This window comes from Paraplanobispora siamensis (genome assembly GCF_016863175.1).
Taxonomy (GTDB): domain Bacteria; phylum Actinomycetota; class Actinomycetes; order Streptosporangiales; family Streptosporangiaceae; genus Planobispora; species Planobispora siamensis.
This window is the reverse complement of the sequence record NZ_BOOJ01000006.1, coordinates 1-57,318: the sequence shown is the minus strand read 5'-3', so window position 1 is coordinate 57,318 and position 57,318 is coordinate 1. Positions and strand designations below refer to the sequence as shown.

The following is a 57,318-nucleotide window of genomic DNA, read 5'->3' as shown; positions in this document are numbered from 1 at the left end:
GAAGGCGGTCCCGGCCGGGAACTCCCCGTCAAGGGCGTCCATCTCCTGGTGGTACTCCTTGGTGCTTCCCACGGCCAGCACGTTGCCGGTCGAGGCCTGCACCGCGACGATCATGCCGCGGTAACCCCCGGCCAGCGCGGAGTCGGCGGCCTTCTGGGCGTGCCGGTCGAGCGTGGTCTGCACCGGCGCGGCGGCGCGGCCGGGCCGCCAGGTGGCGAGCTCCTCCGCCTCCTCCAGCGTCTTGAGGTCCACGGTGATCACACTGGTCTTGGTCGAGCCGGTCAGGTACTCCTGGTAGGCCTCCTGCAGGCCGTCCCGGCCGACCGTGTCACCGGCGCGCTGCGGACCGCCGAGCTGCTGCTCGGTCTTCGGCGTGACGGCGGTGACCGTGCCGACGATCTGCCTGGGCGAGTCGGGCGCGACCGCCTGCTTCTGGGGGGCGAACTGGAGGCCCTCGATGGCCTCCAGCTCCGAGCGGAGCTGGGCGAACCTGGCGGGCCCGAAGGTGACCAGCGGCACCTGCTTGCTGGGGCTGGCCGACAGGATCCGGCTCAGCAGCCGGTCCTGGGGGAATCCCGTCACCTTGGACAGCTGCTCGCAGAGCCTGGCCGGATCGTCCAGCTTGGCCGGGACGACGCTGGCCACGTGCAGGGTGGCGAGCTCCTGCAGCGCGTCGCCGGTGTAGTCGACGATCGGGTGGCGGCTCTCGGGGTCGACGTCCACCGCGAAGCGCTGCCCCTCGCGCAGCCGGGGGTGGAGCACGCTGGGCGACCAGCGCACCTTCCAGCGCCCGTCGACCAGGTGCAGGGGGAGCTTGCCGTCGTACTCCCACAGGGGGTTGTTCTCCCCCAGATCGACCTCGGCCGCGAAGTCGGCCTGGGCCTCCCCGCCCTCGCTCCTGATCCCCTTGACCGCGAACCGGAACGAGGCCGCGTCGAGCTGGATCTTGGCGTCCTCCAGCGCCTTGCTCACCGTCTTCTCGTCGCCGTCGGTGCGCCGGGCGGCCGTGACGTAGTCGCCGGTCTGCCAGCCGACGAGGAAGTCACGGACCGCTTCGTGGGCCGAGGGCTCCTCGAAGCATGCGGAGAGCGTGGGGACCATCACCGCCAGCGCGAGGGCGGCGGCGACGGTCCTGCGGGGTCTGCCCATCACGGTCATCTGTTCCGGTGCCTGATTTCGCGGGCCATCTCCCGCTTGGCCTGCTTCTCGGCCAGGCTCTGCCGCTTGTCCCAGTCCTTCTTACCCTTGGCCAGGGCGATCTCCACCTTGGCCTTGCCGTCCTTGAAGTAGAGCGACAGCGGGACCAGGGTCAGGCCGCCCTCCTTCGTCTTGGCGGCCAGCTTCTCGATCTCCTTGCGGTGCAGGAGCAGCTTGCGCGTGCGCCGCGCCGCGTGGTTGGTCCACGTCCCCATGGTGTACTCGGGGATGTGGATGTTGATCAACCACGCCTCGCCGTCCTTGAGCGTGGCGTACCCGTCCACGAGGGAGGCGCGGCCGAGGCGCAGTGACTTGACTTCGGTGCCCTGCAGCACGAGGCCGGCCTCGTAGGTGTCCTCGATGTGATAGTCGTGCCGGGCACGCTTGTTCTGGGCGACGACCTTCCGCCCGGTCTCACGTGGCATGCCTTGGAGCCTACCGGGACGCCTTACACACGCAGGTAACGGCGGAGCGTGACGAACGAGGCGAGCACACAGATCAGGACGCCGACGACCATGGTGAGACTGATCACCGAGGCGACGGTCTCCCAGCTGAGCTGGCTGTTGTTGGCGAGGTAGATCTGCACGCCGTCGAAGAGGAAGACCTTGGTGACGATCAGCAGGACCGCCGCCACCACACCGCCGATCAGACCGGCGATGACGCCCTCCATCACGAACGGCAGCTGGATGTAGAGGTTGGAGGCGCCGACCAGGCGCATGATGCCCGTCTCACGGCGGCGGTTGTACGCCGACAGCCGGACCGTGTTGCCGATCAGCAGGGTGGCCGCGATGACCAGGAAGCCGGCGATCATGAGGGCGAACCAGCGGAGCTTCTCCAGCAGCCCGAAGAACTTCTCCAGGATCTCCTTCTGGTTGATCACGTTGGAGACCCCGGGGGCGCCCTTGAGCTCCTCGATCACCGCCGCGTAGGCGTTGGGGTCCTTGAGCTTGACCCGGAAGGACTCGGGCATGTCCTCGACCTGGATCGCCGAGAGCAGCACGGTGTTGTTGGCGTTCTGCACCTTGAAGTTCTCATAGGCGCTGGCCGCGTCCTCGAACTCGACCTGCTGGACCTGGGGCATCGCCTCGATGGTCGCCCTGAGCGCCGCCTGCTCCTGCTCGTTGACGCCGCCGGTGCCCTTGCACTGCGGGAACGGGTCGTTCTTCTTGCACAGGAAGACCGAGACCTCGACCTTGTCCGCCCAGTAGTCCTTCATGCCGGAGATCTGAGAGTTGATCATCAGACCGATACCCAGCAACGCCATGCCGATCGCCACCGTCACGATGACCGCGATGGTCATCGTGAGGTTACGGCGGAGGCCGATCCAGACCTCGGAGAAGATGAAGTTTGCCCGCATGCTCTTCCTGTCGCTTTTGCCGGTCCTGGTTCAGTACGCCTGGCCGTAGACGCCACGCGACTGGTCTCGGACGATCTTTCCGTCCTCCAGTTCCACTACGCGCTTGCGCATGGAGTCGACGATGGCCGCGTCGTGCGTGGCCATGACGACGGTGGTGCCCGTCCGGTTGATGCGGTCGAGCACCTTCATGATGCCGATGCTCGTCGCCGGGTCGATGTTTCCGGTCGGCTCGTCGGCGAGGAGGATCATCGGCCGGTTGACGAAGGCGCGGGCCATCGCGACCCGCTGCTGCTCACCACCCGACAGCTCGTCGGGCATCCGGTGGGCCTTGCCCTCCAGGCCGACGAGCTCGACGACCTCGGGGACGACCTTGCGGATGAACCGCCGGGGCTTTCCGATGACCTCAAGGGCGAACGCGACGTTCTCGTACACGTTCTTGTTCGGCAGGAGCCGGAAGTCCTGGAACACGCAGCCGATCCGGCGGCGCAGGTGCGGCACCTTGAAGTTGGACAGTCGGGCGAGATCCTTGCCGGCCACGTGGATCGCCCCGGAGTTGGGACGCTCCTCCTTGAGGACCAGGCGGAGAAAGGTCGACTTCCCGGACCCCGAGGGGCCGACGAGGAACACGAACTCGCCCTTGTCGACGTCAACGCTGACGTGGTCCAACGCGGGCCGGTTCTGGTTCGCGTAGACCTTGGTGACATTATCAAAATGGATCACGGGCGCATCACGGCATGTCAGTCTAGGGGTTAGGACGGTCGCGGTGGTGGCAGAGGACCACTTCCCGCCTCTCTCCGGCCGGAGGGTTCCGATCTTTACCCTGATCGAGACCCCCGTTGGCCGGAGCCCAGTCTAGGGGGAAGACTGGCATGGAAGGTCCATAACGGAAACAAAACGATTCGGCGCCCGGTAACGACCGCATAAAGTGGTCACGACTCCGAAGGCGAGGACATCATGAGCTGTGACGATCTGGTCTGCGCGCGGTGCGCACACCCCGTCGCGGAGGGCCGCTGCCCCCTGTGCCGGGCCAACCGTGACCGCATGCACCAGGGCGGTCTGGGCGGAATGACCCCCGCCCTGGTCTCCCTGGCGCTGATCGTGCTCTTCTTCCTCACCCTGGTCCTGAAGCACCTCACGGGGGCCTGAGCGGCCCCCGTGGCTCCCGGCCGCGGGCTCCCGGAGCCGTCGGCCTCCGGCTCCTAGGACTCGCCGCCCGACTCCTGACGACGGGTCCAGCGGATCTCCGCCTCGATGAACTCGTCGAGGTCGCCGTCCAGCACCGCGCTCGGGTTGCCCGCCTCGGTGCCCGTCCGCAGGTCCTTCACGATCTGGTACGGGTGCAGCACGTAGTTGCGGATCTGGGTGCCCCACGAGGTGGTGGCCTCGCCCCGGATCTCGCTCAGCGCCGCAGCCTCCTCCTGCCGCTTGCGCTCCAGCAGCTTGGACTGCAGGACCGCCATGGCGGTCGCCTTGTTCTGCAGCTGGGAGCGCTCGTTCTGGCAGGACACCACGATGCCGGTGGGCAGGTGGGTCAGGCGCACCGCCGAGTCGGTGGTGTTGACGCCCTGGCCGCCCGGGCCCGAGGACCGGTAGACGTCGACCCGCAGGTCGTCCTCGTTGATGTCGATGTGGTCGGTCGTCTCGACGACGGGGACCACGTCCACACCCGCGAAGGAGGTCTGGCGGCGGCCCTGGTTGTCGAACGGGCTGATCCGGACCAGGCGGTGGGTGCCGTGCTCGCCGCGCAGGGTGCCGTAGGCGTAGGGGGCCTTGACCGTGAAGGTCGCCGACTTGATGCCGGCCTCCTCGGCGTAGGAGGTCTCGTAGACCTCCGTCGGGTAGCCCTTGCGCTCGGCCCAGCGCATGTACATCCGCAGGAGCATCTGGGCCCAGTCGGCGGCGTCCACGCCTCCGGCCTGGGAGTTGATCGTGACGACCGCCTCGCGTGCGTCGTACTCGCCCGACAGGAGGGTGCGGACCTCCAGCGCGCCGATGTCGCCCTTGAGCGCCTCGAGCTCGCGGTCGGCCTCCTCCCGGGTGTCCGGGTCGTCCTCGGCGTCGGCGAGTTCGTACAGGACGGTGAGGTCCTCCAGCCGCTGACCGAGCGCCTCGATCCTGTTGATCTCACCCTGCAGGTAGGAGAGCTTGCTGGTGACCTTCTGGGCCCGCTCCTGGTCGTTCCACAGGTCGGGCGCGGCGGCCTGATCCTCCAGCTCCTCGATCTGCTTGCGCATCGCGTCGAGGTCCAGCACGTCCTGAATGCTGTTCAGCGTGCCGGTAAGCTCGTTGATCTCTTCTGTCGGATCGTTGAGTGCCACGTCTGTAAAGGGTACGCGACCTCCGCCCCCCGTTGTGTACGGCTCGGGCCGGGTCGTGGCTAGGCTGGTCGCCGCGACGGGCACCAGCGGGAGGCGCCATCGGGAGGCGAGCGTGCGGGGACAAGGGCGGCGGGGTCTGCTCGCGCTCTCGCTCGCCCTGGTCACCGCGGCCGCGGTGACGACGGCCTGTTCCGCCGGAGAGGCGGCCCCCACCGGGAGCCCCGCGGCGAGCGACACGACCACCGTCCCCGCGGCCCCCGCCCGCCCGCAGGTCACGGTGGCCGAGGCGACCAGGGCGCTGAAGGACATCCTCGCCGCCGACGCGGTCCTGGGCGCGGCCGATCCGCAGCGGCTCACCGACCAGAACCAGTTGCTCAAGCAGGCCCGCGACGGTTACCTCGCGCTGACCCAGGCCGCTTTCACCAGCGCCGCGAGCATGAAGCAGGACACTCCCCTCCGCACCTGGGGCGAGCCGCAGCTGCTGGTCCCCCGGCTGAACCAGGGCCCGGCCTGGTTCGCCGCGGTCGTCGACCGCCGTGACGCCGGGGGACGGGCCCGCCCCGCCCTGCTGACGGTGGTGCGGGCCGGGCAGGGGTGGCAGATCTCCTCGATGTCCCTGCTCGACACGGCGCCGCCGGAGATCGCCCGGGACGCCGAGGGCTACGCCGCCGCCCTGGGCGCGGACGACCCCGGCGTGCAGATCAGCCCGCGGCTGATGGCCCCGCTGCACGCGACCACCGCCGAGGAGGGGCGGGCAGGTTTCGCCACCGGGCTGATCGCCGACGGCCCGCACACCACCGCGCACGCCACGGAGATCATCTCCCTGCGCGAGGAGGGCAAGCACGAAGGCCTCGGCTACGACTCGATCTTCGCCGCGGCGAACTACCCGGTGCACGCGCTGCGCACCGCGGACGGCGGAGCGCTGATCATGTACTCGCTGATCAGGACGACGACCTGGACGGCCAAGATCTATCACTCCGCGGAGGACCTCCTGGCGAAGGTGCCCGAAGACCAGCGTGAGGATCACCGGAAGACCCTCAAGAAGGAGGTGCGCATCGTGGAGACGCAGCAGTACGTCAGCACGGTGCCGCCCAAGAGCAGCCGCGAGCTCGCCCGCGTCATCGGCTACGTCGGCGGCATCACCCGGGTCACCAGCTCCTAGGCTCACCGGTTCCCCGGACTCACCGGGTTCCCGGCTCACCGGCACCGGGCGCCCCGTCCCGAGCATGGCGTACGGCGGGCTGACACGTTTTAATCTTCCGTGACCCGGCAGTGATCGGAAGGGCATAAATGCACCGCGCCTCCTTCACCCTCGACCCCTCCTTCTCCATCGGCTCCGCCGACCCCCGGCTGTTCGGCTCCTTCGTCGAACATCTGGGCCGATGCGTCTACACCGGCATCCACGAGCCCGGCCATCCCACCGCCGACGAGCACGGCCTGCGCCGCGACGTGCTCGACCTGGTGCGCGAGCTGGGCGTCACCGTCGTGCGCTACCCGGGCGGCAACTTCGTCTCGGGTCACCGGTGGGAGGACGGCGTCGGCCCCGATCGCCGGGTGCGGCTGGAGCCCTCGTGGCGGTCGATCGAGACCAACGAGTTCGGCCTGGGCGAGTTCGCCCTCTGGGCCGCCAGAGCGGGGATCGAGCCGATGATGGCGGTCAACCTCGGCACGCGGGGCGTCCAGGAAGCCTGTGACCTGCTGGAGTACGCCAACCACCCGGGCGGCACGTACCTGTCCGACCTGCGGGCCGAGCACGGCGCGGCGGAGCCGTACGGCATCCGGCTGTGGTGCCTGGGCAACGAGATGGACGGCTCCTGGCAGATCGGGCACCGGCCCGCCGCCGACTACGGGACGCTCGCCGCGGCGACCGCCCGGGCCATGCGGATGATCGACCCGAGCCTCGAACTGGTGATCTGCGGCAGCTCCCACCACGACATGCCGACCTTCGGCGCCTGGGAGGCGGAGATCCTGACGACCGCCTACGACGACGTCGACCACGTGTCGCTGCACGCCTACTACCGGGAGGAGGACGACGACCCGGCCAGTTTCCTCGCCTCCGGCTCGGCCATGGAGGACTTCATCGAGGGCGTGGTGGCCACCTGCGACCACGTGCGGGCCAAGCTCAAGCGGCGCAAGCGGATCACCCTGTCGTTCGACGAGTGGAACGTCTGGTACATGAAGCCGCTGGAGGAGGAGGCCCGGCCCTGGGAGAAGGCGCCCCGGCTGCTGGAGAACACCTACTCGCTCACCGACGCGGTGGCCGTGGGCGGCATGCTGATCGCCCTGCTCCGCCACGCGGACCGGGTCAAGATCGCCTGCCAGGCCCAGCTGGTCAACGTGATCGCCCCCATCATGACCGAGCCCGGCGGACCGGCCTGGCGCCAGACGATCTTCCACCCGTTCGCCCAGGCCGCCAGGTACGGCCGCGGCGAGGTGCTGCGCGTCGAGCCCGTCTCCCCCGTCGTCGAGACCGCCAAGTACGGCGAGGCGCCGCTGCTGCACGCCACCGCCGTGCGCGACGGGGACGACGGCGCCGTCACGGTCTTCGCCGTCAACCGCGCGCTGGACGGGCCGATGGAGCTGACCGTGGACGTCCGGGCGCTGGGCGGGCTCCGCGTGCTCTCCCACGAGACGCTCGCCGACGACGACCGGCACGCCAGCAACACTCGCGAGGACCCCGACCGGGTACGGCCCCGCCCGCTGGAGGGCGCCGCGGTCGAGGACGGCCGGCTGCGCGCGACGCTGCCCCCGCTGTCCTGGAACGTCATCCGCCTCGGCGCGTGACGGGCCCCGGCCCCCGGCGGGAACCGGGGCCGGGCTCCGGTCGGGGCCGGCGCCTCAGATGGTGACGGCGCGGAGGGTGGCGGCCCAGAGGGTGACGGGTCAGGGAGCGGTGATCCGGTCCCCGATGAGCGCCAGGTTCTGGATGGCGGCCAGGCCGTACTGGGCGGCGTCGTTGGTGGAGACGAACGGCGCCTCGGTGACCGGCATGAGCACGGCCGGGCCGCGCACCTCGGTCAGCCGCCAGTCGTCCTGCCGCTGCAGCGGGTTGACGTTGAGCCGGTCGCCCTCGTCGTGGAAGAACTTCCGCCAGGCGAGCCGGGCGAGCTCCGCGTCGCCGGTGCGGGCCGCGGCGTAGGCGGCGAGCCTGCTGTGCGCCTGGATCATCGAGATGCCGGACAGCGCCCGGCCCACCTCGGCGGCCTGCCGCTCGGCGGGGGCGAGGTACAGGCGGCAGTAGTCCAGCCAGGCCCGCTCGAAGCCGGGCACGCCCAGCTCCAGGTCGATCAGCTCGGCGCAGATCTCCGGCAGCCCGAACAGCGCCGACAGGTGGGAGACGTCGATGACCTCCCGGGCGGTGCCGAACCGGCCGGTGGCCAGGTCCAGGCGGGCCTCACCGGTGAGGAAGCCGTACGGCAGCGCCCCGATGTCGGCCATCGTGCCCAGCAGCCGGTCCCTGGCCCGCTCGTCGCCGTGCCGCTCCCAGCGGGTGAGCCAGGCGGCGGCCAGCGCCCCCCAGTCCACGCCCAGGCCCACCGACAGCGCGGCGGGGTCGGGGGTGTAGACGTCGCGGCGGACCTTGCGCAGCGGGTCGACGGCCAGGAACGTCTCCTCGGGCGCGGCCAGCTCGTCCAGCAGGTCCCCGGTGCGCTCGTCGGCGGTCAGATAGTAGAAGAAGCGCCGGTAGGCGGCGTTGGAGACGCGCAGCTGCTTGCAGCTGCACCCCCAGTGCTGCACGTTGTGCCGGGACCCCAGGCCCTTCCAGCGGCCGAGGTGGTAGACGTCGACCTCGCCGGTGTGCCGGGTCATCGCCTCGGCCAGGCGGAAGACGTCGGCCCGCCCGGTGCGCAGGTACTGGTACCACAGCCACAGGTCCGGCGAGAGCTCGGAGTTGTCCCAGGCGTAGCCGCCCACGTCGTAGCGCCAGGTGTGCCGGTCGGGGTCGTAGGCGTGCATGACGTCGCCGTAGTCCCAGAACCCGTACCAGCGGCGTTCCTCGCGCTGGCGCGCGTAGAAATCCGACAGGAAGTCCAGCCTGTCCTCGATCGCCGCGGCGGCCGGGGCAGACCGGTCGGGCGGCGACCAGGTGCCGAACACGCCCGCCGCCCGCATCCGCCCGGGGCTGACGGTCAGCAGGCCGGGGCTCTCCAGCAGGGCGGCGTACTCCGCCAGCTCGGCGGCCGGCGGGGTGGCCGGGCAGGCCCGCAGGGTCAGCTCGTGGGTGCGGGCGACGCCGTGCGGGTCGCCGAAGCCGGGTTCGTGGTCCTCGTAGGTGATCTCCAGCCCTTCGAGCTGCCCGGCGTGGGTGTCCTGGCCCATCCCGTCGTGCCAGAAGCGCAGGTCCATGGGCGGGGCGCCGGGCGACCAGAGCCAGACGGTGGCCGTGGCCAGGTCGGTCGCGGCGCCGCGGATGTCCAGCCGGGTGGGGTGCAGCCGCCAGAAGTCGCGCAGCCCGAAGCCCAGGCCGCCGCCGGCGCCCCCGACGTAGCCGTACCCCCGCGACCTGGTGCCCGCCGGGACGGCGACCCAGGCGTGGCCGGGCGCGGTGCGCTTGCGCAGGGTGAAGCCGTCGGCGCTGGACTGGTCGAGGGTGTAGTCGTTCCAGGCCGGGATCAGATGGAGCCGCCCGGCCACCTCGGGGTCGCCGATCTCACCGGCCGAACGGCCCCCGACCTGCGCCCGCCGTACGGCCTCGCCCGGATCGCGGCGCAGGCCGGTCAGGCCCCGGACGGCCTCGGCGAGGAAGCCCTCCGCCCCGGCCAGCCGGACGTGCCGGTCGTGGAGCGCGTCGCGCATGACCACCCGCGCCCGCAGGCCCAGCCCGGCCAGGAAGTCCCGGGAGGCGTCGCCGTCCCAGACGAAGCTGTGCACGACGCGCACGTCCGCCGCCCCGGCGTAGAAGTACAGGCGCACGGTGAACGGCAGCCAGGACCCGCCCTCCGCGGCGCCTTCCCCGGCGGCCTCCCCCGTGCCCACCCCGGTGCCCTCGTCGGGGACGTGCCGGCCCTCCAGCCGTACGACCGCGCGCACCGGCCCGTCCTGTTCGACGACGACCCGGGCGACCCTCCCGGTGTACGGCGCGCGGACCCGCGAGCCGTCCTCCTCGGGGGTGTCCTGGCGCAGGCTGACCAGGCGCACCTCACGCGCGATCTCGGCGCCGCCGTACGCGACGGAGGTGACCAGGTCCGTCCCGCCTCCCCCCGGCAGGGTCCAGGCGACCGGCCCGGTGGACACCCGGAGCACGTCACCGTCGCGGGTGACCGTCACCGGCTCCCCCGGCGCGGCGGGCTCGGCGCCCGGGACCAGCTCGTAGGACCGCGCGGGCACGGCCTGCGGGCCGACTGCGTGGGCCGACCACTTGACCGAGCCGTCGGGCCAGGTGGCGGTGGTCCAGCTCTGCACGGGGGTGCCGTCGGCGAGCGCGAAGGGGGCGCCGGGCCGCACGGTCCCGCGCGGCCAGGGCACGCCCCAGGTCACGCCCTGCCGGCACGGCCCCTCCAGCCAGCGCAGCACCGTCGCCGCCCCGGCCGTCCCTCCCTCGATCGCTCCTGCGGCCGTCACTCCTTCACCGACCCGATCAGCACGCCCTTGGCGAAGTACTTCTGCAGGAACGGATAGAAGAACAGGATCGGCAGCGTCGCGATGACGATGACCGCGAACTTCAGGCCCTCCGCCGGGAAGAACACCGAGTCGAGCTGGGCCAGGGCGTTCTCGGCGTCGGCGCTGGTGAGCTGGCGGACCAGCACCTGGAGCGTCCACTTGCTGGAGTCGTCGATGTACAGCAGCGGCGAGACGTAGTCGTTCCAGATGCCCACCGCGTAGAACAACGAGAACGTCGCGATGATCGGCTTGGAGAGCGGAAGAACGATCTTGAGGAAGACGCCCATCTCGCTGCAGCCGTCGATGCGCGCCGCCTCCTCCAGCGCCTGCGGCAGCTCCTGGAAGAAGCTCTTGACGATGATCAGGTAGAACGGGTTGATCGCCAGCGGCAGGATCAGCGCCCAGTAGCTGTCGAGCAGCCCGAGGTCGCGGACCACCAGGTAGGTGGGGACCATGCCGCCGCTGAACACCAGCGTGAAGATGACCAGGTTCAGCACCAGCGCGCGGCCCGGCAGGTACCGCTTGGCCAGCGGGTAGGCCATGGTGAGGGTCAGCATGACCTGGACCGCCGTGCCCACCGCCGTCACGCAGATCGTGGTGATCAGGGCGCGGACGAAGGCGCCGGTGCCGAAGATGTACTCGTAGGTGTCGGTGACGAACTTCTCCGGCCAGAGGAAGAACGGCCGGGTGGCGATCTCCGACTCGGTGGCGAACGACCCGGCCAGGACGTAGAGCAGCGGCAGCACCGTGACCAGGGCCAGCGCGACGAGCAGCGCGATGTTGAGCGCGTCGAACACGCGGCTGCCGAAGGACTTGTAGTGGTTGACCGACATGCCGGGCGCTCCCTAGAACAGTCCGCGCTGGCCCAGGCGCTTGGCCAGCCAGTTGGAGCCGAAGATCAGGACGACGCCGGCCAGGCCCTTGAACAGGCCGACGGCGGTGGAGTAGCTGAAGGCGCCCTGGGTGATGCCGACGTAGTAGACGTAGCTGTCGAACACGTCGGCGACCGAGCGGTTCAGCGAGTTGGTCATCAGCCAGATCTGCTCGAAGCTGGCGTCGAGCAGGTTGCCCGAGGTCAGGATGGCCATGACCACGATCGTGGGGCGGATGGCGGGCAGCGTGATGTGCCAGAACTGCCGCCGTCGCCCGGCGCCGTCCATGCGCGCCGCCTCGTACAGGTTCGGGTCCACGCTCGCCAGCGCGGCCAGATAGATGATCGTGCCCCAGCCGGTCGCCTTCCACAGCGTCTGCATGATGATGATCGGCCGGAACCAGTCCGCCTGCGCGACGTAGTCGACCCTGGGACCGCCGAGCACGTCGTGGATGAAGTTCGCGATCACTCCGAAGTCCACCGCGAACAGCAGGTACGTCAAGGAGGCGACGATCGTCCAGGACAGGAAGTGCGGGATGTAGATCAGGGACTGGATCGAGCGCTTGAGCACGCCGACCCGCAGCTCGTTCAGCATCAGCGCGACGATGATCGGCGCCGGGAAGACGAAGATCACCGTCAGCAGCGCGAGGATCAGCGTGTTGGACAGCAGGCGGCCGAAGTCGGGGCCGGTGAACAGGTCCTCGAAGTGCTTGAACCCCACCCACTCGCTGCCCGAGTAGCCGAGGAACGGCACGAAGTCCTGGAAGGCGATCGTCAGGCCGTACATCGGCAGGTACTTGAAGAGCGCGAAGTAGATCAGGCCCGGGATGAGCATCAGGTACAGCCAGCGGTACCGCAGCAGCGCGACGCGGATCGGCACCTTCTCGGTCTCGCGCCCGGGATCGGGGACCGCCTTCACAGGAGGCGGCGCCAGGTCGGTGGCCACAGCGGCCTCCTTTCACCGGGAGGGGCCCGGGTGCGCCGGGCCCCTCGTCAGAGGTCGGGTCAGCTGCCGCCGAGCTTGGCGTGCAGGTCGTTGATCTCGGCGATCACCTGGTCGCCGCCGCTCTCGTGCCAGCGCTTGACCTCGGCCCGGAGCTGCTCCTCGGTGATCTCACCGGCCAGGTACTTCACCCGGGCGTCGGAGACGATGGGGTCGAGGGTCGCGCCCTTGCTGACGTAGGTGGGCGAGACGAGCGGCAGGGTCGGGTTGTGCACCGCCGTCTGCAGGTCGAGCTCCATCAGCTCCTTGCGGAGCCTCAGGTTCTCCCGCTCGGCCTCGCTGGCGGGCATCGACTCGTAGACGCCCATGCCGATGGTGGCCCAGGTGCCCAGCTGGATGAAGGCGAAGTCCACGTCGTTGTTGATGGTCTTGACCGCCGGGTCGTCGTCGTCGATCGGCACGTCGAAGCCGTTCTCCAGCTTGAAGTTCCGGCCCTCGATGCCGTTGGCCAGCAGGGCCTGGCCCTCCTTGGTCGCCAGCCTGTCCAGGGCCTTCAGCACCTCGTCCAGCTCCACCTCGGTGCGCACGCTCTGCCTGGAGACGGCCAGGAAGCCGTTGTAGCCGTCGAAGGGGTGGGAGAACTTCTGGCCGTCGGAGCGCTTGAGGTTGCCGCCCATCGCGAGCTTGTCACCGTAGTTCTCCGGGTCCTGCTCCTTGAGCAGGCCGTACATCTGGGTGGCGCGGACGTTGACGTCGATGATGATGCCGCCCTTGCCCTGGTAGAACGGGTCGTTCCACTTGGCCGAGTCCAGGGTGGCGAAGTCCGGGTTGACCAGGCCCTCGTCGACCATCTTCTTCAGCCACCGGTTGGCGGTGTAGAACTCCTCGGTGTCGAAGGCGGGCACGAGCTTGCCGCCGCGGTCGCCGTAGCAGTTCGGGGCGCCGAACCAGGTCTCGACCACGTTGTACGGGCTGGAGCTGCAGAAGACCGGCGTGGGCCACTTGGGGATGATCAGTCCGTAGGTGTCCTTCTTGCCGTTGCCGTCCGGGTCCTTCTCGGTGAAGGCCTTGGCGACCTCGTAGAGCTCGTCGACGGTCTCGGGGACCTTCAGGTCCAGCTTGTCCAGCCAGTCCTTGCGGTACAGCACCGCCGAGCGCAGCAGCGGACGGACCCGGTAGATGCCGTAGACCTTGCCGTTGATGGAGGCGTTGCGCTCGGCCTGCTCGGACTTGGCCTTGAGATTCGGGTACTTGTCCAGCTTGCCGGTGAGCTCCCAGAACGCCCCGGCCTGCGCGGCCTGGACGAACGAGGGGATCTTGCCCTGGACGACCATGACCTGCGGGATCGTGTCCGAGGCGAGCGTGACGTTGGTCTTGTCCTGGTACTCGGCGTTGGGCACCCAGGTGATCTTTAGCTTCTTGCCGACGATCTTCTCGACCGCCTTGTGCACCTCACCGCCGGGGTCGGGGGCGGTGCCGAACAGCGGGACCATCATGGTCAGCTCGTTGCTCGCGGCCTGCTGCCCCGAGTCGTCGCTGCCGCAGGCGGAGGCGAGGAGCGCGGTCGTCAGGGCGATCGTTCCGGCCAGCAGCCGGCGGGGGGTGGTGTTCATCGAATGCCTTTCGGGTGCAGGTGCGCCTCGTTCTCGGCGAAGAAGCGCAGGCAGAGCCAGGTGTCGAGCTGGATCCAGGCGCCGCCGGCCAGCGTGAGCGCCAGGAACGGGAAGGTCGCGGCGGCGAACGCCACCGCCGTGAAGACGAACAGCAGCAGGACCGTGGACGCGGGGCGGGCCAGGGCCAGCCGCGACGCCTTGGGCAGGCAGGCCAGGGGCCGCAGGTCGTAGTGGACGTACATGGGCAGCAGGTAGGCCGTGACGGCGGCCACCGCGAGCAGCCCCGCGAAGGTGACCAGCCCGGGCGGGGCCGTTCCCAGCCCGAGGGCCGAGAAGTACAGGTGGTTGCCGTACAGCACGCCCGCCACCGCCAGCGGCGGGAGCACCAGCAGCGAGCCGCGCGCGAACTCCCGGCGGTAGACGGCCGCGAACTCCGGCCAGAGCCGCGGCGCCTCGGACCGGGCGTGCCGCCGGGCCAGCGTGTACGCCGCGACGGTCGCGGGGCCGATTCCCAGCACCACCCCGCCGGCGAGGGTGAACACGATCCAGGCGAGGTTGAGCCGCAGCGCCCACACCAGCTCGTCGCAGGCCGCGTAGAGCCGGATCGGCCAGGCGCTCATCGGGCACCGCCGGGGGTGACCCGCAGGTTCGCGTACTCCCCGATCATCGGGGCCATCTGCCGGAAGCCGATCTTCCCTCCGGGCAGCGGGTTCTCGTCCCGCCAGCGGAAGGAGACCAGGTCGCCGATCCGGAAGGTGATCTCTCCCCGGTGGACGGTCAGGCGCACCGGGTACGGTCCCTGGGCGTCCAGCGCCGCCGGGAGCGGGTCCGCTCCCCGGGCGACGAGGTGGAAGCCGTGGCTCTTGCGCAGGTTGCAGGTGTGCAGGCGGCGCTCGGAGGGCCACATGCGGCGGTAGTAGGACACGTGGTAGGCGTCCAGGTCGCCGTGGTGGTACTGCTCGTAGGGGCCGGTCCGGGGCGCGAGGTCGAACAGGTCCTCGCCCTTCCTGCCCCTGGCGTGGAAGAACAGGATGCACAGGCCCGGCTCGTGGACGGGCCAGAAGTCCCACTCGACGGTGATGTCCGGGGGGAAGTCCTCCGGGCACCACAGGACGATGTTGGCGTCCTGCCCGTCCTCGGGGGGCCGCAGGCTCTCCAGGCGCATCCTGCCCCGGGGGAACGAGATCGCGCCCTCCCCCTCCAGCCGGAATCCGTCGAGGTCGGCGGATGAGGCGAGGGGATTGCGGTACGGCATGCCGTCGCCTTTCCTGTCTGATCGCTCCTCTTGGTAAGCGCTTTCCCAATCGTCGTGAAGCACCCCTCCGCGGGGAGGGGATGGCCCGTGCCGCCCGCCGCCGTGCGCACGGGAGCGCCACGTTGTGATCGCTCACAGACGTGTTACGTCTGCTTTACCGGGGATTAAAACGTTCCCCTAGCGGACGCACAAGACCTGATCGCCGCCGAATCGCGTGGACGGCCGGCCTGGAGTCCCGATCCGGGCAGGTCACGCTGGGATTCTCGCAGGTGAAAAGCGCATGCCGAGATCCACGCGGCGTGCCCCCGTTCCGGGCGGGTTACCTGAACGTTACAGATCGGCCAACCCCCGGCACGCCGGATGCGGCCGGTACATGACCGATCAAGAAGAACGTTTCAATTGGGATTTTCCCTCTAGAAGATGATTTTTCCGGCATCTCCTACCAGCCGACGCCCCCGTCGAGGCGGTGGTAGAAGGGGTTGCCCGGGTCGATCTCCCCTCTCCGCACGGGACGCCCGGTCAGCGCCGAGGCGTACAGCGCGGTGACGAACTCCATCGCGCGCCGGCCGTCGGCACCGCTCGCCGCAGGCGGCTCCCCCCGTTCGAAGGCGTCGAGCAGCGGGCCCAGCTGCGCCTCGTGACCGCTCGGCACGTCCCGCGGCGGACTCCACAGCGGCGAGGTGGAGGTCCAGTTCTCGTTGCGGTAGCCGTACAGGTGACGCAGCTCGACCGTGCCGCCGGTGAAGTCGAAACGCAGATAGCTCTCCTCGCGCGGGGACAGCACGCTGTTGACCACGCTCGCCATCGCGCCGTTGTCGAAGCGCACCGCGGCCATCGACACGTCCTCGGTCTCGATCGGCCGCTCCAGCCGCCCGGCCATCGCCCGGACCTCCGCCCAGTCGCCGAGCACCGACAGCATCAGGTCGATCTGGTGGATGCCGTGCAGCACGGTGGTGCCGCCGCCCTCGGTCTCCCACCTGCCGCGGTACGGCGCCGCGTAGTAGGCCCCGTCCCGGTACCAGGTGGTCTGGCACAGTCCCACCAGCGGGCGGCCGAGCGCCCCGGCCGCCGTCAGCTCGCGCAGGTGCTCGGCCCCGGAGCCGAAGCGCTGCTGGTAGACGACCGCGACGTGGGGCCCGCCGGCGCCCTCGGCCGCCTGGATCGTGTCGTACTCGGCCAGCGACCTGCACAGCGGCTTCTCGCACCACACCCAGGCCCCGGCTCGCAGGCACTCGACCACCTGGTCGGCGTGCAGGTGGGGCGGGGTGCACACGAACACCAGGTCGGGCCGCTCGGCGGCCAGCATCCCGGCCAGGCCGGTGTGGACGGCCGGCACGCCGTGCTCGGCCGCGAACGCCGCGGCCCTGGCCTCGTCCACGTCGACGACGGCCACCAGTTCGACGCGGGTACGGTGGGCCCGGACGGCGGGCACGTGGCCGTGGGCGGCGACGGCGCCCGCGCCCACGATGGCTGCTCGTATCATGGAATGCCTCGCCAGTAGAACGTTTTACCTTTTCCGGGGACGCTAGGACCACCTTTTCCCCGGTGTCAATGCTGATCCACATTCTGCGGACCCCGGATTGGCGCTCCTGAGGTTGTTACGTTTTAATCTAGATCCATGACCACGGTCAGCATCAAGGAGGTCGCCGCTCGCGCGGGCGTCTCCCCCGGCACGGTCTCGAACGTGCTCAACCGGCCCGCGAAGGTCGCCCCCGGCACCCGGGAGCGGGTGCGGCGGGCGATCCACGAACTCGGCTTCGTCCGGCACGGCTCGGCCTCGACGCTGCGCGCCGGGCACAGCAGGACCGTCGGCCTGAGCGTCATCGACATCGGCAACCCCTTCTTCACCGAGATCGCGGCCGGGGTCGAGGAGACGGCCAGCGAGCGCGGCTACGCGGTGATCCTCGGCAACTCCGCGGGATCGCGGACCAAGGAGGAGCGCAACCTGCGCGTGCTCGCCGAGCAGCGGGTGCGGGGCGTGCTGATCACCCCGTCGGACCAGGACCTGGCGCGGCTGGACCGGCTGCGCGAGCGCGGGATCAGCGTCGTGCTGGTCGACCACCCGGGCCACCGGCCCGACCAGTGCGCGGTGGCGGTCGACGACGTGGCGGGCGGCCGGGCGGCCGTGGCGCACCTGCTGGCCGGGGGCGCCCGGCACCTCGCCTACGTGACGGGGCCGCTGACGATCCGCCAGTGCGCCGAGCGCCGGCAGGGCGCGCTGGCGGCGCTGGAGACGGCCGGGCTGGGCCCGGACCGGCTGAAGGTCGTCGAGACGGCGGCCATGACGGCGCGGGCCGGCGAGCGGGCGGCCGGCGACCTGCTGCGGGACGGCCTCCCCGAGGCGATCTTCTGCGCCAACGACCTGCTCGCGCTCGGCGTGCTGCGCACGCTCCTGCAGGCCGGGGTGCGGGTGCCCGACGACGTGGCGCTGATGGGCTACGACGACATCGACTTCGCCGCGGCCTCGGCCGTGTCGCTCAGCTCGATGCGCCAGCCCGCCCACCAGCTCGGGCGCACCGCCACCGAGCTGCTGCTCGACGAGTGCGACAACCCCGGCACCCACGCCCACCAGCACATCATGTTCCAGGCCGAGCTGGTGGCCCGGGAGTCCACCCGCTGAGCACGGAGGCGCAGAGGACACCGCGCTCCGCCCGATGAGCGCGGGGGCCCGCCCGCCGTCCCGCCCGCCCGGCGGTGCGCGCCGGGCGGGACGGGGCGATCAGCGGGTCAGCTCGCCGTGTGCGGCAGGCTGCTGGAGGCCACCAGCGTCCGGATCGCGCGCAGCGCCACCGACAGCGTCGCGAGGTCGAAGTTGTCGCTCTCCCAGATCTCCGACAGCGTCTGCCGGGCCCGGGCGACCGCCGCCCAGTTGGTCTCGGCCCAGCGCGCGAGCCGCTCCTCCGGCGACAGCCCCGGCTCGCTGTGCACCAGGACGTCGCGGGTGAGCGAGGCGTGCGCGGCGTAGAGGTCGTCGCGGAGGGCGGCCCTGGCCATCGAGTTCCACCGGTTGTCCCGGGGCAGCGCGATGACCCGCTCCCGCAGCGCCGACAGCTGGAGCCGGTCGGCCAGGTCAAAGTAGACCTCGGCCGCCTCGTTCACCGGCCGGCCGGTGGTGGCGGCGATCTCCACCAGGTCGAAGGTCGAGTAGGCCGGGACCATCGAGGCGACCCGCTCGGCCAAGTCCTCGGGCACCCCGCGGGCGATGAAGACGTCGCGGCGCTCCTCGAAGGCCAGCAGGTCCGACCCGGTCAGCAGCTTGGGCAGGTGCGGCAGCAGGCCGTTCATGCCCTTGGCGAAGTAGCTCACCGTGGAGGCCAGGTCCAGCGGCGGCCGGCGGTTGCCCAGCAGCCAGCGGGCCCCGCGCTCGCACAGCTTGCGCGCCTCCAGCTCCATGGCGATCTGGGTGGCGGTGTCCACCTTGTTGTCCAGCTCCTCGACCGCCCGCCAGAAGCTGGGCATGTCGAAGACCTCGCGGGCCACGAGGTAGGCGCGGGCGATGTCCGGGGTGGAGGCCCCGCTCTCCTCGCCGAAGCGGAACATGAAGGTGGTGCCGCTGGAGTTGACCAGGTCGTTCACCACGCAGGTGGTGATGATCTCCCGGCGGAGCGGGTGCTCGTCCATGGAGGAGCGGAAGCGCTCGCGCAGCGCCGAGGGGAAGTACGACACCAGCCAGGACGCCAGGTAGGGGTCGTCGGGCAGGTCGGAGGCGAGGATCTCGGCGTCCATCACCAGCTTGGTGTAGGCCAGCAGCACCGAGAACTCCGGCGCGGTCAGCCCGAGCCCGGCCTGGCGCCGCTCGGCGAGGGTCTTGTCCGAGGGCAGGAACTCCAGCTCCCGGTTGACCAGCCCGGCCCGCTCCAGCCGGCGCAGGTAGCGGGAGTGGATGTGCAGCATCTCCGGCGCCTGCGCGCGGGCGGCGGCCAGCACCACGTTCTGGTCGTAGTTGTCGCGCAGGACCAGCCGGGCCACCTCGTCGGTCATGTCGAGGAAGAGCTGGTTGCGCTGCTTGTCGGTGAGCTCGCCGTCGCGGACCATCCGGTCCAGCAGGATCTTGATGTTCACCTCGTGGTCGGAGGTGTCCACGCCCGCGGAGTTGTCGATGAAGTCGGTGTTGACCAGGCCGCCGTTCAGCGCGAACTCGATTCGGGCGAGCTGGGTCATGCCCAGGTTGCCGCCCTCGCCGACCACCCTGCAGCGCAGCTGGGAGCCGTTGACCCGCAGCCCGTCGTTGGCCTTGTCGCCGACGTCGGCGTGCGACTCGACCGACGCCTTGACGTAGGTGCCGATGCCGCCGTTCCACAGCAGGTCCACCGGCGCCTTCAGGATGGCGCTGATCAGGTCGTTCGGGGCCAGCGCGGTCGCGCCGTCGGAGATGCCCAGCACGGAGCGCATCTGCGGGGAGATCGGGATCGACTTGGCCGTGCGCGGCCACACGCCGCCGCCGGCGGAGATCAGCTCGGCCGAGTAGTCCTCCCACGAGCTGCGCGGCAGCGCGAACAGCCGGGCCCGCTCGGCGTAGCTGCGCGCGGCGTCGGGGTGGGGATCGACGAAGATGTGCCGGTGGTCGAAGGCCGCCACCAGCCGGATGTGCTGGGACAGCAGCATGCCGTTGCCGAACACGTCGCCGGACATGTCGCCGATGCCGACCACGGTGAAGTCGGTGCTCTGGATGTCCACGCCCGTCGTGCGGAAGTGGTACTTGACCGACTCCCAGGCGCCGCGGGCGGTGATGCCCATGGCCTTGTGGTCGTAGCCGATCGAGCCGCCGGAGGCGAAGGCGTCGCCCAGCCAGAAGCCGTACTCCTTGGCCACGCCGTTGGCGATGTCGGAGAACGTCGCGGTGCCCTTGTCGGCGGCGACCACCAGGTAGGTGTCGTCCTCGTCGTGCCTGACCACGTCCGGGGGCGGGACCACCTTGCCGTCGACCAGGTTGTCGGTGACGTCGAGCAGTCCGGAGATGAACATCCGGTAGCAGGCCACGCCCTCGGCCAGCAGGTCCTCCCGGCTGCCCGACCTCGGCGGGTTCTTCACCACGAAGCCGCCCTTGGAACCGGTGGGGACGATGACGGTGTTCTTGACCATCTGCGCCTTGACCAGGCCCAGGATCTCGGTCCTGAAGTCCTCCATCCGGTCCGACCAGCGCAGGCCGCCCCGGGCCACCTTGCCGAAGCGCAGGTGGACGCCCTCGACCCGCGGCGAGTAGACGAATATCTCGAACCTGGGCCGCGGCAGCGGCAGCACGCTGATCGACGGCGAGTCGAGCTTCAGCGAGATGTACGGCTTGCGCGTCCCGCCCGCCGTGCCGTCCCCGGTCGTCTGGAAGTAGTTGGTGCGCAGCGTGGCCCGGATCATCTCCAGGTAGGCGCGCAGGATGCGGTCCTCGTCCAGGGAGGCGACGTCGTCCAGCGCGCCGAGGATCTCCTCGTTCAACGCGTCGGCCAGCTCCTCGCGGACCTCCTGCGGACGGCGGGGGTCGAGCCTGGCCTCGAACAGCCGCACCAGCAGCCGCGCGAGCCGTACGTTGCCGAGCAGCACGCGCTCGATGTAGTCCTGGCTGAAGGTGGTCCCGGCCTGGCGCAGATACTTGGCGTAGACCCGCAGGATCTCGGCCTGCTCCCAGGTCAGCCCGGCGGCCAGGACGAGCGCGTTGAAGCCGTCGCTCTCCACCCGGCCACGCCACAGCGCGTCGAAGGCGTCCTGGAAGAGCCGCTTGAACTCGTCCCTGTCCACCTCGCCCGAGGGGGTGTAGCGCAGGCCGAAGTCGTAGATCCAGGCGTCCTTGGTGCCCGGGTCGTCGTCGCGGTCGATCTCGTAGGGGCGCTCGTCGACGACCTCGACGCCCATCCGCTGCAGCAGCGGCAGCACGTGCGACAGCGAGATCGGCGCGCCGATCCGGTAGAGCTTGAAGCGGCGCTCGCCCTCCGCGGCGTCGAAGGGCTCGTAGAGGTTGATCCCGATCTCGTCGGAGGACTTGGCGACCGCCTCCAGGCGGCGCAGGTCGGCCACCGCCATCCGGGGCGGGAAGTCGGCCTTGTAGCCCTCGGGGAAGGCCGTGGCGTACCGGCGGATGAGCCGGGGCGCCTCCTCCTCGGAGCTCAGCTCCGTGATGGCCGCGGCGAGGTCGTCCTCCCACGAGCGGGTGGTGGCGGCCAGCCTGGCCTCCAGCTCGTCCAGGTCCACCCCGTCGGCCGTCAGCGGCCTGCCCCGCTCGCCGCGCACGACCACCTGCAGCCTGGCCAGAGCCGACTCGCCGATCATCGTCCGGTAGTCGGAGGACCTGCCGCCCAGGGCCTTGACCAGGATGTCCTGCATCCTGATGCGGATCTTGGTGGTGTAGCGGTCACGCGGCAGGTAGATCAGGCACGAGATGTAGCGCCCGTAGTCGTCGGGGCGCAGGAAGACCTTGACCTGCTTGCGCTCGCGGAGCCTGAGCACGCCGAGCGCGATGGGCAGCAGCTGGTCCACCGAGGTCTGGAAGAGCTCGTCCCGCGGGAAGGTCTCCAGTATCTCCACGAGGTCCTTGCCGTCGTGGCTGTCGGGGACGATCCCCGCCCGGTCGAGGACCTCGGCCAGCTTGCGGCGCAGGACGGGGATGCGGGAGATCGACTCGTTGTAGGCGGCGTGGGTGAACAGCCCCAGGAAGCGCCGCTCGCCGACGACCTCCCCGGCCTCGTCGAACAGCTTCACGCCCACGTAGTCCAGGTAGGCGGGCCGGTGCACGGTGGCGCGGCTGTTGGCCTTGGTGATGATCAGCATGTTCTGCTTCTCGCGGGCCTTGGCGCGCACCTCCGGCGGGAGCGCGGCGAAGCTGCCCGAGCCCACCTTGTCGTGGCGCAGGATGCCCAGCCCGGTCCCGGGCACCGCGTGCAGCTCGTCGCCCTTCTCGCCCCGCTCCAGGCGGTACTCGCGGTAGCCGATGAAGGTGAAGTGCCCGTCGGCCAGCCAGCGCATCAGCTCCAGGCTGTCCTCCACCCCGGCCAGGTCGAGCGGGGGCGGGTTGACCGACACGTCCTCGGCGGTCCGCACGGCCAGGGCCCGCATCTTGGCGAAGTCCTCGACGGCGTAGCGCACGTCCGCCAGGATCCGCTGGAGGTCGGCCTCCAGCTGCCGCAGCACGGCGGGGTCGGTCTGCCGGTCGATCTCGAAGTGCATCCAGGACTCGGTGATCACCTGCCCGGTGACGTCCTCCTGGTCCCGGCCGAGCAGCTTGCCGGTCATGTCCCGGCGCACCCGCATCTGGGGGTGGATCACCAGGTGGATGCCGATCTGGTGGCGGTCGAGCTCCATCGTCACCGAGTCGACCAGGAAGGGCATGTCGTCGGTGACCACCTCGACGACCGAGGCCCCGGGGTCCCAGCCCTGCTCCTCCAGGGTCGGCGTGTAGGCCCGCACCAGGGCCCGGCCCTGGGGGCGGTTCTCGGCGAGCTGGCGGTGGGCCGTGGCGGGACCGTACACGTTGACCGGGTCGCGGTCCAGCAGGTCCTCCGGCGCGACATGCCTGTAGTAGAGCCTGAGGAAGGCGAGCGCCTCCTCAACGCTCCTGTGGTCGCTGCCGGGAGTGTGCGCGCACATCTGGGCGGCGCTCCTCAGCAGCTCGTCTTTGGCCTCGTCGAGCGGCATGTCGCTCTCACTCCTTTGTGAGGGGTTTTGCTCATTTTGTCCGGCACCACATCAGCTTGTAGTGCCCTCGGGAAGGAAGGTGATGCCCGGTCTCCGGATGCCGGGCATCCGTGACGGCGCGGCGGACCCGTCGCCGGTGAGCAAATCTTCGGCAAGCCGACGCGGGTCGTCGTGTGACCCGCGATTCGTCGCCGTCACCGTCGGCGGACCGGAGATCTCATGGTCACGTACGGTGAGTCCTCGCCTGGAGGGGGCGGTGGGACAAGCATCCCACAAAGAGGGTTCGCGGCCGTCGGACAGACGCACCCCCTCGTCACCGAAACTCCGCCCCTCAGGCAGGCCTCGCGGCACGACACCTCCAGTGGCCGTCCGCTCGGTCCCCGTTGACCGAGATAAGCCACCGCTCCTGATACCACCCGAAAAGCTGTGGAACGTCAACGTGACGGCCCGTCACCGCCGGCGGTGCCGCATCCGCCGCGCGCCGTACGGCCCGGCGCCCTCCTCCCGGCCGTCCCCGGCGGAGCCGCGGCAGGAGGAAAACATGGCCCCGCCGGAACCGCCCTTTGATCGGCGGCCGGTCCGGTATGCAAGCGCAAAAAACCGGGTCATCCAGAACTTGCGACCTCCAGGCAACCTGCACGTGCTCAGGTGCGGGATCGATGAGGTCCACCTCGCTAGCATCTGGAAACCAAAGGACGGCCGTTTCGCATTATGCGGATGGCCGGAGCGCATTCAGTGGAAATGCCACCAGGAAAGTAAACGGAGAATCTACCAATAGATTCACGGCGATTCTCCGCTCTAATGGGAATTTCCGATACAGGGGGAAAGTTGACCGCACTCCGGTTGATCGCGGAAAGAACGTCGGCCCACGGAGACTCCGATGACCACGGTCGTCGACCTTAACCGCCCGCCCGGAACGGCCGGGCAGGAGAGCCCCGGCGGCGTCGCCACCGCGACCGTGCCGGCCATGCGCGGGAAACCCGGCCGCCGCGTGCCGGTCCCGCCCCGGACGGACGCGGGGCGCGGGACCGCCCGCCGCCCGTCCGCCCCTCTGGTGTGCATGCTCGGCGCCGACCTCGTCTGCATGGCCGCCGCCGTCACCGCCGCCGGCGGCGGCCCGGCCGCCGTCGTGACCGCGACGGCCCTGGTGGCCGCCCTGAACGCCGCGCTGCGGCTGTACCGCCCGCGGATGGCGCCCTCGCTCCTGGACGACTGCATGACGCTCGCGGCGGGCGGACTGGGCGCGACGGCGCTCGCCGCGGCCCTCGGCGCGGGGGTGCCGCCGATGGACGGGCTGCGGGGCTGGGTGCTGGCTGGCCTGCTGTACGCCGTCCTGGTCTGGTGCTGCAGGGGCGCCGGATACGCCGCCCTGCGGAGACCGGGCGTGTGGCCCGGCCACCGCGCCAGCCCCGCCCTGCTGATCGGCGCCGGCGGCCACGGGCGCCGGCTGGCCCGGGCCATGCTCGCCCACCCGGAGTACGGGTTGTCGCCGATCGGCTTCCTCGACGACCGCCCGCCGGACACCGAGCCTCTGGACCCGGCCCTCCCGGACGCCGAGTCACCGGTCCCGGTGCTCGGCCGGACCGACCGGATGGCCGAGACACTGCGGGCCCACGACGTGCGCGTCGTGATCGTCACTCCCGCCCTCTCCTCGGGGGGGCAGATCCGCCGCCTGGTCCGCGTCGCCGGGGACCTGGGCTGCGCGGTCTTCTTCGCCCCGGATCCCGGCGACTTCCTCGTGGACTTCCTGCCCCCGCGCGACCGCATCAGGGGCTTCCCCCTCCTGCGGATGCGCGCGCGTCCGCAGGAGCGGGCCACCTGGCCGCTGAAGCGGCTGATGGACGTCGTCCTGGCCCTGGCCGGTCTGCTGGTCAGCGCGCCGGTCCTGGCGGTCTGCGCGCTGGCGCTGCGCCGCGAGGGCGGGCCGGGCGTGCTGTTCCGCCAGAGCAGGGTGGGGCTGCGCGGCCGCCGCTTCGAGCTGCTCAAGCTGCGCACGATGAAGCCGGCCGACCAGCACGAGTCCGCCACCCGCTGGAGCATCGCCGACGACCGGCGGGTCGGGCCGGTCGGCAGGATGCTGCGCCGGACCTCGCTCGACGAGCTGCCCCAGCTGTGGAACATCCTGCGGGGCGACATGAGCATCGTCGGGCCCCGGCCCGAGCGGCCCTTCTTCGTCGAGCGCTTCTCGGCCTCCGTGCCGCTCTACGGCGAGCGCCACCGCGTCCCCGTCGGGCTCACCGGCTGGGCGCAGGTCCACGGGCTGCGCGGGGACACCTCCATCGAGGACCGCGCCCGGTTCGACAACCACTACATCGACGACTGGTCGCTCTGGTCCGACATCAAGATCATGGTCCGCACCGCCGGATCCGTGCTCCGCTCCGATGGAGGCTGACCGTGCGGGCGCCGCGATGAGCGGGTGGGGGGCGCTGCGCAGGCCGAGCCTCCCGGCGGCCGCGGCCGTGCTCCTCGTCTGCGTCCCGCAGGACCGCGACGACCTGAGCGTCGCGGTCGACGTGACGCCCGCCGACGTCGCCTCGGTCGTCCTGGTCGCGGTGGCCGCCGCGGCCCTGCTGTCCGGCGGCCGGCGGCTGCCGGGACGGGCGCTGGTGGCCGCCGCCCCGGTGATCGCCGTGGGCGCGGCCACCGTCGCCTCGCAGGACGTCATGGCGAGCCTGCCCGGTCTGGCCCGCTATCTGCAGGTGTTCGTGCTGGTCCCGCTGGCGGTGGCCGCGGTGCTGCGAGACCGGGCGGACCTGTGGCTGGTGGGCGGCGCGGTCTGCGGGGCCGCCCTGGTGCAGGGAGGGGTCGGGACCTGGCAGTCGCTGACCGGGACCGGCGCCTCCTACGCGGGCGAGAACGTCCGGGCGGTCGGGACCTTCGGCGCCACCGACGTCATGGGCATGGCCACGATCGTCGGCTACGGGCTGGTCGTCACGCTGGCGCTCGCCCTGACCCTGCGCGGCCGGGCGCGGGCGGCGGCCCTGGCGACGGCGGCGCTGCTGGTGGTGCCGCTGGTGCTGTCGCTGAGCCGGGGCACGTGGCTGGCGGTGCTGTGCGCCGCGGCGGTCATGCTCGTCCTGTACGGCCTGCGGCCCGCGGGCCGCGTCCTGCTGTTCGCCGCGGCCGCCGCGGTGTTGCTGCTGCCGGCCGTACCGGACTCCGATCCGGGCACGATCGGCCGGCGGCTCTCCTCGATCGGCTCGTCGCTCACCCAGCCGGACCGCTCGGTGAGCGACCGCTACGACCTGTGGGAGACCGCCACCGGAATCTGGCGGGACAGCCCCGTCACCGGCGTGGGCCCGAAGGGGTTCGCCGCCGCCCGCGACTCCCGCGCCCCGCTCGGCCTGTCGTCGGGCAGCGACACCGCCGACCCGGTGCGGGGCTTCCAGCGCCAGCCGCTGCTGTCCCCGCACAACATGTACCTCCTCGTGCTCAGCGAGCAGGGGCTCGTGGGGATCACGGCCTTCTGCCTGCTGTTCGGGTGCGTGGCCGTCTGGTCCGTCCGGCGCGTCCGCCGCGCCGGGACCCGGGGCGAGCGCACCGCAGGACTGGCCGTGACGGGCTTCCTGACCTGGCAGCTCGTCGACTTCGCCTACTCCGACATCGGCGGCCCGCCGACCGTGGTCATGTCCGTGCTGCTGGGCGTCGCCCTGTGGTGGGCCATAACGGACGTGACCGCCCCTCCGGCCGCCGCGGGCGCTCCCGGCCCGCCGGCCGCCGCGGGCACGGCCGACCCGCCGGACACCGTGGACACCGCCCCGCTCCCCGTCGTGGCCGCTCCCCCGCCCACGAGCGGCCCACCCCTTCCTCCCGCATCAGGAGAGCGCCGATGACCCTGACGGAGCCGCCCCGGAGCCGGCCGGGAAACCGGACTGCGAAGACCCCGCGCCGCAACCCGTTCCTGCGCGCCGTCACCGTCACGGCGGTGCTCGTCGCCCTCGGCTCCGCCCTCGGGTCCGCCCGCGACCTCCTGATGGCCCGGTTCTTCGGCGCGACCGGCGACACCGACGCCTTCCTGGTCGCCTGGACGGTCCCGGAGACCGTGGCGCCCCTGCTCATCGAGGGGGCGATGGCGTTCCTGCTGGTCCCGGTGTTCAGCCGGGCGATGGAGCGCGACGGCGGCCTGCGGCAGGCGGTCTCCGACACGTTGCCCCGCATCCTGGCCGGTCTCGTCCTGGCGGCCGCGGCGACGGCGCTCGCCGCGCCGCTGCTCGTCGCGGTGCTGGCGCCCGGGCTGGACGACCCCGGGCTCGCCGTACGGTGCACGCGGGTCACCTCGGCCACGGTCCTGATGTTCGGCGTGGCGGGATACCTGAGCGCGGGACTGCGCGCCCAGCAGGTGTTCGGCCCCCCGGCGGCGATCTACGTCGCCTACAACACGGGCATCCTCGCCTTCCTGATCGCCTTCCACGACCGGCTGGGCGTGCTCGGCGCCGCCCTGGGGGTGGCGTGCGGCAGCGTCCTGATGGTGGCGGTGCAGGCCCCCCGCTTCCTGCGGCGCGTCGGGCCGCCGCGCCGGTCGGCGCTCCGGGAGCCGATCTGGCTGGGGGCGTTCGTCCCGATCGCCACGTTCACCCTGCTGCGCCAGGGTCAGGTCTTCGTCGAGCGTTTCTTCGGCTCCGCCCTGCCTGCCGGCTCCATCTCCCACCTGAACTACGCGCAGAAGATCGCGCAGTTGCCGATGACGCTCTCGCTCATCATCGCCACGGTGACGTTCCCGGTCCTCGCGCGGAGCATCGCCGCGGGAGACGCCGGCGCGACCCGCCGCCGCCTGACCGCCGACCTCGGGCTGGCCGGGGCGATCGTCCTGTCCTGCTCGGCCTTCCTGGCCGCGTTCGCCCCGGAGATCGTCGCGCTGCTGCTGCAGCACGGGGCCTTCACCGAGGCGGACACGGCCGCCACCGCCCTGATCGTGCGCGTCTACTCTCTGGGCCTGCTCGGTCATACGGTCGTCGGGGTCGTGTGCCGGGTGTTCTTCTGCGCGGAGCGGCCGACCTGGTATCCGGCGGCCGCGATGGCCGCCGGCCTGGCCCTCACCGCCGTCCTGGCCGCGGTCACCGCACCGCACTGGGGGACCGCGGGGATCACCGCGGCCAACGCGGCGGGCATCACGCTCACCGCGGCGGTGCTGCTGACGGGGGTGCGCAGGCCGGTGCCCTCCCTCCCGCTGCGCGCCGTCCTGCCGGTCGCCGGCCGCCTCGCCCTCGCGGCCGGGGCGGCGGCCGGGGCCGGGCTGCTCGCCCGTCCCGCCCTGACGGGGCTTCCCGTCGTCCTCACCCTGCTGCTCGGCGCGGTCGCGGTCGGGCTCGTGTTCATCGTCGTGGCGACAGCCACCGGATCCAAGGAGATCGCAGAAATGATCGGTTTCGTACCAGGAAGGGGACGCCCGTGAGCGGACGACAGGGGGCCATGCCGTACGTGCTGATGTACCACTCGGTGCAGGAGTACGACAACGACCCCTTCTTCATCACCGTCTCCCCCCGCCGTTTCTCCGCGCAGATGGCATGGCTGCGGCGGTGCGGGCTGCGCGGGGTGTCGGTACGGGAGCTGCTCCTGGCCGAGGCCTCCGGGCAGGCGCGCGGGATGGTCGGGCTGACCTTCGACGACGGGTACGCCGACTTCGCCGCCGTCGCGGTCCCCGTACTCCAGCGGTACGGCTTCACCGCGACCGTGTTCGCCGTCGCCGGGCACCTGGGCGGGCGCAACAGCTGGGACGAGAACGGCCCGGACAAGACGCTGATGACCGCGCAGGAGCTGCGCAAGGTGGCGGACGCCGGCATGGAGGTCGCCTCGCACACCGTCACCCACGCCTTCCTGGAGATGGCCGACGACGCCATGCTGGCCGCGGAGCTCAAGGAGAGCCGCACGATCCTGGAGGAGACGCTGGATCGCGAGGTGACCGGCTTCGCCTACCCGTACGGGCTCGCCGGCGCCCGCGAGGTGGACGCGGTCCGCGCGGCCGGATACACCTACGGCTGCGCCATCTGGCCCTCGGAGAACAGCGGGCGCTACGCCCTGGCGCGGACCTACATCGGGGACAGGGACGGGCGCCTGCGGCTGCGCGCCAAGCGCGTGCGCCACCACATGCGATGGGGCCGGGTCCGATGAAGGTCCTGCACGTCATCACCGGCCTGGCCGCCGGAGGCGCCGAGCAGCAGCTGCGGGCGCTGCTGCCGCACCTGAGCGCGCACTGCGAGGTCGCCACGCTGACCAACCCCGGCGGCGTCGCCCGCGCCATCGCGGCCGCGGGCACCCCCGTCCACCATCTCGGCATGGGCGGCAACCTCGACCTGCGCGCCGTGGGCCGGCTGGTCCGCCTGATGCGGGCCGGGCGCTACGACGTGGTCCACACGCACCTGTACCGCGCCTGCGTGTACGGCAGGGTGGCGGCGCGCCTGGCGGGCGTCCCCGCGATCGTCGCGACCGAGCACTCGATCGGGGAGGAACGGATCGAGGGACGGCGGGTGACCGCGGGGGTGCGGGCGCTGTACCGGGCCACCGAGGCCATGGGCGACGTGACCGTCGCGGTCTCCAGAGCCGTGGCGGAGCGCCTGGCCCGCTGGGGGGTGCCGCGCTCGCGGATCGAGGTCGTCCACAACGGCGTCGACGGCCGGGCCTTCGCCCACGACCCCCGCCTCGGCCGGGAGACCCGGGAGCGGCTGGGCATCGCGCCGGGAGCGTTCGTGGTGGGCGGCGTGGGACGGCTCGAACCCGGCAAGCGCTTCGAGGTCCTCGTGGAGGCCGTCAAGGGCTTCGAGGGGGCCGTCCTCCTGCTGGCCGGGGAGGGGTCCGCCCGGCGCGACCTGGAGGAGCTCGCCCGCACGCTGGGCGTCGCCGACCGGGTGCGCTTCACCGGCGAGTCGGCGGAGGTGCCCGCGCTGCTGTCGGCCATGGACGTGCTCGCCTCGCCCTCGCAGGAGGAGACGTTCGGCCTGGCCGTCATCGAGGGCCTCGCGGCCGGGCTGCCCGTCCTCTACGCGGCCTGCCCCGCCCTGGACGAGCTGCCCTCCGACGCCGCGCCCGGGGCCAGGCGCATCCTGCCCGACCCCGACCACCTGCGGGCCGAACTGCGCACGTTCGCCACCGGTGCCGTACGGCTGCCGCCGCCCCGCGCCGTCGCGCACTACGACATCCGGCGCCACGCCATCCGGATGGAGGCGCTGTACGACCGCGTGCTCGGGTCGCCCCTGGCGGGGGCGGACCGCCACGCGCAACAGGAGGAGTACCGATGAACGAGCCCCCGACGGCCGCGACGCGCCAGTTGAGATGGTGGCCGCTGGCCGCCGCCGTCTTCCTGGGGACGCTGGGAGGGCTGTCCTTCTCCCTGGTCAAGGGGCCGGTGTACACCGCCGACGCCTACGTGGTGGTGGTCCCTGGCACCCCGGGCGGCACCGTCCAGGCGGTGAACTTCGCCCAGGTCTACTCCCGCATCGCCACGCAGCCCGCGATCCTCAGCCTGGCCCTGGCCGGCGGCTCCCCCGCCGACGGGGAGCGGCTGCGGCGCGCGGTGCGGGCCTCCGCCTCGACGGACGCGCCCATGGTGGGGCTGAGCGCCTCCGCCCCCGGCCCGCAGGAGTCCGCGGACCGGGCCAACGTCGTGGCCACCGCCCTGATCGCCTACGCCAACCACCGTGCGACCGCCACCGGGGTGCGCCTGGTGAGCTTCGCCCCGGCGCTCGCGCCCGCCTCGCCGTCCTCCCCGCCGCCCCCGCTGAGCGCCGCGGTCGGCGCGGCGGCCGGCGTCCTGGTCGGCGGTCTGGCCTGCCTGGTGCCGCCGATCCCGCTGCCCGCCCGGCAGCGCCGGCGGATCGAGCCGTGGCCCGCCGCCTCCCGTCAGGGGGCGCTGTGAGCGGCGCGGGCGTGACCGCCCCGCCGGCGCCGCAGACCGAGCGGACGGCCGGCGACGATGTGGCGGTCCTCTCGGCGCCGCACACCGGGCGGACGGTCGACGGCGGCGTGGCGGTCCTCCCGGTGCCGCACACCGGACGACCGGCCGGCGACGGGGCGGTCCCCTCGGTGCTGCACGTCGCGCAGCCGGTCGACGGCGGCGTGGCGGTCTACGTGGCCGCCGTCGCCGCCGACCAGGCGCGGCGCGGCTGGAACGTGGCCGTCGCCTGCCCCGGGCGCGGACGCCTGCCCGCCGACCTGGACGCGCTGGGCGTGCGGTGGCTGGAGTGGGAGGCGGGCCGGTCCCCGGGACCCTGCTGCCCGGGCGAGGCGCGGCGGCTGCGCCGCCTGGCCGACGGGTTCGGCCCGCACGTCGTCCACCTGCACTCCTCGAAGGCCGGGCTGGCCGGGCGCGCGGCCATCCGCGGCACCGTGCCCACGCTCTTCCAGCCGCACGGCTGGTCGTGGCTGGCCTCCCACGGGGCGATGGCGGGGGCGGCCCTGGCGTGGGAGCGCACGGCCGCGCGCTGGACCGGCCTGACGGTGTGCGTCAGCGAGGGGGAGGCCGCGCTGGCCCGGGACCGGGGCCTGCGGGGGAACCTCACGGTCGTCCGCAACGGAGTGGACCTCGACAGGTTCCGCCCCGCCGACGCCGCGGGGAAGGCGCGGGCCCGCGAGGCGCTCGGCGTGTCAGCGGACGACCCCCTGGTGGTGTGCGTCGGGAGGGTCACCCGGCAGAAAGGTCAGGACGTCCTGGTCGCCGCGTGGGAGGAGGTCGCGCGGCGGTGCCCGCGGGCCCGCCTGGCGATCGTCGGCGACGGCGACCTGCGGCCCGCCCTGCGGACCGGGCCGGGGGTGCTGTTCACCGGCGCCGTCGACGACGCCCGGCCCTGGTACGCGGCGGCCGACCTGGTCGTCCTGCCCTCCCGCTGGGAGGGGCTGCCGCTCACCGCGCTGGAGGCGATGGCCTGCGGCCGCTCACTGGTCGCCTCCGGCATCCCCGGGCTGCGCGAGGTGGTCACCGGCGAGACCGGAGCCCTCGTCCCCCCCGACGACGACCAGGCTTTGGCCGAGGCCCTCGTCCGGCGGCTCCTTCATCCGGAGCTCGCCCGCCGGGAGGGGGAGGCCGGGTCCGCCAGGGCGGCCGGCTTCGGCCTGCGGGACGCGCTGGACCGCCTGGCGGCGCTGACCTCGCGCGCCGCCGGGATCGGCGGGACCCCGGGGCCGGGCGTCGGGTGCGGCGGCGCGGCGGGATCGGTCTTCGGACGGGGCGGCTCGTCGGGCGCCGGCGGTTTCTCCGCCGATTCCTCCCGCGACTCCTCCGGTGACTTCTCCCGCGGCTTCTCCGGTGACTTCTCCCGCGACTCCTCCGGCGACGGGGCCTCCGACCCCCCGGACGGCGGGACCGGAGAGTCCTCCCCGGTGACCGGTGCCGGAGACTCCGGCGGGACGGAGTCCCCGGTGACCGGCGGCGTGCCGGAGTCCGCGGACGACGGGACCGGGGAGCCGTCCCCGGAGGACGGTGCGGGGGACCCCTCAGGGGACACCATGGCGGGCAGCCGCTTGCGGAAGACCCGGGAGGACCGGGGGTTGGACGGGCACTGCCAGACCCCGTGCGGGCAGTAGTCGGAGATCGAGTGGTACACGACGTCGTGGGTGGAGATCCATTCGAGCATCCGGCGCATGTACCCGGGCCGGTCCCCCCGGCGGAACAGCCCCCACTCCGGGAACGAGATGGGCTTTCCGCGCGCCCTGGCGAACTCCGCGTGGAAGGCCATGCCGTACGGCTGGCGGACGTAGTCGGCGAACGTCTCGCCGCCCGGCTGGTCGTAGGTGTCCATGCCGATGATGTCGACCACGTCATCGCCGGGATAGCACTCGGTCCACGGGATGGCGTCGCGGCCGCGGCTCGGCGCGAAGTCGAAACGCAGGCGCTGCCCCTCCACCGAGCGCATGGCCGTGACGATCCGCCGCCAGTAGCCCTTCCAGGCCTCGGGATCGGGCGCGCACCGGCTGGAGTAGGTCGTCCCGTTCATCTCCCAGCCGAGGACGATGATCGTGTCGGCCGCGCCACCGGCGACCAGCCGGGAGGCCAGCCTGCGGAAGCCGTGGTCGAAGGCGCCCATCGCCCCCGCGTTGAGGAGCGCCGCCACGGTGCCGTCGGGCATCTCCACCTCGTTCGGCGCGACCATGGGGACGTTGAGCGCCAGGATGCGGTCCGGCTCCGCCGCGCGCCAGCGCATCCAGGGCTCGAGGATGAAGTCCGGCCCCTGGAGGGCGAGCCAGTTCTCGCCGGGCAGGTAGGTCCGCCCGACGGTGGTCTTCACACCGAGCCAGGACTCGAAGGCGGACAGCCGCTCGACGCCGCGCTCGTCCGAGGCGAGGAACACGCCGAATCGGGTCTCCCCGGGGTCGTGCGAGTCCTCCGCGGGCCGGTCTCCCGGCTCGCTGTCCGTCCCGGCGATCATGGAGGGCAGGCTCCATACCACCGCGGAGGCGGCCAGCGCGGCGAGCGCCCCGCAGACGTACGCCTTTCTGAATTTCATCGTTCCCATCCCCGTACTGCCCGTTTCCCGCCCGGTGTACCCATTCGCCGGGCATATCATCCGGCCCGGTCCCCGTATCCGAGCCAAAGATACGCACAAAAGCCGGTTCCGTGCCGCGGACGCGGAAGGGAAGTCGCTATCGGGGAGAATGCACCGATAGGTCGTACGGCGGTGCCGGAATTCCACCAATGGCCCGGCACGGCGGGCCCTTCGGCGAAGAAAGGACTTCTAGAATGAGCGGCCGACGCAACGTCGAGACACCGAGCATATATGGCGGGAATGTTCGATGAATGCCATAGATCCTGCGCGGGACGCCCGGCCGGACGCGGGCCGCCCCCTCCGGCTGGACCCCGGCACCCCCGCCCTGGTGCTCCGCACGGACGACAACATCTTCCACCACGGCACGCTCGCGGCCATCCGCTCGCTGGGCCGCGCCGGGATCGAGGTGCACGCCGTGCTCGAGGGCCGGCACGCCCCGGCCTCCCGGTCCCGTCACCTGGCCCGGATGCACCACTGGCCGGACGGGCCGCGGACGCCCGCGGCCATGGTGGCAGCCCTGGAGTCGATCGCCGGGCTCATCGGACGCCGCGCGATGCTCGTCCCGATGGACGACGCCGGCGCGATCTTCCTGGCCGAGCACGCGGCCGAGCTCCTGCCCCGGTTCCTCCTGCCCCGCCAGGTCCCGGCGCTGCCGCGCAGACTCGCCGACAAGGCCGAACTGCACGCGGTGTGCGAAAGCCTGGGCGTCGCCCAGCCCGAGACCCACGTGATCGCGACGGAGGACGACCTGGTGGCGGCCGTCTCCCGGCTCGGGCTGCCGCTGATCGCCAAGTGGGCCAGCCCGTGGCTGCTGCCGCCCGGCGCCGGGCTGCGCAGCACGACGACGGTCCGCACGCCCGAGGAGGCGGTGCGGCTGTTCGGGCGGATCTCCGGGCACGGCAGCCGGCTGCTGTTCCAGCGCCTGGTGCCCGCCGCCCCGGGGTCGGACTGGTTCTTCCAGGGCTACTTCGACCAGGGGTCGAGGTGCCTGCTCGGCGGGGCCGGCAGGAAGGAGCGGGCCCACCCGCACGGGGCCGGCCTGACCACGCTCGGCCGGTGGCTGCCCAACCCCCGCGTCGAGTCCGCGGCGCACCGGGTCGCCGCCGCCCTGGGCTACCGGGGGATCCTCGACCTCGACTTCCGCTACGACGCCGCCGCCGACGTCTACCACCTGCTGGACTTCAACCCCCGGCTGGGCGCCCAGTTCCGCCTGTTCACCGACGGCGGCGGCCTCGACCTGGTGCGCGTCATGCACCTCGACCTCACCGGCGAGCCCGTGCCCCCGGCCGGGGCCGCGCACGGGCGCACATATCTGGTCGAGAATTATGATGCTTTTCCCGCTTTTCATGAACGACGCGGAGGAGAACTCACCTGCCGGGGCTGGCTGCGCTCCCTGCGCGAGGCCGACGAGTTCGCCTGGTTCTCCGCCGACGATCCCAAACCCTTTGCGGCGATGACGCGGCAATTTCTGAAACGAGGTTTTACCCGCATCGCACGCCACCGCCGGAATCCCGCCTCCCCATCGCGTTAGTATTCGGCGATATTTCCAACCGGGGGATTCACCGGCAGGGCGATTTCCCTTCCAGGAAGCCGGCACCGACCGAGGAGAAATCATGCGTGCGCCGATGATCGACGTCGCCGTCATCGGAGCGGGGCCGTACGGCCTCTCCGTGGCGGCCCATGCCACCGCGGCGGGACTGGACACCCGCGTCTACGGCCGCCCGATGGAGGCCTGGGCGCGGCACATGCCGCGCGGGATGCTGCTGAAGTCGGAGCCCTCCGCCTCGAACCTGTCCGACCCGGCCGGCGCCTACGGGCTGCGGGCCTACTGTCGGCCGCGGGAGCTGTCCTGCTCCTACGGCGAGCCCATCCCCGTGGAGACGTTCGTCGACTACGGCCGGTGGTTCGGGTCCCATGCCGTCGGCGACGCGCTCGACGCCTCGCCCGTGGCCGCGATCCGCACCGACGGCGAGCTGTTCACCGTCGAGCTGGCCACGGGGCAGCCCGTCCTGACCCGGACGGTCGTCCTGGCCCTGGGCTTCCTGCCCTTCGCCCACCGGCCCGCCGCGCTCTGCGGCCTGCCCGCCGAGCTGGCCACGCACAGCTCCGAGCACCACGACCTGTCGGGCTTCGCGGGCCGCGACGTCACCGTGGTGGGCGCCGGCCAGTCCGCGCTGGAGACGGCGGCGCTGCTGCTGGAGGCCGGGGCCCGGCCGCGGGTGGTGGCCAGGACCGGCGAGCTGGCGTGGAACACCGTGCCCTCCGCCCGCCGTTCGCCGATCGAGCGGATCCTGATGCCGCAGTCGGGGCTCGGCACCGGCTGGCGGTCGTGGGTCTGGTCCGAGCTGCCCGGCACGGTGCGCCACCTGCCGGCGGCGACCCGCCGCCACATCGTCCGCACGACCCTGGGCCCGGCGGGCTCATGGTGGCTGAGGGACCGCTTCGACGGCCGCGTCCCGGTGTTCCTGGGGCGGACGGTGGCCGGGGCGGCGCACCGCGGCGAGGTGATCCTGACCCTGCGGGACGCGCAGGGCGGCCTCGACACGATCCACACCGACCACGTGATCGCGGCCACCGGCTACCTGGTGGACGTCGAGCGGATGGGCGTCCTCGACCAGGGCCTCACGCGCGCGATCCGGCGCACCGGGACCGCCCCGGCGCTGTCGAAGCACTTCGAGACCTCCGTCAGCGGCCTGTTCGTCGTCGGCCTGGCCGCCGCCGCCACCTTCGGGCCGGTGATGAGGTTCGTCCACGGCGCGCGGTTCGCCGCCGGCCGGGTCACCGACGGCCTGCTGTCCTCGCTGAGGTCCCGGCCGTCGTGCGCGGGCGCCCTCGCGCCGGAGACGGACTCGCCCCGGCAGTACGCCGGCGGCTGAGCCCCGTACCTGCGAAGTGATGCGAATGTGACCAACCGGACGACCGGCGCGGGCGTCTCACCAGGAAGCCGTACGAACCCCTGGGAGAGAAGACCATGAGGCCCGCTCCGGACGCGCCGGCACTGGACAGGCGCACGCTGCTGCGCATCGGCGGCGTGGCCGCCCTGACCGCGGGGACCGCCCTCGCGTCGGGCGCCGCGGCGCCGGCGCGGGCCTGGACGTCCGCGCGGACCGCTCCCCGGCCCGCGGACTGGAAGGCCCTGGGCCGCGGGCTGGAGGGCCGGCTCATCCGGCCCGGTGACGCCGCCTACGACGCCGCGCGCCGGCTGTTCGACCCCGCCTACGACGGGATCCGGCCGGCGGGCGTGGCCTACTGCGCGAACCCCTCCGACGTGGCCGAGTGCGTGAACTTCGCCCGCCGGCTGGACGTGCCGCTGGCCGTACGGTCCGGCGGCCACTCCTACGCGGGCTGGTCCACCGGCACCGGCCTGGTCGTCGACGTCTCCCCCATGCGCGAGATCGCCCACCGCTCCGGCCGGGCGACCGTGGGGGCGGGGGCCAAGCTCATCGACGTCTACGACCGGCTGGCGGCGCACGGCGTGAGCATCCCCGCCGGATCCTGCCCGACCGTCGGGGTGAGCGGGCTGGCGCTGGGCGGCGGGATCGGGGTGGTGGCCAGGAAGTACGGCCTGACCTGCGACGTGATGGAGTCGGTCCAGATCGTCACCGCCGACGGCCGGCTGCTGGCCTGCGACGCGAACCACCACCCCGAGCTGTTCTGGGCCTGCCGCGGAGGGGGCGGCGGCAACCTCGGGGTGGCGGTCTCCTTCGGCTTCCGGACCCACCCCGCGCGCGAGGTCACGGTGTTCTTCGTGCAGTGGCCGTGGCGGCGGGCCGTACGGGCGCTGCGGGCCTGGCAGGCGTGGGCGCCGTCGGTCCCGGACGAGCTGTGGTCGACCCTGCACCTGAGCCGCGAGGGCGGGACGCAGGTGCAGGTCGCCGGGGTGTACCTGGGCGGCAGGGCCGAGTGCGAGCGGCTGCTCGACCGCCTGGCCGACCGGATCGGCGCGACCTCCTCCAGCTCGGTCCGGCGCGTGTCCTACCGGCAGGCCATGATGATCATGGCGGGCTGCTCGAACCTGTCGGTCTCCCAGTGCCACCAGGGCGGCTCCCTGCCGGGGCGCACCCCCGACGGCCGGCTGCCGCGCGACCGCTTCGCCGCGAAGTCCCACCTGGCCTACCGGCCGATCTCCGAGGCCGGGGCGCGGACGCTGGTCGCCGAGGTGGACCGGCCAGGCAGCCACAGCGTGCTGCTGGACGCCCTCGGCGGCGCGGTCGGCCGGGTCCGCCCCGACGCCACCGCCTTCCCCCACCGGGCCGCCCTGTACAGCGTGCAGTACTACGCCCACCGCACCGGGGCGACGGCGTGGACCCGCCGGGCGCACGCCGCCATGCGGCCCCACTTCGGCGACCACGCCTACGTCAACTACGTCGACCCGGAGCTGAAGGGGTGGCGCAGCGCCTACTACGGCGCCAACGCCGGCCGCCTCGCCCGCGTCAAGGCCGCCTACGACCCCGGCCGCCTGTTCCGCCTCCCCCAGGGCGTCTGAGCCCGGACCGCGCGGGGGACCCACCCCTTTCCCCTGATCTCTCCCCTGGTCGCCGGGGTGTCCCGGGACACCGCCCCGGGACAACCGGGACCGGTGCGCGGGTACCGTGTGGCGACCGGACCCGGAGGAACAGTGATCACAGCGCCGCGCGTCGCGTGGACGGCATGCGCCCTGACGATGCTCCTGCTCGCCCTGGCCCTGGTCCTCTCCTCGCTCAACGGCTATCACCCGATCGTGCAGAGCCACCTGCTGCTGGTGGCGGCGTGCGCGCTGGCGGGCGGGCTGATCGGGGCGCACCGTCCCGGGCACCCGGTGGGCCGGCTGCTGGCGTTCAGCGCGTTCTGCTTCGCGCTCTACGAGGCCTGCGGCCGGTACGCCATCTACGGCGTGCCCGCGCAGACCGGCGCCTCCGGGCGGGGCGCGCCGCTGCCGCTGGCCGAGGCCATGGCCTGGCCGCAGACCTGGTTGTGGATCCCGGCCAACATCTCCCTCGTCATGGTCCCGCTGTTCTTCCCCGGCGGGCTTCCCTCGCCCCGCTGGCGCCGGTTCGTCTGGACCGCGGTCGCCGTGGCAGTGCCGGCCGCGGCGGTGAGCGCGCTGCGGCCCGGCGTCAACGAGCAGGTGGGCGTGGGCCCGGGCGTGCCGAACCCGCTCGGGGTGGCGGCGATGGCGGGACCCGCCGAGACCGCGGAGACGGCGGTGCTGGCCGTACAGGCGGTGCTCTTCGTCGTGGGAGGGCTCAACCTGCTGGTGCGGGCGCGGCGCAGCACCGGAAGGGAGCGCGAGCAGATCAAGTGGCTGGCCTACGCGGTCGGGCTCGCCGTGCTGGTCGCCAGTACGCGGCTGGTGGCGGGACTGACCGACGCCGACCCCGGGCGCGTCTACCCGCCGACCCACTCGGCCTGGGAGGTGGTCGGCGCGATGGGCGGGATGCTCATCCCCGCCGGCATCTGCGTCGCGATCCTGCGGCACAGGCTGTTCGACATCGACCTGGTGATCAACAGGACGCTGGTCTACGCGCTGCTGTCGGGCTGCGTGACCGGCGGCTACGTGCTGGTGGTCGGCTATCTGGGCGCGCTCCTGCCCTCGGCGGACCTGCCGGCCTCCGTGCTGGCCGCCGGGCTCGTCGCCCTCGCCTTCGCGCCGCTGCGGCAGCGCCTGCAGGCCTGGGTCAACCTGCTGATGTACGGCGAGCGGGACGACCCCTACGCGGTGCTCACCCGGCTCGGCCGCCGCCTGGAGGCCAGCGAGGAGCCGGACGCGGTGCTGTCCGGGGTCGCGCGGTCGGTGGCCGAGGCCCTGCGCCTGCCGTACGCCGCGGTGGAGACGGCCACGGGCCTGCGGCACTCCTCCGGGCCCGGACCGGCTCCGGGTCAGGACGGCCGGAGACCGGCCCTCTGGGAAGAAGAGGACCGGGGCGGGGGGCCGGCGGGCCGTCCCGCCGGCGGTCTTCTCCGGTTGCCGCTGGTCTACGACGGCGAGCGGGTCGGCGACCTCGTCCTCGCCGCCCGGCCGGGCGAGAGCAGGTTCGGCCCGCGCGACCTGGCGGTGCTGACCGACCTGGCACGGCAGGTCGCCGTGGCCGTGCACGCCGCGCGCCTCTCCGCCGACCTGCGGCGCTCCCGGGAACGGCTGGTGATGACCCGCGAGGAGGAGCGCCGCCGCATCCGGCGCGACCTGCACGACGGCCTGGGACCCACGCTGGCCGCGCTCACCATGCGCGCCGAGACCGCCCACGACCTGGCCGGGGACGGCAAGGTACGGCGGCTGCTGGCCGACATCGTCGACGACGCCGAGGCGGCGATGGCCGACGTCCGGGCGCTCGTGGACGGGCTGCGGCCTCCGGCGCTGGACTCCCTGGGACTGCTCGGCGCCCTGCGCGCCCACGCCATCCGGCAGGCGCCCAGCCTGCGCGTCGCCGTACGGGCACCGGACGAGCTGCCCGCCCTGCCCGCCGCCACCGAGGCGGCGGCCTACCGCATCGTGGCCGAGGCCCTGGCCAACGTGCGCAGGCACGCGGGGACCGCGGAGGCCGAGCTGCGCATCGAGGTGGCCGGGACGGCGCTCGTGCTGGAGATCCTCGACGACGGTGCGGGAGCCGGTGCGACCCTCGACCGCGAGGCCGCCGGGGGCCGGGAGGGGGTCGGGCTGGTGTCGATGCGCGAGCGGGCCGCCGAGCTGGGAGGATCGTGCACGGTCGAGGAGCGCCCGGAGGGCGGGACCCGGGTGCGGGTGATGCTCCCGACGCGCATGGAGGGCAACGCCGGTGACCGGGACACCGTTCCGGGCGAGGAGATCGGGGAGCACGGGTGATCAGGGTTCTGCTGGTCGACGACCACGCCGGGTTCCGCACCGGGTTGCGGGCCCTGCTGTCGGCGGTGGAGGACATCGAGGTCGCCGACGAGGCGGCCAGCGGGGAGCAGGCGCTGGCGCTCGTCGGGCGGGCGCAGCCGGACGTGGTCCTGATGGACCTGACGATGCCGGGCATGGGCGGGATCGCCGCGACCGAGCGGCTGGTCCGCGACCATCCGCACGTCCGGGTGATCGTGCTCAGCATGGCGGACGACGACGACTCGGTCTTCGCCGCCATGCGGGCCGGGGCCCGCGGCTACGTCCTCAAGGGCGCGCGCAAGGCGGAGCTGGTCCGGTCCGTGCACGCGGTCGCCGACGGCGAGGCCATCTTCGGCCCGGCGATCGCCGCCCGGATGGCCGAGTACTTCGCCGCGCGCGAGCGGAGCGGGCCGGACGCCCGGGCGCTGCCCGAGCTGACCAGGCGGGAACGGGAGATCCTCGCCCTGGTCGCCGGGCATCTCACCAACCCCCAGATCGCGGCCAGGCTCGGGTTGAGCCAGAAGACGGTGCGCAACCACGTCTCCTCGATCTTCACCAAGCTGCAGGTGGCGGACCGGGCCCAGGCGATCACACGTGCGCGAGAGGCCGGCCTGTAGCGGCCGTCTGCGTCCACTGCTCCTGCGGCATCCGCAGCACGCGCAGCGCGATCCAGCCGTAGGCCGCCAGGTGCAGCAGCGCACCGGTGGCCTGTACGGCGGGCGGCTGCTCCACGGTCAGGAACGGCACGAGCGTCCCTGCGAACGCCACGGCCGGCGCCCACCACGGGGCCAGGCGCGTCGCGGCCAGCCCGATCAGGAGGGTGAAGAGCCCGATGTGCAGCAGGAAGCCGGGCAGCAGCATGCCGTACAGGAATCCCCACAGCTCACCGGCGCGCGCGGTCACCTGCTCCGCCTGGGCGTCGGGCAGGGACTGGGCCAGGGCCAGGTCGTAGAAGTCGGTGGTGAACAGGGTCAGGCCGAGTCCGGCGCCGATCAGTCCGAGCGCGGCGCCGATGATCCCGGTCCGGGGAGCACGGTACTTCAGCAGGTGGGCCATGCCGAGCACGGCGGGGATGAGGCTGAGCGTCGCCCAGATGTAGAGCAGGGCGCTCACCTGCACGGCGTTCGCCTGCTCCCGGAAGATCGCGGGGTCGTGCTCGGCCCCGGGCGGGGCGGTGAAGAAGGCGAGGAACTCGAGGGTGGGCCAGGCGAGGAGGGCGATTCCGGCCACCCACCGGCGGACCGAATCCGGATTTTTCATCATGTGGCCACTCAATCGACACCGTGTCCCAGGCCACATGGGCCGATGTCCGTCCTGTCCGGGAGGAATGTCCCAGGCGGGAGAGGAACGGCCTCCGCACGAAGCCCGCGATTCTCCGGCGAAAAGGCGCACCCGCCGGAAAGGGACGCTCCCGGATTCACCTCCGGATTCGCGCCCCCGCGAAAGAGACTCCCCCGTGGAAAGAACACCCTCGCCCGCCGTGCCCGCATGTGAAATCCATTGGACTCCCGCGCGCCGCCACCACAAGATCGAGGGGTATGCGGAACTTTCCGATCCTCCGGCTCCGGGTGACCACCCCGCGCCTCGAACTGCGCCTGCCCTCCCTCGACGACCTCGACGCCCTCGCCGACCTGGCCGCCGACGGAGTGCACGACCCGCAGGACATGCCGTTCACCTTCCCGTGGACCGACGCGGAACCGGCCGAGCGGGCGCGGAGCACGGCCCAGCTCCACTTCCGCCAGTGGTCGGCCTGGACCCCGGAGAAGTGGAGCTGCTCCTTCGTCACCGTCTTCGACGGGCAGGTCGTCGGGACCCAGGAGGTCGCGGGCTCCGACTTCGCGATCACCCGGGAGGTCTCGTCCGGCTCATGGCTGGGGCGGCGTTTCCACGGCCGCGGGATCGGCACGGAGATGCGCGCCGCCGTACTCCATCTGGCCTTCGACGGCCTGGGCGCCCGCTCGGCGACCTCGGGGGCGTTCACCGACAACCACGCCTCCCTCGCGGTCTCCCGCAAGCTGGGCTATCGCGACGACGGCATCGACGTCCACAGCCGCCGGGGCGAACGCGCCGCCACCCAGCGGCTGCGCCTGTCCCGGGAGGACTGGACCAGCCCGCCCGGCTTCGAGATCCACGACCTCGAACCCTGCCTGCCCCTGTTCGGCCTCGGAGGCACGGAGTAAGGCGTGGCCGCGCGGACGGCCTGACCAGCCCTCCGCGCGGTCACGCTCCCTCACCCGGTGGGGCGGCCCTCCGTCACAGCAGGACGTCACAGCAGGACGGTGTCCTCGGTGACCTGCTGTCCGACGTCCCAGTGCTCGGCGATCCGGCCGCGGTCGATCCGCCAGAGGTCCACCGAGACCGAGGCGGGCAGGTCCGGCCCGAGCGTGACCAGGCCGTAGGTCCAGACGTGGTCCTCCTCGGCCACCAGCTTGCGGATCTCCAGCCGGAAGTCCGGGAAGCGGTCGGCGGCCTGCTCCCGGAAGCTCTTGACCGTGGCCTCCGGCCCCGTCCCGGCGCCCGGGTGGTGGTTGGCGAAGTCGTCGGTCAGCAGCGTCCGGGCGCGGTCGAAGTCCTTGTCGTTGTAGAAGGCCCGGCAGAACTCCTCCACCAGCGCCTTGTTCGAGGCGAGGTCGGCGCGGGCGACGGTGATGCGGCGGCCGGTGGAGCGGCCCGTCTCCAGCTCGTCGACCAGGGCCACGGCGTAGTCCTCGGCGCTGATGGCGCTCCCGCCGCCGGCGTCGGTGAGCAGCCGGTCGCCGCCCAGGCGATAGTCCCCCGTGCGCTCACCCGGCATGATCTCGGCCGGCGGCGAGACATAGGTCCAGTCCAGGTCGCCGGCCTGCTCACGGACGAAGTCGAGCAGCGCGGCCTGGGACAGGGCCTCGGCCCTGTAGAGGTCGGGGAAGCCCGGGGTGTCGACGAGCCGCACACCCGGCGCCGCCTCCAGGCTGCCCGCTCCCCCGACGATCACCAGCCGCCGCACCCCCGCCTCGCGCATCCCCTCCAGAACACCGCGTCCGGCCGCCAGCAGCGGGCCGGACGGCTCCGAACCGTCACGCGGCGGCGCGATCGCCAGGATCACGGCGTCGTGGCCGGCGGCGAGCGCGGCCACGGCCGAGGCGTCGGCCGCGTCGGCGACCCGCGTCCCACCGGCGCCGCTGCGAGTCACCCCGGTGACCTCGTGCCCCCGTGCCCCGGCCTCGGCCGCGATCCGGCTGCCGATCATCCCGCTCGCCCCGATCAGCAGAATCCTCATGCCACACCTCCTGGGAAGTCGTTGCGACCGAAGGTATCCATCGGATACTGGTTACTTCAACGTGCCCTTGGTACCCTCTGGAAACTATGATGGACGGAGACGCCTTCAACCCCGAGTGCCCCACCCGCCTGGTCCTCGACCGCATCGGCGACAAGTGGTCGGTGCTGGTCGTGCTGAGCCTGCGCAAGGGCCCCCGCCGCTTCACCGAACTACGCGACATGATCGGCGGCGTCACCCCCAAGGTCCTCACCCAGACCCTCCGCGCCATGGCCGCCGACGGCCTGCTCACCCGCCACGTCTTCGCCGAGGTCCCCCCTCGCGTCGAATACGAGCTGACCCCCCTGGGCCAGTCCCTCCAGGCCCCCATCCGAGCCATCACCGACTGGGCCGAACAACACGTGAACGAGGTCATGGCCGCCCGCGAGTCCGCCCTCACCGGCTGACCCCAGCGCCGGAAGTCCCCGGGGTCCCGGCCTCCGTCAGCCGTACAGAGTGGGCAGGTCCACCAGGAGAACTCGCGAGTCCTTCCGCGCCTCGGCCCGAAGCCGCTCGTCGAACCCCGCACCGCTGTAACAGGCGAGGACCGAGTCTTCCGCCCGGTGTCCCTGCGCGATGAGGAGGTCGCGGGCGCGGCGGAGTCTGTCCAGATGCCCCGGGCCCATCACCTTGTCCCATTTGGCCTCGCCGATCGAGAGCACCCGCTGCCTCTCTCCGGGGAGCGCGGGCGTCATCACGACGACATCGAGCTCGATCTTGTTGCTCTCTCGCCTGGAGCGGTCGACGAGCCGTGCGGAGCCGACCTCGCCCGGGGGCTCGTCGAAGAAGTCGTCCGCGAGGACCGCCCAGTCACGGCAGATCTGCTCGAAGTCCGGCCCCACGACCTGCGAGAGGAACCGAGGCTTCGACCCTCGCCACACCCGCTCGGCCCCTCCGAGTTCGAGCGCCGCCCAGCGCGGCCGCATCACCGCCTGGTAGAAGGTGACGAGAGGTTCGGTGATCCGGTAGACGGGCTTCTTGCGCTGGATGATGTCGTGGTCCTTGACGATTCACCGGGGTACGGCCCGCTGGACCGTACCCCGGTGATCTGCGGGCGGTCTCAGGATTTGGGGGTGAAGTGGGACAGCACCTCGGGGTTGGCCATGGCGTCGAGGTTGGCGGCCTTCTCCGGGGGGGTGCCCAGGAGGATCTTGCGGACGGGGACCTCCAGCTTCTTGCCGCTCAGGGTGCGGGGGATGCCGGGGACCTCGGTGATCTCGTTGGGGACGTGGCGGGGGGACAGTTCGTCGCGCAGTGTCGTACGCAGGCGCGTGACCAGGTCGTCGGTGAGCTCGGCGCCCTCGGCCATGGTGACGTAGAGCAGCAGGCGCCCCTCCTGGCCGAGCTGGCCGGTGTCGATCACCAGGCTGTCGGCGATCTCCTCGAAGCGCTCGACCACCCGGTAGAACTCGCTGGTGCCCATCCGCACGCCGCCGCGGTTGAGCGTGGAGTCGGAGCGGCCGTAGATCACGCAGCCGCCGTCGGGGAGGATCTTGATCCAGTCGCCGTGCCGCCAGACCCCGGAGTAGTCGGCGAAGTAGCTCTCCCGGTAGCGGGAGCCGTCGGGGTCGTTCCAGAACATGACCGGCATGGACGGCATCGGCTGGGTCAGCACCAGCTCGCCCACCTCGCCGATCACGGGCTCGCCCGACGGGTCGAACGACTCGACCTTCGCGCCCAGGCAGCGGCACGGGATGACCCCGGCGTCCACGGGGAGCAGCGGGACCGCGCCGACGAAGCCGGTGCACACGTCGGTGCCGCCGGAGAACGAGCCGAGCTGGACCTCCGGCAGCGTGTCGTGCACCCAGGCGAAGCCCTCGGGCGGGAGCGGCGAGCCGGTCGAGCCCAGGCCGCGCAGCTTCTCCAGCCCCTCGGGCTTCACGCCCGCCTTCATCGAGGCGATGATGTACGGCGCGCCCGTGCCGAAGTAGGTGACCCCCTCCTCGGCGGCCAGCCGCCACAGGGCGTCGGTGCCGGGGTGGGTCGCCGAGCCGTCGTAGAGCACCACCGTCACGCCGACCAGCAGGCCGCCGATGAGGTAGTTCCACATCATCCAGCCGGTCGTGGTGTACCAGAAGAAGACGTCCTCGGGCCCGAGGTCCTGATGGAAGGAGAGCGCCTTGAGGTGCTCCAGGACCACGCCGCCGTGGCCGTGCACGATCGGCTTGGGCAGGCCGGTGGTGCCGGAGGAGTAGACGATCCACAGCGGGTGGCCGAACGGCACCGGCTCGAAGGCCAGGGGCTCCTCGTCGGAGCGCAGCTCCTGCCAGCTCACGACCGGGTGGCCGGAATCCCCGGCCACGGGACCGGCCGCCGACGCCCCGGCGGTGCCCGCCGTACCCGCCGTGTCCGCCCTACCCGCCGCAGCGCCCCCGGCGGGCATGCGCACCCGGGCGACGAGAGAGGGCAGCCGGGCGGCGATGTCGTCGGCCACCGCGGCGCGGTCGAAGCGCCTGCCGTTGTAGTCGTAGCCGTCCACCGCGATGAGCACCTTGGGCTCGATCTGGGTGAAGCGGTCGATCACGCTGGGCGCGCCGAAGTCCGGGGAGCAGGAGGACCAGATCGCGCCCAGGGACGCGGTGGCGAGGAAGGCGACCAGCGTCTCGGGCACGTTCGGCGCGTAGGCCGCGACCCGGTCGCCCCTGCCGACCCCCAGCCTGGCCAGACCGGCGCGGACCCGGGCGACCTCCCCGGCCAGCTCACCGAGCGTGAGCGTGCGCCGGGCCCCCGACTCGTCGCGGAAGACCACCGCGAGCCGGTCGGGCTCTGACGCGGCGCGGCGCAGCGCGTTCTCCGCGTAGTTCAGCGTCGATCCCGTGAACCATTCGACACCCGGCATCGTCCCAGATATGACGGGCCCGTCACCACGCGCTCCGGCGACCTCGAAATAGTCCCAGACCGACGTCCAGAACTCGGCCGGAGCGTCCACCGACCACTGCCAGAGAGCCTGATAGTCGACCGGCCGCCCGAGCCACTCCATGTAGCGGGTGACCTTGGCGTCCCGCACGATCTCCGGCGTGGGTTCCCAGAGTCGCGTACCTTCCTCAACCATGCCCCCATCCTGTCGGTGGCCCGGCCGGATGTCATCCCCGGGTGGTCCCATACGGCGGCGCCGCGGATGTGGGCCCCCCACATGGCGGGCACGTGGCCGGGCGCACGGCCGGACGCGTGGTCAGGCCCGTGGCCGGGCGGGTCAGGAAAGGGCGCGCAGCCGCTCCACCGCGACCCTGGCCGAGGTGCCGATCACCGCGTCGGCGCGCGGCTGGTTCTGCGCCGTGCCGTACGAACGGGTGAAGACGGCGACCGCGTACCGCCCGCCGTCGGGATACTCCACCACGCCGGCCTCGTTGCGCACCGTGGGCAGCGTGCCGGTCTTGCCGCTGACCGCCACGTCGTCGTAGGGGAAGCCCGCGGCCAGCCGGTGCGGCCAGACCTGCAGGCCCATCAACCTGCGGATCCAGGCGCAGGACTCCGGCGAGGCGGCCTCGTCGCGCCAGATCGCGGCCAGCAGCCGGGTCGTCTCGCGGGGCGTGCTGCGGTTGGTCCTGGCCGGGTCCAGGACCCTCAGCCGGGAGACCACCGCCGGGTCGGTCGGCATCTCCTGTTGCCCGGTGTCCTGCACGATGCTGGTGAACAGTTCGGCGCAGTCGTGCTCCACCCGCGTCCCGGTGAGGCCGAACGAGGCGAGCATGGTGTTGACCGCCTCCAGTCCCACCCGGCCGACCAGGGTGTCGGCGGCTGTGTTGTCGCTCACCGCGATCATCAGGTAGGCCAGGTCGCGCAGGGACATCGTCACGTCGTCGGCCATCGCCGCCACTCCGGTGGGCCCGGGTGTGTGGCGGTCCGCCATGATGGTGACCCGCTCGGCCGGGTCCAGCAGGCCGCGGTCCGCCTGGCGGAAGAACTCCACCAGCAGCGCCACCTTGAACACCGAGGCGGTGACCACGGACTCGTCCGCGCCGTAGGCGACCTCGGCCCCGGTGTCCACGTCCACGGCGTGCAGGAACCCGGTCACGCCCGCCGCGCGGAACAGACCGTCGAACTCCTCCTCGCCCGCGGTGTCCCCGGCGGACCGGCCCGCGAGGCGTTCCGGGCGCGTCATGCCAGGAACCCCGAGGCCGGCCTGGCCCGCACCTGGCGCACCGGTGCCGCGCCGTCGTCCGTCATCCCGGCATTGTCCCGCAGGACCCGTACGGCCACCGCCCCGAACGCCGCGGCGGCCGGTCCCGCCTCGCCCCGCCAGGCGGTCGAGATCCGCCAGGCCAGCGGGTTGCCCAGCAGCGGCCGCCAGCGCAGGCCGGGCAGTTCCACCCTGGGCCCGAAGGCGACGGCCGTACCGGCCATGACCAGGCCGAGGGTCTGCGCCTCGTGCACCTCCTGCGGGACGAACCCGTGGCGGCGGCACTCGGCGAGCGTCTCCTCCTGCAGCCCCGGTTCTCCGGGGAACAGGACGAGCCGCCGCCCGGCCAGGTCGGCCAGGTGCACCGAGGCCGTCCCGGCGAGCGGGTCGGAGTCGGCCAGCACCACGCCCGGCCGCTGGACGAGCATCGGCCCGAAGCTCAGGCCGGGGGCCGCGATCGGGTGGCGGATCACCCCCACGTCCAGGACGCCGTCGGTAATCCCGGTGACCTGGTCGGCGCTCCACATCTCGGCGGGCTCCAGCCGTACCCCGCGTTCGGCCTCGCGGAAGCCGGCGATCAGCGCCGCGATCACCGCCGAGCCCAGGTCGGGCGGGACCCCGACCCGCAGGACCGTCCCCTCCCCCCGTTCGGCCAGGGTGCGGAGCCGGTCGACCCGGGCGACGATCTCCACGGCCTCGGCCAGCAGCGCCCGGCCCGCCTCGGTGAGACGCACCTGGCGGCTGGAGCGGTCGAACAGCCGCACGCCCAGCTCCTCCTCCAGGCGCCGGATGCGCTGGCTGAGGGGCGGCTGCGCCATGCCGAGCCGGATCGCCGCGTTGCCGAAGTGCAGTTCCTCGGCCACGACGATGAAGTAGCGCAGGTGCTTCACCAGGTCCATGAGCAGGAATGATATCAATTCCAATATCATTCCGAAATCCATATCAATATTGGACATCGGCCGCTTTCCTCTGGTCTCCTCGGCTCGCGACGAGGGCCCGCGACGAGGGCCCGCGACGACGAGGGGGACCGAGGATGAGACTGCGGAACCTGGTGGCGGCGGCGGTGCTGGTCCCGGCCACCGCGATCGGCGGGGCGGCGTGGGCGTTGCGCACCCAGGGTTCGCCGGAGGAGACGGCCCGGCTGTTCCTGGCCGCCTGGGACCGGCAGGACTATGCCGCGATGCGCGCGCTCGCCGTCGATCCGCCGGAGGGGTTCGACCGCTGGTACGAACGCTTCCGGACCGACCTGAAGCTGTCGGGGGCCGGCTTCGAGGTCGTCGGGACCGCCGGCGATGAGACCGGGGAGGACGCGGGAGGGGACGGCGCGGGGGGAGGCGGTGCGGAGGAGGGCGGCACGGCGGTGCGCTTCCGTGCCCGGCTGGAAGGGCCCGTGGACTGGACCTACGACGGCTCGCTGAGGCTGGTCGAGCACGAGCGGACCTGGCGGGTGCGGTGGTCCCCGGCCGCCCTTCACCCCCGCCTCCGCGAGGGGACGCGCATCAAGGCCGTGACCGTCGAGGCCGAGCGGGCGCCCGTCCTCGCCGCCGACGGCACCCGGATCGACACGCCCTCCACCCCAGGCTCGGTGCAGCAGCTGGTCGGGGAGCTGACGAAGACCTACCGCGACCGCCTGACCGGCACCTCCTCGGCCAGGATCGACCTGGTGAGCGGGAATGCCAAGGTGGCCACCCTCGCCACCGCCGACGCCAGGCCGGGCCGGGAGCTGAGAACGACCATCGACCTGGGGGTCCACCGGGCCGCGGCGGACGCCCTGGCGGAGGTGCACAGACCCGCCTCGCTGGTCGCGCTCCGCCCCTCGACCGGGGAGATCCTGGCGGCGGCCAACAAGCCGGGCGGGTTCAACCGGGCCCTGCTGGGCCACTACCCGCCGGGGTCGACGTTCAAGGTGATCACCGCCTCGGCGCTGGTCGCCGACGGCATGACCGCCGGGGAGCGGGTGGCCTGCCCGGCCGAGCAGAACATCGGCGGCTTCCCGTTCCACAACGCCGGGTTCAAGGACTACGGCACGCCCTCGCTGCGCGAGGCGTTCGCGCACTCGTGCAACACCACGTTCGGACGGCTGACCGTCGACCGGCTCGGCGGGCGGCGGATGGCCGAGGTCGCGCAGGACTTCGGGTTCGAGGCCCCGGTCCGGCCGGGCGTGCCCGCCGTACGGGCGCTCTTCCCCGCGCCCGAGGACGACACCGACCTCGCCTCGGCCTCGATCGGCCAGGGCCGGGTGCTGACCAGCCCGCTGAACATGGCCACCGTGGCGGCGGCCGTCGCCGACGGCTCCTGGCGGCCGCCCCGGCTGGTGGAGCCGGAGCTGCTGCCCGCGGCCGAGCCGAGGAAGCTGGAGCCGGAGGTGGTGCGCGCCCTGCGCACGCTGATGCCCGCCGTGGTGGTGGAGGGCACCGCGAGCGGCGTCTCCTTCCCGTCCGGTACGGCGGGCAAGACCGGGACGGCCGAGTACGGCTCGGGCAAGGAGCCGCCCTCGCACGCCTGGTTCATCGGCTACCGGGGCGACCTGGCCTTCTCGGTGATCGTCGAGGGCGGCGGCGCGGGCTCCGAGACCGCCGCCCCGATCGCGGCCCGGTTCCTGGCGGAGCTCGGCGGCCGGTGAGCCCCGGAGGCGGGGACCCGTCCGGCGGACATGAGACCGGAGCCGTCCGGAGGGCAGGAAGCGAAAGCCGTCCCCAGGGCAGAGGAGCCCGGCGGGTTATCCGGCGCGGCCGACGGGCGGGGTGAGCCGGGCAACGGCCGCGACGACCTCCGCGGGGTTGTACAGGTCGCCCAGCACCACGTCGGCGCCCGCCTCGTGCAGTTCGGCCGGGAGGGACCGCCCGGTGGCCACCGCGACCACCGACGCCCCGGCGATCTTGGCCGCCTGCACGTCCCGGACCGAGTCGCCGATCAGCACGGTGTTGCTCCCGTCGAAGGCCACGCCGTACTTCGCCTTGGCCCTGCCCTGCGCCACCTGGAGCAGCGTGGCCTTGGGGTAGACCTCCTCGCCGTAGCCGCCGACCTCGAAGTCCACGTGCTTGTGGAGCCCGAACGCGGTCAGCTTGAGCACGGCGTTGCTCTTGATCGTGCCGGTGAGCACCGACTGGACGGTGCCGGTGAGCCGGGAGACCGCCCGCAGCGCGTCACCGGCCCCGGGCATCGCCCTGCCCTCCTTGGCCAGCCGCCCGCGGCGCGCCGCGAAGGCGTCGGCCAGCGCGTCCAGGAACTTCGGCAGGTGCTCGTCCTCGGCGACGATCCCGTTGATCGCCAGCGTCTCGAAGACGATCTCCGAGTCCGGGCGGCCGTTGTGCTGGGTCAGCTTGACCAGGGGTCGTCCGGTGACCTGCCGGAAGGCGTCGGCGTAGGCGTCGCGCGTGACGATGGAGACGTCGACCAGGGTGAGATCGACGTTCCAGAGAACGAGGCGGGTGATCGTGGCCTCCGGAGACACTCGGCGGGATGCCAGGGTACGGCCACCGGCCGCACCCTGGTCGCCACTGATACGAAAATCGTCCGGTTATGCGTAGTCGATGGCGTTCGCGAGGGTGTCCACGACCGGCACGCCGAACGCCTCCAGGTCCCTGCGGCCGGTCATCCCGCCGGTGTAGAGGACCGCGCGGGCCCCGACGTGCTGCGCGGCGTGCGCGTCGTCCACGCTGTCGCCGATCACGAGGACGTCGCCGGGGTCGACGCCCAGCGCCTTCAGGTGGGCCACCATGCACTCGGCCTTGTGCCCGCCCGGCTCGGTGTGCAGCAGCCCGTCGACCCGGGTGAAGTGCCGGTCGATGCCGTACTCGGCGATCTTGGCGACCAGCCGCTCGTGCCACCACATGGACAGCAGCGACTGGCTGCCGCCCTCCCGCTCCCAGCTCTGCAGGGTGGACAGCGCGTCGGCCGCGAGACCGCACTCCAGCATCAACCGGTGGTAGTGGTCATGGAAGCCCTGGTCGAGCCGTTCCCACTCGCCGTCGTCCAGCGGACGGCCGAGCATGCGCTCGTAGGTCGTCCAGATCGGGCGGGTGTAGACCGCGCGGAAGCCCTCGACGTCGTAGGAGCCGAGCCCGTAGGGCTCGAAGACCGCGTTGGTCGCCCCGACGACGGCGTCGATGTCGTGGAAGAGCGTGCCGTTCCAGTCCCAAACAATGTGTCTCATATTGCGCTAATTCTACTGAGAAGGCGCAGGTGAGGCACATGAATAATCCTCAGTCGACGAGGTCGGGCATCTCCTGGGTGGCGTACCACAGGAGCTCGTGGGCCTCGGCGCCGTCCACGGTGAACCGGGCGTCGTCGTCGCCCTTGTCGGCGGCCGGCAGCGCGGCGACGGCGGCCTCGATGTCGTCGATCGCCGAGGGGTCGTCGACGTGCACCGCGGCGATCTCCTCCATCGGGATGGACCGCGCGAGCCGTACCCGCGCGCGCTCCCGCAGGTCGGCGCCCGTGCTCACGTCGTCGTCCGCCACCTCGGCGGCGATCACCACCCGGCGGGCGGGCACGTCGACGCCGTCGACGCGGTCGGCGGCCAGCATCCGCAGCGACGCCCTGGCCGCCTCCGTCAGGGCGACGTACTCCAGTTCCTCGGTGTCCCCCGAGGCGTACCACTCGATCAGCGCGGGGGTCACCGCGTAACCGATCAGCGGGGCCGGGCCGAGCTCCTTGGCCGTGACGACACGGGCCAGCAAGGGGAGCGTGCACGGCAGATAGACGCGCATCAGTGCCTCGATCTGTGTTCTGCGGCGGCGCCCGACCGGCGCCGATCGTCCAACGAGTGTGCCAGGCCCGGAGCCCCCGCCGCGAGACGCGGCGGCGCAGCGGCGCGCCGGAACCGGGGCGGTCAGCGCAGCGGGAGGCTGAGCAGGCTCTCCATCTCGGCGATGGTCGCCTCGGCGTCCCGGTGGTGCAGGCCGACGATGCCCAGCTCACGGGCCGCGACGATGTTGGCCTCGATGTCGTCGATGAACACGCACTCGGAACCGGACAGCCCGACCCGCTCCAGGGCGTACTCGAAGATCCGGGATTCCGGCTTGCGCATGCCGATCTCGCCGGAGATGACGATCTCGTCGAAGATCCCGTCCCAGCTGTCGCGCGGATAGTCGTTGGCCCAGGAGTTGGACAGCAGGCAGGTCTTCAGCCCCGCCGCCCGGACGGCCGCCAGCATGTCGTACATCGGCTGGACCGGCTGGAAACCGGCGAACATCCTGGTCAGCAGCCCCTCGGCGGCCGGCTGCACGCCATCGGTGGTCAGCAGCCTGGCCGCCAGGTCACGCTCGAACTCCAGGGCGGAGATCTCGCCCCGCTCCAGGGCGTGGATCGGGTTCTCCGTGCCGGACTCGCCCTCGTAGGCGTGCATCACCAGCTCGCGCATCACGTCGCGGTAGCGCGCGGCGTCGATCCGCTCGGCGACGATCCAGGCCTCGATCGCCTCGTGCAGGCCGGTGGTCAGCACCCCGCCCCAGTCGACCAGCACACCCTTGATCATTCCGCCTCCTCGCCTAGAACCGGTTACAGGGTAGGCGCAGCCGCCGGGGTACCGGAAAAGGGGTGCTGCCAAACTGACCGGTATGGACTTCGCGCTCAGCCCGAAGGCAGAGGAATACCTCGCCAACCTGACCGACTTCATGACCACCCATGTCTATCCGGCGGAGCCGGTCTACCACGAGTGGCGGGCCGCCCGCGGTCACGACGACCACACCCTGCCCCCGGTGGTGGAGGAGCTCAAGACCGAGGCCCGCTCCCGAGGCCTGTGGAACCTGTTCCTGCCCGCCGAGTCGGGTCTGTCCGTCCTCGACTACGCAAGCCTGGCCGAGGTCACCGGCCGCTCCCCCGACCTCGCTCCCGAGGCGCTGAACTGCGCCGCCCCGGACACCGGGAACATGGAGGTCCTGCACATGTTCGGCACGCCCGGGCAGCGGGAGCGCTGGCTGCGCCCGCTGCTCGACGGCGAGATCCGTTCGGCGTTCGCGATGACCGAGCCCGCGGTGGCCTCCAGCGACGCCACCAACATCACCACCTCGATCAGGCTCGACGGCTCCGAATACGTGATCAACGGCCGCAAGTGGTTCATCACCGGCGCGGCCGACCCGCGCTGCTCGATCATGATCGTGATGGGCAAGACCGACCCGGACGGCCCCTCCCACCGTCAGCAGTCGATGGTGCTGGTCCCGACGGACACGCCCGGCGTCGAGATCGTCCGCCACCTGCCGCTCTTCGGCTACCAGGAGCAGCACGGCCACTCCGAGATCGTCTTCACCGACGTCCGCGTGCCCGCCGAGAACCTGATCGGCGCGGAGGGGGACGGCTTCAGGATCGCCCAGGCCCGCCTGGGCCCCGGCCGCATCCACCACTGCATGCGGGCCATCGGCATGGCCGAGCGCGCGCTGGAGCTGATGTGCGCCCGCGCGGCCGGTCGCGTGGCCTTCGGTCAGCCCCTCGCCCAGCAGGGCGTCGTCCAGCAGCAGATCGCCGAGTCCCGCCTGGCGATCGAGCAGGCCCGGCTGCTCACCCTGAAGGCGGCCTGGATGATCGACACCGTGGGCGCGCAGGCCGCCGCCTCCGAGATCTCCGCCATCAAGGTCGTCGCCCCCCGCATGGCCTGCCAGGTCATCGACCGGGCCATCCAGGTCCACGGCGGGATGGGGGTCAGCGACGACGTCCCGCTCGCCCTGATGTACGCCCAGGCCCGCGCGATGCGCATCTTCGACGGACCCGACGAGGTCCACCTGCGCACCGTGGCCCGCCGCGAGCTCAAGCCGTACCTGTCGTAGGCGACCGCCCCCCTCCGGGCGGCGGGGTCATTCCGGACGGCGGGGTCAGGCGCCGGGGAGGTCCTCCTCCCGGTACTCAGTGCCCCGGAGCCGCGGGTCCGCGGCCCGGGCGCGGAGTTCGACCCTGCGGATCTTGCCCGAGATGGTCTTGGGGAGATCGGCGAACTCCAGGCGGCGCACCCGCTTGTAGGGGGCCAGGTGCTCGCGGGCGTGGCGGAGGATGTCTGCGGCGGTCTTCTCGTCGGGGGCCCAGCCTGGGGCGAGGATGACGTACGCCTTGGGTACGGCCAGCCGTACCGGATCCGGGGCGGGCACGACCGCCGCCTCGGCCACCGCGTCGTGTTCGAGCAGGACGCTCTCCAGCTCGAACGGCGAGATCCGGTAGTCGGAGGCCTTGAAGACGTCGTCGGCCCGGCCCACGTAGGTCAGGTAGCCGTCCTCGTCCCGCGCGGCGATGTCGCCGGTGTGGTAGTAGCCGTCGTCCGCCGCGCGGCCGGGGTCGCCGCGGTAGCCGGCCATCAGGCCCAGCGGCCGGTGGGCCAGGTCGAGGCAGATCTCCCCCTCCCGGGCGGGCTCGCGGGTGACCGGGTCGATCAGCTCGACCACGTATCCGGGGGCGGGACGGCCCATGGAGCCCGGCTTGACCGGCTGGCCGGGGGTGTTGGCCACCTGGACGGTCGTCTCCGTCTGCCCGAAGCCGTCCCGGACGGTCACGCCCCAGGCGTCGCGCACCTGCTGGATGACCTCGGGGTTGAGCGGCTCGCCCGCGCCGACCACCTTGACCGGCGGGGTCGTCAGCCGGCCGAGGTCGGCCTGGATCAGCATCCGCCACACGGTCGGCGGGGCGCAGAAGGCGGTCACGCCGCACCGCGCCATCTCGTCGAGGAGGCGCTCGGCGTCGAAGCGGGTGTAGTCGTGGACGAACACCGTGGCCTCGGCGTTCCACGGGGCGAAGACGTTGCTCCAGGCGTGCTTGGCCCAGCCCGGCGAGGAGATGTTCAGGTGCACGTCACCGGGTTCGAGCCCGATCCAGTACATCGTGGACAGGTGCCCGACCGGGTAGGAGACGTGGGTGTGCTCGACCAGCTTGGGCCGCGCCGTGGTGCCCGAGGTGAAGTACAGCAGCAGCGGGTCGTCGGCCTTCGTCGGCGCGTCCGGCCGGTAGACGGGGTCCGCGCCGTAGGCGTCGGCGTAGGAGTGCCAGCCCGTCACCGGCTCCCCCACGGCGATCCGCGTGTAGTCGCCGGGCAGGTCGTCGAACTTGCCGGTATGGGCGCTGCCGGCGACCACGTGGCGGGCGGCGCCCCGGTCGAGCCGGTCGCGCAGGTCCGCCGGGGTGAGCAGCGTGGTCGCCGGGATCACCACGGCGCCGAGCTTGGCCGCGGCCAGCGTGGTCTCCCACAGTTCGAGCTGGTTGCCCAGCATCAGGACGACACGGTCGCCGCGCCGGACCCCCAGCGCCCGCAGCCAGTTCGCCACCCGGTCGGAACGCTCTGACAGCTCGGCGAAGGACCGGCGTTCCTCCGTGCCGTCCTCCTCGACGATCCACAGCGCCGTCCGGTCGTTGTCGCGCGCGATCACGTCGAACCAGTCCAGCGCCCAGTTGAACTCCTCCAGCCGGGGCCAGGAGAACTCCCGGTAGGCGGTCGCGTAGTCCTCCCGGCAGGCCAGCAGGAAGTCCCGGGCGGCGCGGAACTCACGGTAGGCGGGACCTTCCCCCATCGCACTCTCCTTCCGCGCACGCCCCGTGGCCGCCGGCCGCGGCCCCCTGCCGTCGCCGGAGCGGCGGCACGGGACGGAAAACGCCGATCACGGCCCTGCGCCGTCCCCACCACCTCACCGTCACCCCGTCACGTCGTCAAGGCACGGCACGCGGTCCTGGAACACCCGCCACCGGTCGGAGGTACGGCGCGCGGCCCCGGGTCACCCGCCGGGCGGGGATCCGAGGCCCTCGACCCGGATGCCGTCGGGAACCCTGAGGGTGTAGCGGGCCCTGCAGTTCGGCTCCGCGGCACGGCCGGACTCGGGGCAGGACAGCTGGGCCTGCAGTATCGTGCCGTCCCACGACTCGAACAGGCCGGGCCGTTCGCGGGACCAGGTGATCGTCCGTTCGACGGTGAGGCGTCCCGTCTCGCCGGGGACCACCTGGACCTCCACCTCTCCGGAGGCCAGCACCACGATCACCGGCGAGGTGAGCCGGTAGACCTGGACGGAGCTCTCGGACGCGGTGGAGGACAGCAGAGAGGTGTCATGGATGGATCCGGGCGGTCTCGTCTCGGTCCACACCGTCACGGGCAGGACCAGGACGGCCAGCGCCGTGAGCGCCCCGCCGACGGTGATCCAGGCGGTCCTGACGTTGCGTCGCATCGGCGTGCTCTCCCGTCAGACCTTCAGGAAGCGCAGGACGGCCAGGACCCGGCGGTGGTCCCCGTCCGCGCCGGACAGGCCGAGCTTGGTGAAGATGTTGTTGATGTGCTTGCCGACCGCGCCCTCCGAGATCGTCAGCGCCTCGGAGATGCCGCTGTTGGAGCGGCCCTCCGCGATCAGTGCCAGCACCTCGTACTCCCTGGGGGTCAGCAGGTCGAGCGGGTCGCTGTGCCGGCGGATCAGGAGCTGGGCGACCACCTCCGGGTCCAGGGCCGTGCCGCCGTCGGCGACCCGGCGCAGGGCGCCCAGGAACTCGGCGACGTCGGCCACCCGGTCCTTGAGGAGATAGCCGATGCCGCTGGTCTCGGTGGACAGCAGCCGGGTGGCGTAACGCTCCTCGACGTACTGGGAGAGCACCACGATGGGCAGTCCCGGATGGGCGCGCCGCAGCACCAGTGCCGCGCGCAGGCCCTCGTCGGTGTGCGAGGGCGGCATCCGCACATCGGTGACGACCAGGTCCGGCAGGTGCTCGTCCACGGCGCGCAGCAGCCCCTCGGCGTCGTCCACCGCGGCGACGACCTCCATCCCCGCGGACCCGAGCATCCAGACCAGCCCCTCCCTGAGAAGGACGGAGTCCTCCGCGAGCACGACACGCATGGCAGGCCTTCCTTCTCCCGGATCGCGCTCGGACCCTACACGCGTCACGGCCTC

At 72.2% G+C, this 57,318-nt stretch carries 46 protein-coding genes and 1 pseudogene (1 of these 47 only partly in view); 20 read left to right on the top strand and 27 right to left on the bottom strand.

The genetic code is table 11. From position 1 onward, the window contains the following. The 4 genes in view from Psi01_RS02120 to ftsE are tightly spaced (at most 30 nt apart) and all read right to left on the bottom strand, a layout consistent with a single transcriptional unit that may run on beyond the window. Nucleotides 1-1,149, bottom strand: the 5' portion of a protein-coding gene (locus Psi01_RS02120; protein ID WP_239126962.1) for a penicillin-binding transpeptidase domain-containing protein. Its footprint begins 732 nt before the window's first position; only the first 1,149 of its 1,881 coding nucleotides appear in the window; it begins with the start codon at nt 1,147-1,149; the stop codon falls past the left edge of the window. A gap of 5 nt (nt 1,150-1,154) precedes the next feature. Continuing rightward, complete coding sequence (gene smpB / locus Psi01_RS02115; RefSeq protein WP_204062188.1) at nt 1,155-1,622, bottom strand: SsrA-binding protein SmpB; 468 nt, start codon at nt 1,620-1,622, stop codon at nt 1,155-1,157. Between the two features lie 23 nt (nt 1,623-1,645). After that, on the bottom strand, nt 1,646-2,554 hold the full coding sequence (ftsX, locus tag Psi01_RS02110; protein ID WP_204062187.1) for a permease-like cell division protein FtsX: 909 nt from the start codon (nt 2,552-2,554) through the stop codon (nt 1,646-1,648). 30 nt (nt 2,555-2,584) lie between these two features. Further along, nucleotides 2,585-3,274: a cell division ATP-binding protein FtsE gene (gene ftsE, locus Psi01_RS02105; protein WP_184939289.1), complete on the bottom strand. Its 690-nt coding sequence runs from the start codon at nt 3,272-3,274 to the stop codon at nt 2,585-2,587. A gap of 234 nt (nt 3,275-3,508) precedes the next feature. On the opposite strand from ftsE, the gene Psi01_RS02100 reads away from it, so the two are divergent. Beyond that, nucleotides 3,509-3,700, top strand: a complete 192-nt coding sequence (locus Psi01_RS02100) for a hypothetical protein (protein ID WP_204062186.1) — start codon at nt 3,509-3,511, stop codon at nt 3,698-3,700. Nucleotides 3,701-3,753: 53 nt separating this feature from the next. On the opposite strand, the gene prfB is transcribed toward Psi01_RS02100, so the two are convergent. Then, complete coding sequence (gene prfB / locus Psi01_RS02095; RefSeq protein ID WP_204062185.1) at nt 3,754-4,872, bottom strand: peptide chain release factor 2; 1,119 nt, start codon at nt 4,870-4,872, stop codon at nt 3,754-3,756. Between the two features lie 112 nt (nt 4,873-4,984). Here prfB and Psi01_RS02090 point away from each other — a divergent pair, with 112 nt between their 5' ends. Both Psi01_RS02090 and arfA read left to right on the top strand, forming a co-directional pair. Further along, nucleotides 4,985-6,034, top strand: coding sequence for a DUF8094 domain-containing protein (locus Psi01_RS02090; protein WP_204062184.1), 1,050 nt, complete (start codon nt 4,985-4,987; stop codon nt 6,032-6,034). 128 nt (nt 6,035-6,162) lie between these two features. Continuing rightward, entirely contained in the window at nt 6,163-7,656 is a 1,494-nt protein-coding gene (gene arfA, locus Psi01_RS02085) for an arabinosylfuranosidase ArfA (RefSeq protein ID WP_204062183.1), read from the top strand. A 99-nt stretch (nt 7,657-7,755) separates the two neighbouring features. Here arfA and Psi01_RS02080 read toward each other — a convergent pair whose 3' ends face one another. From Psi01_RS02080 to Psi01_RS02050, 7 genes are all read right to left on the bottom strand, one after another. Next, nucleotides 7,756-10,434 carry an exo-rhamnogalacturonan lyase family protein gene (locus tag Psi01_RS02080; protein ID WP_239126960.1) on the bottom strand — a complete coding sequence of 893 codons (2,679 nt, stop codon included), beginning with the start codon at nt 10,432-10,434 and terminating at the stop codon, nt 7,756-7,758. Continuing rightward, nucleotides 10,431-11,306 carry a carbohydrate ABC transporter permease gene (locus Psi01_RS02075; RefSeq protein ID WP_204062182.1) on the bottom strand — a complete coding sequence of 292 codons (876 nt, stop codon included), beginning with the start codon at nt 11,304-11,306 and terminating at the stop codon, nt 10,431-10,433. The genes Psi01_RS02080 and Psi01_RS02075 overlap by 4 nt, the downstream gene beginning before the upstream one ends. A 12-nt stretch (nt 11,307-11,318) precedes the next feature. Beyond that, a complete protein-coding gene (locus tag Psi01_RS02070) occupies nt 11,319-12,290 on the bottom strand; it encodes an ABC transporter permease (RefSeq protein WP_204062181.1) in 972 nt (323 codons plus the stop codon). 59 nt (nt 12,291-12,349) lie between these two features. Continuing rightward, entirely contained in the window at nt 12,350-13,900 is a 1,551-nt protein-coding gene (locus Psi01_RS02065; protein WP_239126959.1) for an extracellular solute-binding protein, read from the bottom strand. Beyond that, nucleotides 13,897-14,520, bottom strand: a complete 624-nt coding sequence (locus Psi01_RS02060) for a YesL family protein (protein WP_204062180.1) — start codon at nt 14,518-14,520, stop codon at nt 13,897-13,899. Before Psi01_RS02060 ends, Psi01_RS02065 begins: the two co-directional genes overlap by 4 nt. Further along, a complete protein-coding gene (locus Psi01_RS02055) occupies nt 14,517-15,155 on the bottom strand; it encodes a DUF1961 family protein (protein WP_204062179.1) in 639 nt (212 codons plus the stop codon). The genes Psi01_RS02060 and Psi01_RS02055 overlap by 4 nt, the downstream gene beginning before the upstream one ends. Before the next feature lie 439 nt (nt 15,156-15,594). Continuing rightward, nucleotides 15,595-16,638: a Gfo/Idh/MocA family protein gene (locus Psi01_RS02050; protein ID WP_204062178.1), complete on the bottom strand. Its 1,044-nt coding sequence runs from the start codon at nt 16,636-16,638 to the stop codon at nt 15,595-15,597. A gap of 135 nt (nt 16,639-16,773) precedes the next feature. Here Psi01_RS02050 and Psi01_RS02045 point away from each other — a divergent pair, with 135 nt between their 5' ends. Then, nucleotides 16,774-17,775 (top strand): LacI family DNA-binding transcriptional regulator, encoded by a 1,002-nt coding sequence (locus Psi01_RS02045; RefSeq protein ID WP_204062177.1) that lies wholly within the window; start codon nt 16,774-16,776, stop codon nt 17,773-17,775. A gap of 107 nt (nt 17,776-17,882) precedes the next feature. Here Psi01_RS02045 and Psi01_RS02040 read toward each other — a convergent pair whose 3' ends face one another. Continuing rightward, nucleotides 17,883-22,775, bottom strand: coding sequence for an NAD-glutamate dehydrogenase (locus Psi01_RS02040; protein WP_204062176.1), 4,893 nt, complete (start codon nt 22,773-22,775; stop codon nt 17,883-17,885). Nucleotides 22,776-23,655: 880 nt separating this feature from the next. Here Psi01_RS02040 and Psi01_RS02035 point away from each other — a divergent pair. The 7 genes and pseudogenes from Psi01_RS02035 to Psi01_RS02005 all read left to right on the top strand — a co-directional run. After that, nucleotides 23,656-25,167 carry a sugar transferase gene (locus Psi01_RS02035; protein ID WP_204062175.1) on the top strand — a complete coding sequence of 504 codons (1,512 nt, stop codon included), beginning with the start codon at nt 23,656-23,658 and terminating at the stop codon, nt 25,165-25,167. Next, nucleotides 25,157-26,608: an O-antigen ligase family protein gene (locus tag Psi01_RS02030; RefSeq protein WP_204062174.1), complete on the top strand. Its 1,452-nt coding sequence runs from the start codon at nt 25,157-25,159 to the stop codon at nt 26,606-26,608. The genes Psi01_RS02035 and Psi01_RS02030 overlap by 11 nt, the downstream gene beginning before the upstream one ends. Further along, nucleotides 26,605-28,167, top strand: coding sequence for a murein biosynthesis integral membrane protein MurJ (gene murJ, locus Psi01_RS02025; protein ID WP_204062173.1), 1,563 nt, complete (start codon nt 26,605-26,607; stop codon nt 28,165-28,167). The genes Psi01_RS02030 and murJ overlap by 4 nt, the downstream gene beginning before the upstream one ends. Then, nucleotides 28,164-28,883 carry a polysaccharide deacetylase family protein gene (locus Psi01_RS02020; protein ID WP_239126957.1) on the top strand — a complete coding sequence of 240 codons (720 nt, stop codon included), beginning with the start codon at nt 28,164-28,166 and terminating at the stop codon, nt 28,881-28,883. Before murJ ends, Psi01_RS02020 begins: the two co-directional genes overlap by 4 nt. Beyond that, nucleotides 28,880-30,007, top strand: a complete 1,128-nt coding sequence (locus Psi01_RS02015) for a glycosyltransferase (protein ID WP_204062172.1) — start codon at nt 28,880-28,882, stop codon at nt 30,005-30,007. Before Psi01_RS02020 ends, Psi01_RS02015 begins: the two co-directional genes overlap by 4 nt. Next, nucleotides 30,004-30,624 (top strand): YveK family protein, encoded by a 621-nt coding sequence (locus Psi01_RS02010; RefSeq protein WP_204062171.1) that lies wholly within the window; start codon nt 30,004-30,006, stop codon nt 30,622-30,624. Before Psi01_RS02015 ends, Psi01_RS02010 begins: the two co-directional genes overlap by 4 nt. Beyond that, nucleotides 30,591-31,739 (top strand): annotated as a pseudogene (locus Psi01_RS02005) (glycosyltransferase); the annotation flags it as partial. The gene Psi01_RS02010 and the pseudogene Psi01_RS02005, both read left to right, overlap by 34 nt. 17 nt (nt 31,740-31,756) lie before the next feature. Here the strand turns inward: Psi01_RS02005 and Psi01_RS44475 are convergent. Continuing rightward, nucleotides 31,757-33,208, bottom strand: coding sequence for a glycoside hydrolase family 26 protein (locus tag Psi01_RS44475; protein ID WP_373872458.1), 1,452 nt, complete (start codon nt 33,206-33,208; stop codon nt 31,757-31,759). 286 nt (nt 33,209-33,494) lie between these two features. Between Psi01_RS44475 and Psi01_RS02000 the strand changes: the two genes are divergently transcribed. The 5 genes from Psi01_RS02000 to Psi01_RS01980 all read left to right on the top strand — a co-directional run bounded on the left by Psi01_RS02000 (nt 33,495) and on the right by Psi01_RS01980 (nt 40,681). Further along, on the top strand, nt 33,495-34,778 hold the full coding sequence (locus tag Psi01_RS02000; protein WP_204062169.1) for a carboxylate--amine ligase: 1,284 nt from the start codon (nt 33,495-33,497) through the stop codon (nt 34,776-34,778). An 82-nt stretch (nt 34,779-34,860) separates the two neighbouring features. After that, nucleotides 34,861-36,123 carry an NAD(P)-binding domain-containing protein gene (locus Psi01_RS01995; RefSeq protein ID WP_204062168.1) on the top strand — a complete coding sequence of 421 codons (1,263 nt, stop codon included), beginning with the start codon at nt 34,861-34,863 and terminating at the stop codon, nt 36,121-36,123. 95 nt (nt 36,124-36,218) lie between these two features. Next, entirely contained in the window at nt 36,219-37,733 is a 1,515-nt protein-coding gene (locus tag Psi01_RS01990; protein WP_204062167.1) for an FAD-binding oxidoreductase, read from the top strand. Between the two features lie 132 nt (nt 37,734-37,865). Then, complete coding sequence (locus Psi01_RS01985) at nt 37,866-40,046, top strand: sensor histidine kinase (protein WP_204062166.1); 2,181 nt, start codon at nt 37,866-37,868, stop codon at nt 40,044-40,046. Next, a complete protein-coding gene (locus Psi01_RS01980) occupies nt 40,043-40,681 on the top strand; it encodes a response regulator (RefSeq protein ID WP_204062165.1) in 639 nt (212 codons plus the stop codon). The genes Psi01_RS01985 and Psi01_RS01980 overlap by 4 nt, the downstream gene beginning before the upstream one ends. On the opposite strand, the gene Psi01_RS01975 is transcribed toward Psi01_RS01980, so the two are convergent. Beyond that, nucleotides 40,653-41,294 carry a hypothetical protein gene (locus tag Psi01_RS01975; protein WP_204062164.1) on the bottom strand — a complete coding sequence of 214 codons (642 nt, stop codon included), beginning with the start codon at nt 41,292-41,294 and terminating at the stop codon, nt 40,653-40,655. The two genes, Psi01_RS01980 and Psi01_RS01975, sit on opposite strands and share 29 nt — an antisense overlap. Before the next feature lie 308 nt (nt 41,295-41,602). On the opposite strand from Psi01_RS01975, the gene Psi01_RS01970 reads away from it, so the two are divergent. Then, complete coding sequence (locus tag Psi01_RS01970) at nt 41,603-42,244, top strand: GNAT family N-acetyltransferase (RefSeq protein WP_204062163.1); 642 nt, start codon at nt 41,603-41,605, stop codon at nt 42,242-42,244. An 86-nt stretch (nt 42,245-42,330) separates the two neighbouring features. Here Psi01_RS01970 and Psi01_RS01965 read toward each other — a convergent pair whose 3' ends face one another. After that, nucleotides 42,331-43,320, bottom strand: a complete 990-nt coding sequence (locus tag Psi01_RS01965) for an NAD(P)H-binding protein (RefSeq protein ID WP_204062162.1) — start codon at nt 43,318-43,320, stop codon at nt 42,331-42,333. An 86-nt stretch (nt 43,321-43,406) separates the two neighbouring features. On the opposite strand from Psi01_RS01965, the gene Psi01_RS01960 reads away from it, so the two are divergent. Then, nucleotides 43,407-43,763 carry a winged helix-turn-helix transcriptional regulator gene (locus tag Psi01_RS01960; protein ID WP_204062161.1) on the top strand — a complete coding sequence of 119 codons (357 nt, stop codon included), beginning with the start codon at nt 43,407-43,409 and terminating at the stop codon, nt 43,761-43,763. 36 nt (nt 43,764-43,799) lie between these two features. Here the strand turns inward: Psi01_RS01960 and Psi01_RS01955 are convergent, their stop codons facing one another. The 4 genes from Psi01_RS01955 to Psi01_RS01940 all read right to left on the bottom strand — a co-directional run bounded on the left by Psi01_RS01955 (nt 43,800) and on the right by Psi01_RS01940 (nt 48,375). Next, on the bottom strand, nt 43,800-44,282 hold the full coding sequence (locus tag Psi01_RS01955) for a hypothetical protein (protein ID WP_204062160.1): 483 nt from the start codon (nt 44,280-44,282) through the stop codon (nt 43,800-43,802). A 134-nt stretch (nt 44,283-44,416) separates the two neighbouring features. Beyond that, a complete protein-coding gene (locus Psi01_RS01950; protein ID WP_204062159.1) occupies nt 44,417-46,408 on the bottom strand; it encodes an acetoacetate--CoA ligase in 1,992 nt (663 codons plus the stop codon). Between the two features lie 141 nt (nt 46,409-46,549). Next, entirely contained in the window at nt 46,550-47,458 is a 909-nt protein-coding gene (locus Psi01_RS01945) for a serine hydrolase (protein WP_204062158.1), read from the bottom strand. After that, nucleotides 47,455-48,375 carry a LysR family transcriptional regulator gene (locus Psi01_RS01940; protein WP_204062157.1) on the bottom strand — a complete coding sequence of 307 codons (921 nt, stop codon included), beginning with the start codon at nt 48,373-48,375 and terminating at the stop codon, nt 47,455-47,457. The genes Psi01_RS01945 and Psi01_RS01940 overlap by 4 nt, the downstream gene beginning before the upstream one ends. Nucleotides 48,376-48,509: 134 nt before the next feature. On the opposite strand from Psi01_RS01940, the gene Psi01_RS01935 reads away from it, so the two are divergent. After that, a complete protein-coding gene (locus Psi01_RS01935) occupies nt 48,510-50,099 on the top strand; it encodes a penicillin-binding transpeptidase domain-containing protein (RefSeq protein WP_204062156.1) in 1,590 nt (529 codons plus the stop codon). A 96-nt stretch (nt 50,100-50,195) separates the two neighbouring features. Here the strand turns inward: Psi01_RS01935 and Psi01_RS01930 are convergent, their stop codons facing one another. From Psi01_RS01930 to Psi01_RS01915, 4 genes are all read right to left on the bottom strand, one after another. Next, nucleotides 50,196-50,930 carry an HAD family hydrolase gene (locus tag Psi01_RS01930; protein WP_239126954.1) on the bottom strand — a complete coding sequence of 245 codons (735 nt, stop codon included), beginning with the start codon at nt 50,928-50,930 and terminating at the stop codon, nt 50,196-50,198. Nucleotides 50,931-50,996: 66 nt separating this feature from the next. Continuing rightward, nucleotides 50,997-51,632 (bottom strand): HAD family hydrolase, encoded by a 636-nt coding sequence (locus tag Psi01_RS01925; protein ID WP_204062155.1) that lies wholly within the window; start codon nt 51,630-51,632, stop codon nt 50,997-50,999. A 49-nt stretch (nt 51,633-51,681) separates the two neighbouring features. Then, nucleotides 51,682-52,188, bottom strand: coding sequence for a DUF6912 family protein (locus Psi01_RS01920; protein ID WP_204062154.1), 507 nt, complete (start codon nt 52,186-52,188; stop codon nt 51,682-51,684). A 122-nt stretch (nt 52,189-52,310) separates the two neighbouring features. Next, the gene (locus tag Psi01_RS01915; protein WP_204062153.1) at nt 52,311-52,955 is read right to left on the bottom strand and encodes an HAD family hydrolase; all 645 of its coding nucleotides are present in this window, start codon (nt 52,953-52,955) and stop codon (nt 52,311-52,313) included. Nucleotides 52,956-53,037: 82 nt separating this feature from the next. Between Psi01_RS01915 and Psi01_RS01910 the strand changes: the two genes are divergently transcribed. Further along, on the top strand, nt 53,038-54,240 hold the full coding sequence (locus tag Psi01_RS01910) for an acyl-CoA dehydrogenase family protein (protein WP_204062152.1): 1,203 nt from the start codon (nt 53,038-53,040) through the stop codon (nt 54,238-54,240). Between the two features lie 45 nt (nt 54,241-54,285). Here the strand turns inward: Psi01_RS01910 and Psi01_RS01905 are convergent, their stop codons facing one another. The 3 genes from Psi01_RS01905 to Psi01_RS01895 form a co-directional block, all read right to left on the bottom strand. Further along, on the bottom strand, nt 54,286-55,962 hold the full coding sequence (locus Psi01_RS01905) for an AMP-binding protein (RefSeq protein WP_204062151.1): 1,677 nt from the start codon (nt 55,960-55,962) through the stop codon (nt 54,286-54,288). Nucleotides 55,963-56,163: 201 nt separating this feature from the next. Beyond that, nucleotides 56,164-56,607, bottom strand: coding sequence for a hypothetical protein (locus Psi01_RS01900; RefSeq protein WP_204062150.1), 444 nt, complete (start codon nt 56,605-56,607; stop codon nt 56,164-56,166). 15 nt (nt 56,608-56,622) lie between these two features. Beyond that, nucleotides 56,623-57,264 carry a response regulator transcription factor gene (locus Psi01_RS01895; protein ID WP_204062149.1) on the bottom strand — a complete coding sequence of 214 codons (642 nt, stop codon included), beginning with the start codon at nt 57,262-57,264 and terminating at the stop codon, nt 56,623-56,625. Nucleotides 57,265-57,318 lie beyond the last annotated feature (54 nt).

Bases quoted from the DNA above. Each gene is read 5' to 3' on its own strand.
- murJ (WP_204062173.1), top strand. From the start codon at position 26,605: ATGACCCTGACGGAGCCGCCCCGGAGCCGGCCGGGAAACCGGACTGCG.
- Psi01_RS02075 (WP_204062182.1), bottom strand. From the start codon at position 11,306: ATGTCGGTCAACCACTACAAGTCCTTCGGCAGCCGCGTGTTCGACGCG.
- Psi01_RS01965 (WP_204062162.1), bottom strand. From the start codon at position 43,320: ATGAGGATTCTGCTGATCGGGGCGAGCGGGATGATCGGCAGCCGGATC.
- Psi01_RS01955 (WP_204062160.1), bottom strand. From the start codon at position 44,282: ATGCGGCCGCGCTGGGCGGCGCTCGAACTCGGAGGGGCCGAGCGGGTG.
- Psi01_RS02035 (WP_204062175.1), top strand. From the start codon at position 23,656: ATGACCACGGTCGTCGACCTTAACCGCCCGCCCGGAACGGCCGGGCAG.
- Psi01_RS02030 (WP_204062174.1), top strand. From the start codon at position 25,157: ATGGAGGCTGACCGTGCGGGCGCCGCGATGAGCGGGTGGGGGGCGCTG.
- Psi01_RS02015 (WP_204062172.1), top strand. From the start codon at position 28,880: ATGAAGGTCCTGCACGTCATCACCGGCCTGGCCGCCGGAGGCGCCGAG.
- Psi01_RS01995 (WP_204062168.1), top strand. From the start codon at position 34,861: ATGCGTGCGCCGATGATCGACGTCGCCGTCATCGGAGCGGGGCCGTAC.
- Psi01_RS01945 (WP_204062158.1), bottom strand. From the start codon at position 47,458: ATGACGCGCCCGGAACGCCTCGCGGGCCGGTCCGCCGGGGACACCGCG.
- Psi01_RS01940 (WP_204062157.1), bottom strand. From the start codon at position 48,375: ATGGACCTGGTGAAGCACCTGCGCTACTTCATCGTCGTGGCCGAGGAA.
- Psi01_RS01905 (WP_204062151.1), bottom strand. From the start codon at position 55,962: ATGGGGGAAGGTCCCGCCTACCGTGAGTTCCGCGCCGCCCGGGACTTC.
- Psi01_RS02065 (WP_239126959.1), bottom strand. From the start codon at position 13,900: ATGAACACCACCCCCCGCCGGCTGCTGGCCGGAACGATCGCCCTGACG.
- smpB (WP_204062188.1), bottom strand. From the start codon at position 1,622: ATGCCACGTGAGACCGGGCGGAAGGTCGTCGCCCAGAACAAGCGTGCC.
- Psi01_RS01925 (WP_204062155.1), bottom strand. From the start codon at position 51,632: ATGAGACACATTGTTTGGGACTGGAACGGCACGCTCTTCCACGACATC.
- Psi01_RS02055 (WP_204062179.1), bottom strand. From the start codon at position 15,155: ATGCCGTACCGCAATCCCCTCGCCTCATCCGCCGACCTCGACGGATTC.
- Psi01_RS01915 (WP_204062153.1), bottom strand. From the start codon at position 52,955: ATGATCAAGGGTGTGCTGGTCGACTGGGGCGGGGTGCTGACCACCGGC.
- Psi01_RS01895 (WP_204062149.1), bottom strand. From the start codon at position 57,264: ATGCGTGTCGTGCTCGCGGAGGACTCCGTCCTTCTCAGGGAGGGGCTG.
- Psi01_RS02100 (WP_204062186.1), top strand. From the start codon at position 3,509: ATGAGCTGTGACGATCTGGTCTGCGCGCGGTGCGCACACCCCGTCGCG.
- Psi01_RS01910 (WP_204062152.1), top strand. From the start codon at position 53,038: ATGGACTTCGCGCTCAGCCCGAAGGCAGAGGAATACCTCGCCAACCTG.
- Psi01_RS01920 (WP_204062154.1), bottom strand. From the start codon at position 52,188: ATGCGCGTCTATCTGCCGTGCACGCTCCCCTTGCTGGCCCGTGTCGTC.
- ftsX (WP_204062187.1), bottom strand. From the start codon at position 2,554: ATGCGGGCAAACTTCATCTTCTCCGAGGTCTGGATCGGCCTCCGCCGT.
- arfA (WP_204062183.1), top strand. From the start codon at position 6,163: ATGCACCGCGCCTCCTTCACCCTCGACCCCTCCTTCTCCATCGGCTCC.
- Psi01_RS44475 (WP_373872458.1), bottom strand. From the start codon at position 33,208: ATGAAATTCAGAAAGGCGTACGTCTGCGGGGCGCTCGCCGCGCTGGCC.
- Psi01_RS01900 (WP_204062150.1), bottom strand. From the start codon at position 56,607: ATGCGACGCAACGTCAGGACCGCCTGGATCACCGTCGGCGGGGCGCTC.
- Psi01_RS01960 (WP_204062161.1), top strand. From the start codon at position 43,407: ATGATGGACGGAGACGCCTTCAACCCCGAGTGCCCCACCCGCCTGGTC.
- Psi01_RS02000 (WP_204062169.1), top strand. From the start codon at position 33,495: ATGAATGCCATAGATCCTGCGCGGGACGCCCGGCCGGACGCGGGCCGC.
- Psi01_RS01990 (WP_204062167.1), top strand. From the start codon at position 36,219: ATGAGGCCCGCTCCGGACGCGCCGGCACTGGACAGGCGCACGCTGCTG.
- Psi01_RS02050 (WP_204062178.1), bottom strand. From the start codon at position 16,638: ATGATACGAGCAGCCATCGTGGGCGCGGGCGCCGTCGCCGCCCACGGC.
- Psi01_RS02040 (WP_204062176.1), bottom strand. From the start codon at position 22,775: ATGCCGCTCGACGAGGCCAAAGACGAGCTGCTGAGGAGCGCCGCCCAG.
- Psi01_RS01950 (WP_204062159.1), bottom strand. From the start codon at position 46,408: ATGGTTGAGGAAGGTACGCGACTCTGGGAACCCACGCCGGAGATCGTG.
- Psi01_RS01935 (WP_204062156.1), top strand. From the start codon at position 48,510: ATGAGACTGCGGAACCTGGTGGCGGCGGCGGTGCTGGTCCCGGCCACC.
- Psi01_RS01970 (WP_204062163.1), top strand. From the start codon at position 41,603: ATGCGGAACTTTCCGATCCTCCGGCTCCGGGTGACCACCCCGCGCCTC.
- Psi01_RS02010 (WP_204062171.1), top strand. From the start codon at position 30,004: ATGAACGAGCCCCCGACGGCCGCGACGCGCCAGTTGAGATGGTGGCCG.
- Psi01_RS02060 (WP_204062180.1), bottom strand. From the start codon at position 14,520: ATGAGCGCCTGGCCGATCCGGCTCTACGCGGCCTGCGACGAGCTGGTG.
- Psi01_RS02045 (WP_204062177.1), top strand. From the start codon at position 16,774: ATGACCACGGTCAGCATCAAGGAGGTCGCCGCTCGCGCGGGCGTCTCC.